Here is a 56,216-nt window from a genome sequence, read left to right on the forward strand (position 1 = left end):
TGGCGCGCTGAGGCTGCCGGAATGTTCTGCCAGCCAACCAAATATCCAGCCCGCACCGCCGGTAGCGAGCACGGTGGGCAGCACGGGCTCACCGGTCGCGCGCGCATCAGCGATATGGGAGAGGCCGAACGCAATCGCCTGCAGCAGCCGGCCACCGGCGACGCCGTAACCGCGCCCGGCGACGGCGGCCAGCGCGGCACGAAATGCCGCCTCCTCGCCCCACACCGTGCCCAGCGGTATCTGCAACGCCAGCCAGGTCGCCGCCGAGACGGGCAGTTCCCGTTCGGCCATCGAAAGCCGCACGGCCGGAACGGATGTCGTTGCCAAGATCCCGACCGCCGCCGCCGATCCGGCGGCCACGCCCAACCGGGAGCCCGCCCACAGCCGTGGCGGACGCAGGCCCAGCGGCGCCCTCGACACTCGGACCAGCAGCCCGGCAAGACCGGCCTGCAGGAGCAACCGGCCCCGGGCGGGTAGCCGGGGAGCGACAAAGCTCCAGCCGACCAGCGCGCCGGCCAGCCCAAGCGCCTGCACACGGCGAAAGTCATTGTGCTGCATCATTTGAGGGTGCTCAACGCGGCGCGAATACGCTCGGTGTCTGCTGGTGTCCAGCCGTCCGGCGGAGTTACCGCGGCCCAGCCGTCCAGGATGTCGTTGCTGTAGTTGTGCCCGTGCCCGCCGGGCACGCCCTCGGCGTTGGTCAGGTCGGCACTGACTTGCCAAAACGTGACGATCGGATACCAGCGCATCAACGCGGTGCGGTCCTGTCCGCGGGGTTCGATGAGCCAGTCGGGCCTGCCGAACAGCAGATCGGGTGTCCACCACACGACGGGGTCCGATGCGTGCTGGAGAAACAGCACGCGAGTGCCCACCCATGGCGGCCCCGCCACCCCGGTGATGTCCGCGGGGATGTTGGCTTCGGAGAACCGCACGGTCCGCCCGTTGTCGTAACGCGGCTCCACCTCCATGGTGCCGGGGTCGCGCCGCACGATCAGCGCATGCCACAGCGGACTTGCTTGCGGCGGCCCCACCCACAGCACCGCGTCGAAGCCCATCCGGCGGATGTCGGGCAGCCACCCGAAGGCGGCCTGGCCGGCCATCGAACCCAGGCTCTCGCCATAGAGCACCAATTTCGGGCGGTGGTCCGGCGGCAGTTGTTGCCAACGGTGGTGAACCGTGTCGATCAGCATTCGGCCGGAATCCATGGACTTCTGCCGGTCGGCCAGAAACGAGATCCAGCTCGGCAGGTAGGAGTACTGCAGACCGACGATCGCGGTGTCGCCGTTGTACATCATCTCCAGCGAGCTTGCCGCCACCGGGTCGATCCAGCCGGTTCCGGTGGTCGGCGCGATGACCAGCACTTTGCGGCTAAATGCGCCGGTGCGCTCCAGTTCTCCGAGGAGCACCGCCAACCGGCCTTGGTCGTCGGGGGCGGCATGCAGCCCGGCGTACACCCGGATGGGCTCCTTGGCGGGCCTGCCGTTGAGCCGGGACAGTTCGGCTGCATGCGGACCGCTGGCGACGAAGGCGCGGCCTTGGTATCCCAGCGACTCCCACGGCGCCAATGACGCTGAGCTGCCGGACTTTTCAGCAAATAGTGGTTGCGAGACGCCGGCAGGGGTGGCGGAGTCCCGCGGCTCGAAAACCGCATTGGCCCCTGCGAAGAATCCGCGGACCAAAATGCCGTCGAACAGCATGATCAGCAGCGCCACAACAATTGTCGTGCCGATGAACAGCGCCACCTCGTCGTGCAGGTGCCATCGCCTGATCAGCATCCGGGCCAGCAGCCTGACCGCGTCGATGAGCACCCGGAACGTGGACACCACCAGGGCGCCGACGGCGAGCGCAACGATCAGCGTGCGCAGGTAGCCCAGGGTCGTCGGGCCCTGGATGCCCATCAGTGCGGACACCTGCCGCTGCCAGGAGGCGGCGGGGATCAGCATCAGCACGCAAGCCGTCGGCGCGATCGCGACGACCGCGGCCTTCATCCAGAACAGCATCGGCGCCCGGGGTGGCCACCGGCGGGCATTCCGCAGCACCAGCCGGTAGGCGATCCTGCCGATCACCACGCCCAGGCCGTAGCCAAACGCTCCGTTGATCCCGCCGATCAGCCCCTGGAACACCCAGTCCCGTGGCAGCAGCGACGGTGTGAGGGAAAGACAGAAGAACAACGCACCGAACGCCACCCCGACGAATTTCAGGCGCAGCAGGCTCCACGCCCACACCACCAACGGATGCCGTTGGCGAGGTTCAGTATTCATCGCAGCAGTGCGGCCAGCACTCCCTCGGACGTGCTGCGCAACTCTGCCAGGGACACGGTGAACACACCCTGCACCTCCACAGCGTCCGAACCTTGGTCGACGACACCGATGCGCGTGACCGGCAGGCCCCGCGCTTCGCACATCGACCGGAAGCGACTCTCCTCGGTGCGCGGCACGGCTACCAGCACCCGGCCGGTCGACTCGGAGAACAACATGACAAACGGGTCGGTGTCCTCGGGAAGCACGATGCGACAACCTGTTTCGCCGGCCATCGCCGATTCCACCACGGCCTGCGCCAAGCCGCCTTCGGACAGATCGTGGGCCGCAGACACCAGTCCGTCGCGGGAGGCCGCGGTCAACACATCGGCCAACAGTCGCTCGCGAGCCAGGTCCACCACGGGCGGCAGCCCGCCCAGATGGTCGGCGGTGACCTGTGCCCATACCGATCCGTCGAATTCGTCACGGGTGTCGCCGAGCAGCATCAGCGTCTCGCCCGGCTCGGTACCCATCGCCGTCGGGATACGCCGGGCGACATCGTCGATCACGCCCAGTACGCCCACCACCGGGGTGGGCAGGATCGCCGTCGACCCGGTTTGGTTGTAGAAGCTGACGTTGCCGCCGGTCACCGGAATGCCCAGTGCCGCACAGCCGTCCGCCAAACCACGCACCGCCTGGGCGAATTGCCACATCACGCCGGGGTCTTCCGGCGAGCCGAAGTTCAGGCAGTTGGTCACCGCGACCGGGGTGGCGCCCGTGACGGCGACGTTGCGGAAGGCCTCGGCCAGCGCGAGTTGGGCGCCGGTGTAGGGGTCGAGCAACGTGTAGCGTCCCGACGCGTCGGTGGACAGCGCGATTCCGCGGCCGGTGGACTCGTCGACGCGCAGCACGCCGCCGTCGGCGTGTTCAGCCAGCACGGTGTTCCCGCGCACGTAGCGGTCGTACTGCTCAGTGATGAAGGCACGGCTGCACAGATGTGGACTGCCAAGCAGCGCAAGCAAAGTCGCGCGCAGCTCATCACCGGTGACTGGTCGGGGCAGGCTGCTCGCCCGGTCGGCGTTCAACGCATCCTGCGACTCCGGGCGAGCCACCGGACGCTGGTACACCGGGCCTTCGTGGGCCACCGTGCGTGGCGGCACGTCGACGACCGTCTCGCCGTGCCAGGTGATGCGCAACCGGTCACCGTCGGTGACCTCGCCGATCGTGGTGGCCAATACTTCCCACTTGCGGCAGACCTCAAGGAAAGCGTCCACATTCTCCGGAGCGACGACCGCGCACATCCGTTCCTGCGACTCGCTGCAAAGCACTTCGGCCGGGACCATGTTCTTGGTCCGCAGCGGAACGGTGTCCAGCTCGATCACCATACCGCCGTCCCCGGCAGAGGCTAACTCCGAAGTCGCACATGCTATCCCAGCTCCACCGAGATCCTGGATCCCGATCACCAGGCCGGCCGCATACAACTCCAGGCAGCATTCGATGAGCACCTTCTCCATGAACGGGTCACCGACTTGAACCGACGGAAGCTTTTTGCGACCCGACCCGGACTCGTCGCCGCCGAACGTCTCCGACGCCAGCACCGACACACCGCCGATGCCGTCGAGCCCGGTGCGCGCACCGAACAGGATGATCTTGTTGCCTGCGCCCGATGCGAAGGCCAGATGGAGGTCCTCCTGCCGGAGCACGCCCACGCACAGCGCATTGACCAACGGATTACCGGCGTAGCTGGCGTCGAACACGGTCTCGCCGCCGATGTTGGGCAAGCCCAATGAGTTGCCGTAGCCACCGATGCCGCGCACCACGCCGTCGAGCACGCGGCGGGTATCCGGGGCGTCGGCGGCGCCGAAACGCAGCTGGTCCATCACCGCCACCGGTCGCGCGCCCATCGCCATGATGTCGCGGACGATGCCGCCGACACCGGTGGCCGCGCCCTGGTAGGGCTCGACGTAGGACGGGTGGTTGTGCGATTCCACCTTGAAGGTGACCGCCCAGCCGTCGCCGATGTCGACGACGCCGGCGTTCTCCCCGATGCCGGCCAGCATCCCGGCCCGCATCTCGTCGGTGGTGGTCTCACCGAAGTACCGCAGGTGGACCTTGGACGACTTGTAGGAACAATGCTCGCTCCACATCACCGAGTACATCGCCAGCTCGGCATCGGTCGGGCGGCGGCCCAAGATGTCGCGGATCCGCTGATATTCGTCGTCTTTCAGACCCAGTTCGCGGAACGGTTGCGGCTGATCAGGGGTGGCCGCGGCCTGCTCGACGGTATCGACCGCTTGGGTAAGCCCAGACGTCACGCAGACAGTCTAGATTGGCGGCCCCGCGATCATCGACGACACGAGCCGCAGGGCCGGTTACTGCGAACCGGCTATGCAGAACGCGTTGCCGTCGGGGTCGGTCAGCACCACCCACCGGAAGTTGTCGCCGACGCTGTGCCGGCCGGCCTCGGTGGCGCCGGCGGCGGTAAGTCGCGAGACTTCAGCGTCGACATCAGCCGCACCGAAATCCAGGTGCACGCGGTTCTTCCCCGGCGTGGGATCGGCCACCTTCTGAAAACCGAGCCGCGGTCCCTCCGGCCGCATGACGGCGAAGAATTCGCCGGGGAGCATCTCCTGAACTTGGCCGTCGAACTGCTCAGCCCACCAACCGGCCAGCTTCGCGGGGTCGCTGCAGTCAAATGTGACCATCTCTACGTTGAGCGCCATACCTCCAACTGTATTACCGGCATTACGCACGTCCTATGACCTCCGAGGTAATTGCGGATCCGCAGGGGCGGGGACACGCTTGGGTCGACGCGCTGCGCCGAAGTGCCCGATCCGTGGAGGAATCATGACCGACATCCAATCCGCTGCTCCTGCAACGACTATCGACCAAGATGCGCCGATGTTCAGCGCCCAGCTGTGGGCCGCGTTCTGGGCGGCGCCCGATCTGTCCCGCGGGATGAACATCCTGGCCGACGACATCGTCGGCTACTGGCCCGGCGATCCCGAGCCGGTGCAGGGAGTCGAGGCGTACACCGAAAAGATCGCCGACCTGCTGGCCGCCGCTCCGGACCTGCGGCTCGAACTCATCGACAGCGCCACGGTTCCAGGGACGGCCGAGGGCGAACAGCTGATCTTCCTGCACTATGTGGGTCACGGGACCGGCCCGCAGGGTCCATTCGAGATCCGGGGGCTCGACCGGGTGCGCACCCGCAACGGCATGGTGGTGGAGAACGTGATCCGCTACGAGCCGGTCTTCGTCACGCAGCGCTGATCCAGCAGGTCAGCCGGGTGACAAGAACGCCCGCAGAGCGGCGGCGTAAGCGGCGACGTCACCGGCGCCCATGAGTTCCCGTGCGGAGTGCATGGCCAGCTGGGGAGCGCCGACGTCGACGGTCGGGATGCCGGTCCGGGCCGACGTCATCGGACCGATCGTCGAACCGCAGGGCAGGTCGGCGCGGTGTTCGTAACGCTGTAGCGGTACCCCGGCCTGCTGGCAGGCCAGCGCGAACGCCGCGGCGGTGCGACCGTCGGTGGCGTACCGCAGGTTCGGGTGCACCTTGAGCACCGGGCCACCGTTGATCGCGATGAGGTGGCCGGGCTCATGCCGCTCCGGGTAGTTGGGATGGGTGGCGTGCGCCATGTCCGCCGAGGCCACCATCGATCCGGCGAGCCGCCGTAGAAAGTCTTCCCGCCCGCCACCACCAGCGATCACGATGCGCTCCAGCGTGGTCACTAGCAGCTCGGAGTCAGCGCCGTGATCGGAGGTGGACCCGACCTCCTCGTGGTCAAACAGCGCCAGCACCGGCAGGTATTCGCCGGCCGGGGCGTCCAGAAACGCCTCCAGGCCCGCATAGCAGGATGCCTGGTTGTCCAGCCGCGGCGCGCTGACGAACTGGTCACCGAGGCCGGACAGCGTCGACGGGGCCAAATCGTGGGTCATCAGGTCGGCGCCGAGCACGTCCTCGGGATCGGTGCCGGCTTGCTCGGCAACGTAGCCGATGAACGACCGGGTTCGGCCGTCGGCTCCCCACACCGCGTTGACGTGGCGCTGCGGATCCAGCGTGAGCGACTTGCGGTCCTCGGCCAGGTGGATCGCCAACTGCGGCACGCGCAGGATCGCAGCGTCGATCCGCACCAGTCGGTGCGCGATGCCGTTGGGGGTTTGGCCGTCCCGCACCGACAGTCGCCCGCTGACGCCCAGATCACGGTCCAGCCAGGAGTTCAGCCAGGCACCGCCGTACGGCTCCAGCGCCACCACCTGCCAACCCGCGACCGCACGGTCGGGGTGTTGCTTGACCCGAAGATTAGGGCTGTCGGTATGCCCGCCGACGACCCGAAACGGCCGACCGCCGGTGTCAATCCCGCTGTCCCAGGCCACCAGCGACCCGGCGCGTACGGTGAAGAATTTGCCCGTCGAGGGCCACCCGTCAGTCTCAGCCAGCTCGGTGTAGCCGGCGGCGCGCAGCCTGGCGGCCACCGTGTCACAGACATGGAACGGCGACGGGGACGCGTCGATGAATTCGCACAACCCTCGCGCCGTGGCAGCCATGTCCTCATCTTTTCACCACGGGATTATCTGGAACCCGTGGGCACGTTAGGGTCGAACCCGTGCCCGCAGAGCCGTTAGCACCCTCGGCGCAGCCGCAACCGGTTCTCGCGCCCCTGACACCGGCCGCGATCTTCGTGGTGGTCAGCATCGACGAGGGCGGCGAGGAGACGGTGCACGATGCGCTGTCAGACATTTCCGGACTGGTGCGGGCAATCGGATTCCGCGATCCGACCAAACACTTGTCGGTGATCGCCTCGATCGGCTCGCAGGCCTGGGATCGGTTGTTCACCGGCCCACGGCCTGCCGGGCTGCATCCGTTCATCGAGTTGGAAGGCCCACGGCACGCCGCCCCGGCCACACCCGGCGATCTGTTGTTCCACATCCGGGCCGAGACCATGGATGTCTGTTTCGAGCTGGCCAATCGCATTCTCAAGTCGATGGCCGGCGCGGTGACCGTTGTCGACGAAGTGCACGGCTTCCGGTTCTTCGACAACCGCGATCTGCTGGGCTTCGTCGACGGGACCGAAAACCCGGGCGGTGCGCTGGCGGTCTCGGCCAGCGCCGTAGGCGACGAGGACCCGGATTTCGCCGGTTCATGCTATGTGCACGTGCAGAAGTACCTGCACGATATGGCGGCGTGGGAGTCACTGTCGGTCACCGAGCAGGAGCGGGTGATCGGCCGGACCAAGCTGGACGACATCGAGTTCGACGACGACGAGAAGCCGGCCAACGCGCACATCGCCCTCAACGTCATTGCCGACGACGACGGCACCGAGCTGAAGATCTTGCGGCACAACATGCCGTTCGGCGAACTCGGAAAAGGCGAATTCGGCACGTATTTCATCGGGTATTCGCGCGCGCCGGAGGTCACCGAACGGATGCTGCGCAACATGTTCCTTGGCGATCCCCCGGGTAACACCGATCGCATCCTGGACTTCTCGGTCGCGGTCACCGGCGGATTGTTCTTCTCCCCGACCATCGACTTCCTCGATGATCCACCGCCGCTGCCGAGTGCACAGGTCACGGCGCCGGCGGTGGTTACCCCGCCCACGGATGGCACAGCTGGCTCGTTGACGATCGGCAGTTTGAAAGGAATCCGGCAATGAACAACCTCTACCGCGATCTTGCGCCGATCACCGAAGAGGCTTGGACCGAAATCGAATTGGAGGCAACACGGACGTTCAAGCGGCACATCGCCGGACGCCGGGTCGTCGACGTGAGCGAGCCGGGAGGGCCGGTCACGGCGGCGATCAGCACCGGCCGTCTGCTCGACGTGAAGGCACCCACCGACGGCGTTATCGCTCAGCTGCGTGCCAGCAAACCACTTGTGCGGCTTCGGGTTCCATTTACGCTGTCTCGTGGCGAGATCGACGACGTGGAGCGCGGGTCGCAGGACTCTGACTGGGATCCGGTCAAGGCTGCCGCCAAGAAGCTGGCGTTCGTCGAAGACCGGGCCATCTTCGAAGGTTACGAAGCCGCCTCGATCGAGGGCGTCCGTAGCTGTAGCACCAACCCGGCGCTCAAACTGCCCAAGGATGTGCGCGGCTTTCCGGACGTCATCTCGCAGGCCTTGTCCGCACTGCGACTGTCCGGTGTCGACGGACCGTACACGGTGCTGCTGTCCGCCGACGCCTACACCAAAGTCAGCGAGACCACCGAACACGGCTATCCGATCCGCGAGCACATCCGTCGGCTGATTGACGGCGACATCATCTGGGCGCCCGCCATCGACGGGGCATTCGTGCTGACTACCCGCGGCGGTGACTTCGACCTGCAGCTTGGCACCGACGTGTCGATCGGATACCTCACTCACGACGCCGACACCGTGCAGCTTTACCTGCAGGAGACGCTGACGTTCCTGTGCTACACGGCCGAGGCGTCGGTCGCGCTCAGCCTGTAGCTGACCGAGTCGAATCCGGTCTGGGAGTTACGCCATGGGACATAAGGCAACGGTGGAACTCGTGCTCGACTGTGCAGAGCCGCAGACGCTCGCTAAGTTCTGGCGCGACGCGCTCGACTATCGCGAGTACTACATGGGCGCGAACCTGGCTGTGCTCGTTCCCAGGGAGGGGATCGCTGCACCGCTTCTCCTTCAAGGGGTGCCCGAACCCAAAGCGGGCAAGAACCGCATGCACGTCGACATTGTGGTCGACGACATCGAGACCGAGGTCCACCGACTGCAGGCACTCGGCGCTCATCGCATCGACCAAGGTGTGCAGAGCTTCGGGGGAACTCGATGGGTCAGGATGTCGGACCCCGAGCAGAATGAGTTCTGCGTCTCCACCGGCGTGCAGTGGTAAGTCCTCACACCGCGAATTTGGATGCCGTGCGAAGGGACCTAGGTCAGCGGTTCACCGCCGTCCACCTTCAAGGTCACGCCGGTCAGGAAAGTGTTGGTCATCGCGAACAGCACGGCGCCGGCAATGTCGTCCGGCGTTCCGATACGACGCGCCGGATTGCGGGAACTGATGTGTTCGAAATAGTCACGCTTGCCTTCTGCACCAAGCGAATCCCAGGCGCCGGTGTCGATGACACCCGGCGCGATGGCGTTGACCCGTAGCGGGGCGAGTTCGACCGCGAGCCATCGGGTGAGGAAATCCACGGCACCGTTCGTGATGCCGACGCCCAGATAGCCGACGTTGAGCTTGAAGGCATGCACACCGGAGAACAAGACGAACGAGCCACCGGGGTTGATCTGTCCCGCAAGGTATTTAGCGAGCATGGTAGGACCGATGACCTTGGTGTCGAACGACATCCGCAGATTCTCGCGCTGCAGGTCTGCTAATTTTCCGCGCGCACGTGCCGATGCGGTCGACACCACATGGTCGACGGGCCCCAGTCGGTCGGCGAGCGCGGCGATCGATGCGTCGTCGGTAATGTCCACGACCTCGGCGCTGATCCCGGGATCGGCGGTGTCAGCATAGGCATCGGCCAGTTTGGTTTTGTCTCGTCCGGCGACGACAACTCGCGCACCCTCTGATCGCGCCAGCAGCGTCACCGCACGCGCGATTCCACTACCGCGGCCTACCACTAGGACTGTCTTATCCCGCAACGCGCTACCCATCGACAGCTACTCCTTTGGCCTGCTTGCCGGGAATGGGTCAGTTGACCCAGAATATGCATAACCCGCGGTGCGGGTCAACGCGTGGCTCAGTTTCATGTGTCGACACGAGTGTCTTGTGCCGCAGTTGCGGCAGGGGCATAATGGGATGTATAACCCAAAACAGGAGGAACCATCCATGCCGACTGTTCATCACCGCTACCTCACCGTCGACGGCCACCAACTCTTCTTCCGGGAAGCCGGCGACCCGCACGCGCCCGCACTGGTGCTCTTGCACGGCTTTCCGACCAGTTCGTATATGTTCCGGGGCTTGGTTCCCGCGCTCGCCGACCGCTACCACGTGATCGCGCCAGATCATTTGGGATTCGGCCTTTCTGACGCACCATCGGTGCAGCAGTTCGACTACACGTTCGATGCGCTCACCGCGTTGACGCAAGGCCTGTTACGCGCACTGAATGTCGACCGGTACGCGATGTACGTGCAGGATTACGGAGCTCCGATCGGGTGGCGGCTGGCGCTGCATGACCCCGCCGCGATTACGGCGATCATCAGCCAGAACGGTAACGCTTACGACGCGGGCTTTGTGGAAAGCTTCTGGAAGGTCGTCACCGCCTATCAGACTGAGCAGACAGCCGAGACCGAAGGCGCGGTAAGGCAATTCCTCACCTTGGACGCCACCCGCTGGCAATACGTCACCGGGGTGCCGGACGAGACGCTGGTCAATCCGGAATCCTGGTATCACGACTATGCGCTGATATCCCGGCCGGGAAATGACGACGTGCAACTCAAACTGTTGCGTGATTACGCGAGCAACTCGCCGCTCTACCCACGCGTGCAGGACTACTTCCGCGCCACCAAAGTGCCGCTGTTGGCGGCGTGGGGTCGCGGCGACGAAATATTCGGTCCGGCCGGTGCGCAAGCTTTCACCGAGGACTTGCCCGATGCCGAAATCCATCTGCTCGAGGGCGGGCATTTCTTGCTGGAGTCGGCGCTGGACGAGGTGACCGGGCTGATCCGCTCCTTCCTCGCCAAAGTGCTCCCCGCCACCTGAGGACACACGGCGCAATCATATGGGTTGAACGTCCCATAATCGGCGGTGTATGCGCGTTAACCTGACGCTATGGTCCATGCCGAGCTGCGCGACGACCGGCGCTTAACCGCCAAGGGTCGCGCTACCCGCGACCGGATCGTGCAGGTCGCCGCCGAGCTGATCCTCAGTGACGGCCTCTCGGCGTTGAACATGGACGCTCTGCGCAAGGCCGCGTCGGTAAGCGGCTCGCAACTCGCCCACTATTTCACCGACAAGCGGGCGCTGATTCGTGCGGTTGTCGCGCACCAGATCAACGTGGTGCTCGACTTTCATCGCCAGCCCAAGCTTGGGGCGCTCGACACGTTCGACGACTTCGAGCACTGGATCGATCTGAACATGCGTTACCTGAGACAAATCGGCTACTCCGGCACGCCCACATATCACGCGCTGGCCGGACAACTCGGAAAGTCCGACACCGCAACACGCGAGACGCTGGCGGCGGGCTACTGGCAGTGGATCGAACTGTTGGAGCAGGCGATCCAACGCATGAAAGATCACCGCGTTCTGGGCGCGCACGCCGACCCGCGAGAGTTGGCTTTGGTCATCGTCGGCGCCCACCAGGGCGGCGCCATGTTGAGCTTCACCTATCGGGCGGAGTGGCCGCACGCCGACGCCCTGCGTTTTGCGGTCAACTACTTGCGCACGTTCGCCACCGACCCCGCCGAACGGGTCGCCCGCCCACCCCGGCGTCCCCGCGGCCGACGCAAGGCCGCCCAACCTGCCTGACAGAGCCGAAAGGGGGCGGCAACGTGTCCGACGACGCCACATCGCCGTTTACCCGCAAGGGACGTGCGACTCGGGCGCGCATCGTCAAGGTCGCCGCAAAGCTGATGTTCCAGCGTGGCGTTGCCGGCACCAGCATCGACCAGGTGCGCAACACCGCGGAAGTCAGCGGGTCGCAGATCTCGCACTATTTCTCTGACAAACGCGATCTGACCCGTCAGGTAATCGCCGCACGCTGTACCGACGTCCAGGAGTTTCACACCCAGCCGCGATTCGGCGGCTTCGACAGCCTCGAAGCGCTGCAAGCATGGGCGGACGCCAACATCGCCGACGTCGACGCGGTGTACCGACAAGGTGGCTGCATCTACGGTTCGCTCGCAGGAGAGTTGACCGAAGCCGACCCCGAAGTCCACGACGATCTCGCCGCCGGCTACGACCGCTGGCTCGAGCTGCTATGCGCTGGGCTCACAGCGATGCGCAGCCGCGGCGATCTGCGTCCCGACGCCGACCCGCGACACCTCGCGGTCTCGCTGGTCACCGCCCATCAGGGCGGCGCCATGCTCACTTATACGATGGACGACCCGGAACCGCTGCGCGCAGCGCTGAATTCCGCTGTCGAATACGTGCGTTCGTTTGCACCGGCACCCACACGCCGCAGATCCCCGGCCCGGTCTTCTCGACGCAAGCCCAAGAGCTGAGCCACATAGACAAATTTGGGTTATATAGCCCATAATAATGGGCAGCGTGTCCCAGTACGGCGTGGAGAAGGAGACCCACAGTGTCCGTTGCAGAGCCTGCGTCACCGTCGGGCACCGGCCTGCCCTCCGCGCCCGCGGTGGTACGCGAAAGCGCGGGCGGAGAAACCATGCGGGCGATCGTGTTAGAGAAGTTCGGCGGACTCGACAGCCTGGTCTACACCGACATCCCCAAACCGCTACCCAAGGACGGCGAGGTCGTCATCAAAGTCCGCGGCTTCGGCATCAACCACGCCGAGCTGCATATGCGCCGCGGCGAATGGGCAGAAGCCGCCGAAGTCAGCGGCATCGAATGCGTCGGGATCGCCGACTCCTGTCCGGGCGGAGAGTTCCCGGTCGGAGCCAAGGTGGCAGCGCTGATGGGCGGCCTGGGCCGAACCATCAACGGCAGCTATGCCGAATACACCCGCGTGCGGGCCGCCAACGTTGCCCTCATCGAATCCGAACTGCCCTGGTCGCAGCTGGCCGCGCTGCCGGAAACCTACGCGACCGCCTGGACGTGCCTGTTCCGCAACCTCAAACTGTCGACGGGACAAACCGTCGTAATCCGCGGCGCGACTTCATCGTTCGGCCAGGCCGCGGTCAAGATGGCGGTCGCGGCCGGTGCACGCGTGATAGCCACCGCACGCAGGCGCGAGCGTTTCGGCATGCTGGAGGCGCTCGGCGCCGCGCGGGTGGAGCTGGAATCGCGAACACTGGCTGCCAGCATCGCGGAAGCCAAACAGATCGATGCGGTGCTCGACTTGGTCGGCAACAGCACGATCTTGGACTCGCTGGACATGCTTCGTCGCGACGGCACCGCCTGCCTGGCTGGATGGCTGGGCGGCCTGGACCCGATCGGCGACTTCAACCCGCTGCTGCGCATGGCCAGCGGGGTGAACTGGTCCTTCTTCGGTAGCTTTGTGTTTGGCAGCCCCGGGTTCCCGCTGTCCGACGTTCCGCTGCAAGACATCGCAGCGCAGGTGGCCGCGGGGCGACTCGAAGCGGCACCGGAACGCGTCTTCTCCTTCGACCAGATCCGCGAAGCGCACCGCGTCATGGAAGCCGGTGAAGCCGGCGGCAAAATGGTCGTCGTCATGGAATGAGCTCAGCCACGAGAACCGCGTCGTATCGGATGATAGAACGATGACTGTTGCTCCAGCTGTTCTGGTGTTCGACGTGAACGAAACGCTCATCGATATCGAAGCCATGGCACCACTTTTCGAGCAAATCTTCGGTGATCCGCGGGTCATGCGGGAGTGGTTCAACCAGCTCGTCATGTACTCGATGACGGCAACGCTGTCGGGGCGCTACATCGACTACTTCACCCTGGGCCAGGGGCTGCTGCCGATGCTCGCGGACATCCACGGCGTGCAGATCACCGATGACGACCTGCGAAGCGTGAAACACGGCATGCTGACGATGCCGGCCCACCCGGACGTGGCAGACGCGCTGACCATGCTGCGCGACAACGGCTTTCGCCTCGTGACGCTGACGAATTCGCCACCCAACCCCGACGGGCCGAGTCCGCTCGAACACGCCCGGCTGGCACACTTCTTCGAGCGAACTTTCAGTGTCGAGGCATGCCGCGCGTTTAAACCCGTCCCGACCGTGTACCGGTACGTATGCGAGGAACTCACGGTCGCTCCCGAAGACTGCATGATGGTCGCCGCCCACGTCTGGGACACCGTCGGCGCGCAATGTGCCGGATTGAGCGGTGCACTGATCACCCGCCCCGGCAATGCACCGCTACCGATCCCCGATCTGCCACAGCCGGCGCTCGTCGCGCGTGATCTGCGCGAGTTCGCGCAGCAACTTTGCGCGTCGTGATCCTGACGCTTCGGCCAACCTCACAAACCCGGCGCACCAGACGTCTACCAAGTAGATAGCACTAGCGACGACTTCCAGGAGCCCTCATGTCCACCGCAGCCCCCACGACTTCGACTCGACACGTCGTCGTCGACTCACCAATCGGACCGTTGACACTGGTGCGCGACGACGAAGGTCTGACCGGCCTGTATTACCCGGGCCACTGGACCCGCCCGGACCGCAACTCGTTCGGGCCGCGAGTCGCAGCGAGCGACGATCACGGCTTCGATGAGGCCGTCATCCAGCTCCGCGAGTACTTCGCCGGCGAGCGCGAGGATTTCGATCTGCCGCTCAACCCGCGCGGCAGCGACACGGCACGCCAGGTCTGGCGGCTACTCGCTGAAATCCCGTACGGCCAGACCACCACCTACGGTGAGTTGGCACGCAAAGTTGGTGCCGGCGTCGACCCGCGCGACATCGGCGGATTTGTCGGCGACAATCCGCTGTCGATCCTCATCGCCTGCCATCGAGTGGTCGGATCCACCGGGAAACTCACCGGATACGCCGGCGGCCTGGACCGCAAGCGATACTTGCTCGAACTGGAGAATGCGATACCGGCCTCACCGCAAACGCTGTGGTAGCGGCCACGCGATCAACCAACGGGATGAAGCCGCCATTCGAGCAGGTCGTCGCGCAGCACGGTGCCACCGTGTTGCGGGTGGTCCGCGCGGTCCTCGGCCACGCCGATGCTGACGACGCCTGGTCCGACACCTTCCTGGCGGCGATGAAGGCCTACCCCGAGCTACCGGCCGACGCGAACCTCGAGGCGTGGCTGGTCACCATCGCGCACCGCAAGACGATCGATATCCATCGCGCCACATCACGGCGGGCGATACCGATCCCGGACACGCCGGAGACGCCGTCGCCCGATCACGCCAACGGATGTCACCGGGACCTGACCGAGGCGGTTGCGGCGTTGCCCACCAAACAACGTCAGGCGGTGGCCTACCACTACCTGGCCGGCCTGCCCTATGCCGAAATCGCCGCGCTACTCGACAGCAGCGCCGCGGCCGCCCGGCGCGCAGCCGCCGACGGCATCGCCACGCTACGACGCACCTACGCGCACAACCGTGTTGACCCATCGCCCAAAACGGAGTCCACCAATGACCGCAATTGACCTCGCCGCGCTCTACCCGGTCGATGACGACGACATCGCCCGCCTGCACGCCCGGCTGGCAGCGACCGCCGACAACGACAACCTTCTCGACGTCGCCTACCGGACGGTCGACTCTCCTGTCGGCTCGCTGCTGATCGCCGCGACACCAATGGGGCTGGTGCGCGTGGCGTTCAGCAGCGAAGGACATGACGGGGTGTTGCAGAACCTTTCCGACCGCATCAGTTCCCGATTGCTGCACGCCCCCAAGCGGTTGGATGGCATCGCGAGCCAACTGGCAGAGTACTTTTCCGGGCGCCGCCACACCTTCGATGTCCCGCTGGATTGGCAGCTCTCCAAAGGATTTCGGCGAGTGGTTCTGAGCCACCTTGCGGTCGACATCGGCTACGGCACCACCGCCAGCTACGGCACCCTGGCGCGACTCTCAGGTTCGCCTAAGGCCGTTCGCGCCGTCGGGACGACCTGCGCAACGAATCCCATCCCGGTGGTGGTGCCTTGCCATCGGGTCGTCCGCGCCGACGGCACCTTGGGCGGCTACCGCGGTGGGCCAGCCGCCAAACGGACCCTGCTCAATCTCGAGGGTGCCGGGGATTAAACGCCGGCGGCCATCCGTTTGCACCGGTGGATGTCCCCCGTCTATCCGAAGGAAACAGATGACTCCACAGGTTGTTCTCATTACCGGCGCCCTCACCGGCATCGGCCGCGCCACTGCTGTGGCATTCGCCGGTAAAGGCGCCAATGTGGTCGTATCCGGCCGCCACGACGACCAAGGGCAAGCCCTTGTCGCGGAATTGAAAGCGCTTGGAGCCGACGCAGAATTCGTTCGGGCCGACGTCACGAAGGAGGACGACGTGCGCAGCCTGGTCGACCAAGCAGTCGCGAGATTTGGCCGTCTCGACGTTGCCGTCAATAACGCCGGCTTCGAAGGCGAGACCGGCCCTGTCCAGGACGCCACCGTCGAAAACTTCAAGGCCGTCCACGACACCAATGTTGTCGGCGTATTCCTGAGCATGAAGTACGAACTGGCCGCGATGGCCGGCCAAGGCAGTGGCAGCATTGTCAACATCGCCTCGACCTACGGACACAAGGCGGCCGCCGGCGCGGCGGCCTATGTAAGCAGCAAGTTCGCCGTGGAGGGTCTGACCAAGACGGTCGCGCTCGAGCAGGGGAATTCGGGTATTCGGGTGAACGCAGTCGGGCCGGGGCCGGTGGACACCCGCATGCTCGACCGCTTCACCGGCACCGCAGAAGGCAACGACGCGCTGATAGCGACCGTGCCGTTGCTTCGCAGGGGAAATCCTGACGAAATCGCGAACGCCATTGTGTTCATTTCGTCTCCCGAAGCCTCCTACATCTCCGGCACGGTATTCGAAGTCGACGGTGGCATGTCGGCAGCCTGACCGTTCGGCCAACCTGCCTCAGAATCGAGAGCCACCAGTGTGGCTCATCCGGTCGAATTCGACCAGGCGAGTTTGCATCACCGGATACGCGGTGGCCGCAGGCGGAGGCACACCGTCGCGGAGGTTTTGCGCGACCTGCACCGCGGCATCGATGGCGGCGCGATACGGCAGGGAGCCGGTGCTGACTCGACGTATGCCCAGGTCGGCCAACTCGGCGAGGCTCAGACCCGGCACCACGAGCACATTGACGGGAACCGGAATGTTCGCCGTGAGCTGTCGTAAATCGGACACGTCCGACGCGCCCGGGACGAAGATGCCGTCGGCTCCCGCCTGCACATAGGCCTCGGCTCGTTCCAGGGTGGCCGAGACGTTCGCGTCCTGATTGAGCCAATAGGTGTCGATTCTGGCGTTGACAAAGACCTCGGATGAACGCTCCTTGATTGCAGACACTTTCGCGGCATGGATCTGCGGGCTGATTAGTTTCTCGTCCGTGCTGTCCTCGATATTGATGCCGTCGGCACCAAGGTCGCATACGTATCCGGCCACCGCGTCGGGATCCTCGTGGTAACCGTCCTCGATGTCGGCGGAGACGTAGATCGGCAATTTCCGAAGCGCTCGGACCAAAACGCCCGTCGGCGCCTTGCTTGACCGCGCGCCGTCGGGATGCCCGGCGCTGGCGGCCACCCCGAAGCTGGTGGTGCCGATCGCGCGATACCCCGCGTCGAAGAAGGCCAGCGCGGAAGAGACATCCCATACATTCGGCAGCAGCAATGGCTCGTCGGCGTAATGAAGGTCGCGGAAACTCACGGCGATGTGCCCTTCTTCGGTAGGCGACACAGTTATGGGTCGCATGACCCATTCAACGCTCGTGCCAGTAGGCTTCCAAACTACGCCCCAGCCCGTGGCGCGAATAACGCCGCCTGAGCGGTAGAGAGGGAAGAGTCGAAAGTGACAGCAGCCGAACATACTTACGACGTAATCGTGCTGGGTGCCGGACCGGTCGGACAGACCGCCGCCGAGCGCACACGGGCGGCGGGGCTCAGTGTCGTGATCGTCGAACGTGAGCTGGTCGGCGGTGAATGTTCCTACTGGGGATGCGTGCCCAGCAAGGCGATGCTGCGACCGGTCATCGCCGTCGCCGATGCCGACCGCGTCGACGGCGCCCGCGAAGCGGTCAACGGTTCGATCAACCCCGTCGGCGTCTTCGGCCGCCGGGACCGCTACGTCACCAACTGGGACGACGCCGGTCAGGCGGACTGGGTAGCCGGAATCGGGGCCACCCTGGTGCGCGGCCATGCACGATTGGACGGGCCCCGCCGCGTGACGGTCACCGCGGCCGGCGGCGACGTGTCAGCGCTCAACGCCCGGCACGCCGTCGTCATCTGCATCGGAAGCCGCGCCGCGCTTCCGGATGTGCCGGGCGTTGCCGAAGCCCGACCTTGGACCAACCGCAAAGCCACCGACAGCAGCGCGGTGCCGAACCGCCTCGCCGTCGTCGGCGCGGGCGGCGTCGGCGTCGAAATGGCCACCGCCTGGCATGGTTTGGGTGCCTCAGTGACCCTGCTGGCGCGTGGATCTGGTCTGCTGCCCCGGATGGAGCCGTTCGTCGGCGAGCTTGTCGAGCGCGGGCTTGGGGAGTCGGGTGTTGTTGTCCGCGTGGGTGTGTCGGTGACCAAGCTGCGCCGACCCGACGCCGAAGGCCCGGTCACGCTGGAATTGAGCGACGGGAGCGAACTGGTGGTCGACGAGGTGCTGTTCGCGACCGGCCGAGCACCGCTGACCGACGACATCGGTTTAAACACAGTGGGACTCACCGCCGGCGGTTGGCTCGACGTCGATGACACCTGTCGTGTGCGTGCCGTCGACGACGGCTGGCTCTATGCGGCCGGTGACGCCAACCATCGGGCGCTGCTGACCCACGAGGGCAAGTACCAGGCGCGGATCGCCGGGGCGGCGATCGCGGCCCGGGCGGCAGGGCATCGGTTGGACACCGCGCCGTGGGGCGCGCATGCGGCCACCGCCGACCATTATGCGGTGCCACAGGTTTTCTTCACCGAACCGGAAGCCGCCGCCGTCGGACTGTCGGCCGACCAGGCCGAGCAGGCCGGTCACCGCGTGCGTGCGGTAGACGTCGAAATCGGCGACGTCGTGATGGGAGCCAAGCTCTACGCGGACGGCTACACCGGTCGGGCGCGCATGGTGGTCGACGTCGACCACGGTTACCTGCTCGGGGTGACGTTCGTCGGCCCGGGCGTCTCCGAGCTGCTGCACTCGGCCACCGTCGCCGTCGCCGGTCGGGTGCCCATCGACCGGTTGTGGCACGCCGTGCCGTGCTTCCCCACGATCAGCGAAGTATGGCTGAGACTTCTTGAGGCCTACCGGGATTCGTGACCGTTGGTGTCCGGCCCCGGGTCGCCAAGCTTGCCCCGAATGGCGCCCCACGGATCGGCGTAGCGGCACGGCGCGTGCCGATACGCGGACTGACGGCTGAGCAGCTGCCGGACGACCGGGGCCAGCAGCCGCATCGGGTAGCGCCGCCAGCCGGCGGCGGCGCGCATCTCGGCGAGCATGTCCGGCCAGGCGTGGTGCTGGAAGGTCAGCATCTGCTGGGCGCGGGCGGTGTCCATCCAGTCGGTCACGAACCAGTTTTCGTCGCTGTCCGGGTCGCCGGGCCGGCCGGTGGGTAGGACGTTCGGCAGCCCCCTTGCCGCGGCCAGCGCCGGGCCGATGTCGATCTGGCGTAGCAGGTGCGAGTCGTCACCGGCGATCAGCAGGGTTTCACCCGCCACGTCTGCCGTGGCCGCGGCCGCAAACGCGGCGGCGACGTCTCGGACGTCGACGGTGTGCAGGCGCCCATCGGTCGGCAGCGCGCTTTCGAAGAACAGCGCGTCCACCGTGAAGGGCATGGCACCCGGCTCGACGCTGATCACTCCGCCGAGGCGCAGGATCACCCAGTCCAAACTCGAAGAGCGGACATGGGCCTCGGCCTGGACCTTATGCGCTCCGTAGAGGTCCGACGCGTTCAGCGGGGAATCCACCCGGACCCGCTCGTGGTGCCGATGCGGGTTGCGAGCGCCATACACGGCGTTGCTGGAGGCCTGGACGAAGCGGGGAGGGCGGGTATTTGATTCCGCGGCGCGCAGCAGTGCCACCGTCGCATCGACGTTGACGCGCCGTCCCAATTCTGGGTGGCGATAGATCGCCGGGATGATCAGCGCAGCCAGGTGGATGATCACCGTCGGTGACACCTCGGTGACCAGTAGCTCCACCTCACGCGGGTCGGTCAGGTCCGCCCATCTCGCCTCGGCTCCGGAAGGCAGCAATCCGGCCGCCTTGCGCTGAGCGTCAGTGCCGAGATCGGTGCAGACCACGCGATGCCCGTCGGCGACCAGCCTGCGCACGGTCTGGGACCCGACCAGCCCGAAACCGCCTGTGACAAGGACCTTCTCAGCCATTTTCCCCTGGGTGCGATTCATCCGCGGCAACCGGGTGCTTGCCCGACAATGTTCGGATATGACATTCTCTTAAAAAGAGAGTACCATATACGCTGGTAGACGTGCGGCGGGGGCTCGCGTCGGACTGGCAATCGATCGCATCGACATGACAGCGGGGAAAGATGAGCGACACGGCGGCCGAGAAAGAAGAGATCGCCAAGTGGGATCCTTCGTTCACCAAGCAGATCGCCGACGCGGTCGGACCGCTGATCAAGCGATGGCATCGCGCCGAAGTCCGAGATATCGACAACATCCCGTCGACCGGTGGAGTTCTAGTGGTGTCCAACCACTCCGGGGGAATGTTGACTCCGGACGTATTCATCTTTTCGCCGGCGTTCTACAACGCTTTCGGTTACGACCGCCCGGTCTATACCCTTGGCCATTACGGCATTTTCATGGGCCCACTCGACGGCTGGCTGCGCCGTCTCGGAGTCATCGAGGCGAGTCGGGAAAACGCCGCCAAGGCATTGCACACGGGTGCGGTGGTGCTGGTGTTCCCCGGTGGTGACTATGACTCCTACCGCCCCACGCTGAGCGAAAACACCATCGACTTCAACGGCCGCACCGGCTACGTGCGAACCGCCGTCGAAGCCGGTGTGCCGATTGTGCCGACCGTGTCGATAGGTGGGCAGGAAACCCAGCTGTTCTTGACGCGAGGCAACTGGCTGGCCCGCAGGCTGGGTCTCACCAAAGCGCGGATGGACATTCTCCCGGTGAGCTTCGGGTTTCCGTTTGGTCTGAGCGTCATCTTCCCGCCGAACCTGCCGCTGCCCGCCAAGATCGTCACCGAGGTCCTCGAGCCGATCGACGTCGTAGCCCGTTTCGGGGACGACCCCGACATCGAGGAGGTCGACGCGCACGTCCGCTCGGTAATGCAGACCGCGCTCAACCGCCTGGCCCGCCGGCGGCGGTTCCCTGTGTTGGGCTGACCGATGCCCGGGGCTACCGATGCAAGAGGACTGCTGCAAACCCTGCTGCGGGCACGGCTGATCGCGCCGATGCGGCCCGACCGATACCTGCGCATGGGCGCCGCGATGCGCCGCGAGGGCACGACGCCCACCCTAGGTTTTGCAGCTGCGGCGCAACGGTGCCCCGACCGGCCGGGGCTGGTCGACGAGCTGGGCACGTTGACCTGGCGGCAGTTGCACGAGCGTTGCGATGCGTTCGCCGCGGCGTTGCAGGCGCTGCCCGGCGGAACGCCAACCCTGATCGGGATCATGTGTCGCAATCACCGGGGTTTCGTCGCCGCACTGGTTGCTGCCTACCGCGTGGGCGCCGACGTGCTCTTGTTGAACACCTCGTTTGCCGGACCCGCGCTGGCCGAGGTGGTCGCGCGCGAGGGCGTGGACGCGGTGATCTACGACCAAGAGTTCACCGCCACCGTCGACCGCGCACTCGCCGAAGCGCCACACACCACTCGCATCCTCAGCTGGATCGAACTGCCCTCCCCCACAATAGATCTCAGCATCGATAGGTTGGCCGACACCCACGCCGGACAGCGGCCGCGGCCGGCCGATCGCAAGAGCAGGCTGATCCTGCTGACCTCCGGCACCACCGGCACACCCAAAGGTGCGCAGCCGTCATCGGGTGGAGGTCCCAACGAACTGAAAGCCGTGCTCGACCGCATACCGTGGCGGGCCGAACAGGCGACCGTGATCATGGCGCCGATGTTTCACGCGTGGGGCTTTTCCCAGCTGGTCTTTTCGGCGCTGATGGCGTGCACGATCGTCACGCGGCGCAAATTCGACCCCGAGGCAACCTTGCAACTTCTCCACCGCCACCATGCAAGCGGGCTCGTCGTAGTGCCGGTGATGTTCGACCGGATCATGGAGCTGCCCGACAAGGTGCTCGATCGGTACCCATGCCGGTCGCTGCGATTCGCGGCGGCCTCCGGCTCGCGAATGCGTCCTGACGTGGTGGTGGCGTTCATGGACCGGTTCGGCGATGTGATCTACAACAACTACAACGCCACCGAGGCCGGGATGGTGGCCACCGCGACGCCGAGCGACTTGCGCGTCGCGCCCGACACCGCCGGAAAGCCGGTGCAGGGCACGCAGATTCGCATCCTGGACGAAACAGGCGCCGAGTTGGCGGCCGGCCAGACCGGTTCGATCTTCGTGCGCAGTCTGACCCTGTTCGACGGATACACCACCGGGGCGGGCAAAACCTTTCGCGACGGCTTCATGGCGTCGGGCGACGTCGGGTTCCTCGACGCCGGACGGTTGTTCGTGGTGGGACGCGACGACGAGATGATCGTCTCCGGCGGAGAGAATGTGTACCCAATCGAGGTCGAGAAGGTCTTGGCGCGGCATCCCGACGTCGCCGAGACGGTGGTGCTCGGCGTCGACGACGAACAGTACGGGCAACGCCTGGCCGCGTTCGTGGTGTTGCGTGACGGCGCCTCGGCCAGCCCGGAGACATTGCGTCTGCATGTTCGCGACAACCTGGCCAACTACAAGGTCCCGCGCGAGATCGTGCTGCTTGGCGAGCTGCCGCGGGGCGGCACCGGCAAGATCGCGCGCCGCGAACTGCAGGCGATGCTGCATGCTCCCGGCGACGTCTGAACTGCGGAACTCCGAATCGGCGAATGCGACGAAAACCCGATCACATAGGTGCTTGCATGGACCTGTCGGCGGGTCATAGCGCGAGGCTGCAAAAGGCAGGTGGGGCGTGAAAAGACTCAACGGTATGGACGCCATGCTGCTCTACAGCGAGACGCCGAACCTGCACACACACACGTTGAAGGTGGCGATCATCGACGCCGCCGATTTCGACGGCGAGTTCAACTACGAGGCCTTTCGGCGCCACCTGCACCGCCGGCTACACCTACTGGACCCGCTGCGTTACAAACTCGTCGATATCCCTTGGCGGCTGCATCACCCGATGTGGTTGGAGAACTGCGCGGTCGACCTGGCTTACCACGTCCGGCGAGTGCAGGTCCCGGCGCCGGGCGGCCGCCGAGAGCTCGACCGGGTCATCGGCGAGGTGGCCTCCACGCCGCTGGACCGTAGCCGCCCGCTCTGGGAGTTTCACTTCGCCGAGGGCCTGGCCGGGGGTCGGTTCGCGTTGATCGGCAAGGTTCATCACGCGCTGGCCGACGGTGTCGCGTCGGTGAATCTGTTGGCACGTGCGATGGACCTCGAGGATGGGCGGGCCGATGAGCGCGACGACGACGGTGCCGAGGTGACACCGACAACGGCTGGTCTGCTGCGCGCCGCCGGACGCGACCACATCCGGCAAGTCGCCGAGCTACCCGGGCTGCTGCGAGATGCCACGCTAGGGTTCACCCGGGTGCGCCGCCGGTCCAAAGAACGCGGCGATCACCCGGACCTGGCCGACGCATTCGACGCGCCCCCGACCTTCCTCAATCACGTGGTATCTCCGCAGCGGCGATTCGCCACCGCCGCACTGCGGCTAGCCGATGTCAAAACGACCGCCAAGGCGTTGGGCATCACGATCAACGACCTGGTGCTGGCGACAGCCGCGGGTGGCTTGCGAAAGCTGTTGTTAGGCTACGACGGCAAAGCCGATCGACCGATCATCGCGTCGGTGCCGACCGCCACCGACAAGTCGGACCGCGTCACCGGCAACGAGATCAGCGGTCTGTCCATTTCGTTGCCGGTGCACGTCGCCGACCCCGCCGAGCGGGCGCGGCTGGTGGCACTGGCGACCAAGATCGCCAAGGAAGACCACGAAATCCTCGGCCCACGCCTCTACGGCCAACTGATGGCCTATTTGCCGACGGCGATCGCCCCCGCGGCATTTCGGTGGCTGGGTCATCGCGACGCACCGAACAAGATGATGAATGTGGCCGTCTCCAGCGTGGCCGGGCCGCGCCAGCGCGGACACTTCGGCGGCGCGCCGGTCAGCGAGATCTACTCGACCGGCGTGCTCTCCCCCGGTGCCCCGGTCAACATCACCGTGTGGAGCTACGTCGACCAACTCGGCGTGGCGGTGCTCACCGACGACCAGACCTTCGATGATCCGCATGAAGCGACTGATGCATTCGTCGAGGCCTTTGGCGAATTACGCAGTGCTGCAGGTCTTTCAGAGCAAAGCCGCGTGCCGGATCTGGTGGCTGAGCACGCGTTGCGCTGACCCCCACCCGCTATTACGCGGCCAGAACAGCGTCCAGCGCCGAATAGAACAGACCGAGCCCGTCGTCGGACGGCCCAGTCAACGCCTCGATGGCGTGCTCGGGGTGCGGCATCAGCCCGAGCACGCGGCCGTTGGCTGAGCTGATGCCAGCAATGTCGGACAGCGAGCCGTTCGGGTTGTCGTGGTAGCGGAACACAACTCGGCCTTCACCTTCCAGCTCGTCAAGCACGTCGGCGGAGGCCACGAAGCGCCCCTCCCCCGACTTCAACGGGATCAGCAGGTCGGCGTTCGGCTCGAACCGCGACGTCCACGCCGTCGCCGTCGACGTCACCCGCAGCCACACATCGCGGCACACGAAATGTAGTCCGGCGTTTCGGGTCAGCGCGCCGGGCAGCAGCCCGGCCTCGCATAGGACCTGAAACCCGTTGCAAATCCCTAAAACCGGCAAACCTCGGCCGGCAGCAGCGACGACTTCACCCATCACCGGAGCGAACCTCGCGATCGCGCCGGCCCGAAGATAGTCGCCATAGGAGAAACCGCCCGGCACCACCACCGCCTCAACACCCTTGAGGTCGGCGTCGGCATGCCACAGGCTGATGGGCTCGGCGCCGACGACACGCACAGCCCGAGCGGCGTCCACGTCATCGAGCGTCCCGGGAAAGGTGATCACGCCGATACGGGCCGTCACTGCGCTTCCCGGCTTACTGTCCAGTCTTCGATCACTGTGTTCGCCAACAGCGACTCGGCGATCTCGGCAAGTGCCGAATCGTCGACACTGTCGTCGACTTCGAGTTCAAACCGCTTGCCCTGCCGCACATCTGAGATACCGGCATGCCCAAGCCTCCCCAATGCGCCGACGATCGCCTGACCCTGCGGGTCGAGAATCTCGGCCTTGGGCATCACGTGCACAACCACCCGGGCCACCCGCGCTCCTCCTACTGGTTCGGTTTGCTCGACGCCAACTCTACCGGTCGACACCGGGGACGTCTTACTAGCACGAGCCGATGTAGGCCGCGCAAACCGGCGACGCGATGGCATCCAGAACTTGGGCGTCAGAGATCACCGGCCAGGGCACCTGCGGTGGGTCCGAAGACCACAGCGTCAGTTCGCTGATGGTGCTGTTTTCGGGGTGGGCGACGAGGTAGGTATGCGTGATCACCGGTCCACTGATTACCGCGGCCAGCCGATTGGGCTCGTCGGTGGTGACCGATGGCGACTCTGCCGCCGCTCCCAGTTGGCAACCGCGCAGCGCGGCTGCGGCGACATCGAACACCGATGACGCGTTTTGACCGCCGCGGGCGGTGTCTCCGCGCCAATGCAGGACTTGGGCCTGCAACTGCCATTGACTTCCGGCGTTGGCCACCACCGCCCGGCTGGCCACTGCCGAGTTGCGGGTGTCCTGCGGAAAGGCGGGAGTCGCGCACACCTCCTCGAATCGGAACCGCGGCGTCGCAGTCCCCGTCATCGGCACCGCCACCCCGCCCAGCGACGGCCAGCGGTATGTCGAGTTCAGCGGTATCCCGTTGGGCAGGATCCATGCCGTGTCCGGAATCCGGTCGCACACCGGCGGGCAGGTCTCCGGGTCCGCGTGGGCGGCGGCCGGCGACACGCACCCGACGGCCACGCCGCTTGCGATCAGCATCGTCGCCAGAACTAGGCGCATGCCAGGCACCCCATGAGCGCACAATCGTAGACATGCAACTCACGCATTTTGGCCATTCCTGTCTACTCGCCGATTTCGGCCACACCGCCCTGTTGTTCGACCCCGGAAATTTCTCGCATGGTTTCGAGGGCATCACCGGCCTGTCGGCCATCGTTATCACTCATCAACATCCCGATCACGTCGATACCGCCCGGTTGCCCGCGTTACTCGACGCCAATCCACAGGCGGCGCTCTACGCGGATCCGCAGACCGCCGAGCAGCTTGATGTGCCGTGCCAGCCGGTGCAGGTCGGCGACGAGCTCTCGGTCGGCGACCTGACCATCCGCGCACTCGGTGGCCGACATGCCGTGATACACCCGGAAATCCCAGTGATCAACAACATCTCGTACCTGGTCGGTGACGGCGAGCATCCCGCCCGGTTCATGCACCCCGGCGATGCGCTGTTCGTCCCGGACGAGCCGATAGACGTCTTGGCCGCTCCGGCGGCGGCGCCGTGGATGAAAATTTCCGAGGCAGTCGACTACCTGAGGGCGGTGGCGCCGAACCGGGCAGTGCCCATTCACCAGGGCATCATCGCTCCGGACGCCCGCGGCATCTACTACGGCCGACTCACCGAGATGACCGGCACCGACTTCCAGGTGCTGCCCGAAGAAAGCGCGGTCACCTTCTAAGCCTGCGACGAGTGTGCGGCCAGCCGCACCGTCGCCGGACCTTCTCGGCAATCCTTCTAAGCGATGTCGCTTGCGGCACCGCGGCCCGCGGCACGACCCGAGAAGATGCACCCGCCCAGGAACGTTCCCTCCAGTGCCCGGTATCCGTGCACACCACCACCCCCGAAACCGGCCACCTCCCCGGCGGCGTAGAGCCCGTCGAGCGGTGTCCCATCGTCCTTGAGCACTCGCGAGTCCAGATCGGTCTCCAACCCGCCCAACGTCTTTCGGGTCAGGATGTGCAACTTCACCGCGATCAGCGGTCCGGCCTTTGGATCCGCCAACCGGTGCGGAGCAACCACTCGGCCCAGCCGGTCGCCCAGATATGCGCGCGCAGCACGGATCGCGGTGATCTGGCTGTCCTTGGTAAAACGGTTCGCCACCTCGCGATCGCGCGCGGTGACCTCTTCCGCCACCGTCGCGTAGTCCAGCTGCAGGACATCCGGCAACTTGTTCATGGCAGTCACCAACTCGCGCAATGAGTTTGCGCTGACGAAGTCGACGCCCCGATCGACGAAGGCCTGCACCGGACCCGGCGGCCCGGACCGGGCCCGCGACGACAGCAGCTGGCGCACGCTGCGCCCGGTCAGGTCTGGGTTCTGTTCCTGCCCGGACAGGGCGAATTCCTTCTCGATGACTTTGGCGTTCAAGACAAACCAGGTGTAGTCGTAGCCCGACCTCGCGATGTACTCCAGCGTGCCGAGAGTGTCGAAACCCGGATACAGCGGTACCGGCAGCCGCTTGCCCTTGGCGTCCAGCCAGAGCGACGACGGACCCGGGATGATGCGGATGCCGTGCAGCGGCCAGATCGGCTCGTAGTTGGTGATGCCTTCGGTGTAATGCCACATCCGGTCGCGATTGATCACCCGCCCGCCGGCCTTCTCGGTGATCGCGATCATCCGGCCGTCCACGTGGGCGGGCACCCCGCAGAGCAGTTGCTCGGGGACGCGGCCCATCCGCTTCGGCCAGTTCGCTCGCACCATGTCGTGGTTACCGCCGATACCTCCGCTGGTGACGATCACCGCCGAAGCGCGAAACTCAAACTGCCCAATCGATTTTCGTGACGACGACACGCCGCGCGGTTCCGTCGAGGGTTCCAAGACGGTGCCCCGAACCCCGGTCACCGCGTCGCGCTCGATGATCAGCTCGTCCACTTGGTGCCGGTGTGCGAAACGCACCTTCGGATGGTCCCGCAACCGACGCGCGAAGATCTCCACGATGGCCGGCCCTGTTCCCCAGGTGATATGGAACCGGGGCACCGAGTTGCCATGTCCTTGCGCGTCGTAACCGCCGCGCTCGGCCCAACCCACTAACGGGAAGATCTGCAAGCCCCTGGCACGCAACCAGCTACGTTTCTCCCCTGCGGCGAAATCGACGTAGGCATGCGCCCATTGCCTCGGCCAGTAGTCTTCGGGTCGGTCAAACGCCGCCGTCCCAAGCCAATCCTGCAGAGCGAGTTCGTGACTGTCGCGAACGCCCAGACGCCGCTGCTCGGGGCTGTCGACGAAGAACAAGCCGCCGAACGACCAGAACGCCTGCCCGCCGAGGTTGGCGCCGTTCTCCTGGTCCAAGATGAGCACCCGCATGTCACGGTCCACCACCTCGCAGGCGGCCACTAGGCCAGCCAGGCCCGCGCCGACGATGATGACATCAGCGGCCGGGCCGGCCGATCCAGCTCCGGTATCGCTCATGGCGCTACACAGTAGCTACCCGAACTGTCAGGCTGCGTCGAGAACCGCCTGGTCGGCCCGCCACTGATACACGGTAGGTGAACAGGCTTGCAGCAATGCCAGGTCCACCGCGTCCAGCATCGCTTGCCGCGGCCCGGGTTTGCGCAGGTGACGAGCCGCGACCGCGACCCGGACGACGCCGTCCCGGCGGGCCACCCGCTCGGCCGACAGCACCAGCATCCGGCACCACCACGGCTCAGTCAGGAAACCTTCTCCGATGCCCAGCACCCGTGCACGCACCGTCGTCTGCCGGACCAAGTCGGTGATCCCGTGCAGATCGGCGAGGAGTCGAAACCCATTGCGCGGCAGCACGCTAACCGTGCCCGGCGACGCCGTCCAACCCGGCGCCGCGAATAGCCGGGTGCGCAGCCCGAGGTGCTCGAGCACTCGATCGGCGGCCATGATTCGCAGGTTGGCCTCGTGGGCGGGCAGCGCCGCGAACTCGCCGCGCCGCTTCTTGGTTGCGGCCTCGTCATAGCCGTTCAACAAGATCGCGTCACCGGCGGCGCGCCGGCCGGCCAGCCACTCGACGGTGTGCGGGTCACGGTCAAGCCGATACCCGCCCTTCAACCGCGGGGCCACCAGCAACGACACCGGCACCGCCCGGGTGTCCATCTGTGCGCAGAACTCGGCGACATCATCCAACGTGCGTTCACAGATCCCGGAGACCGAAACGATCAACTTCCCAGACACAACACAATTTTGACGATGTCAGGTGTCCAGATGGTGACATACACGCGGACAATAAGCGTCGATCCGGCCCTGTGACCAGCTAATTCGGCAGTACAGCCTCGATCGCGGCGATAACCTCCGGCGCGTCGGGCACCGTCCGTGGCCGGAATCGGTTGACCACGTTTCCGCCGGGAGCGATCAGAAACTTCTCGAAGTTCCACTGCACGTCGCCGGCCTCCCCGCCGGCGTCGGGCGTCTTGGTCAGTTCCGCGTAAAGCGGATGCCGGCCAGGCCCATTGACCTCGGTTTTGGCTAACAACGGAAACGTCACGCCGTAGCTGGTCGAACAAAAGGTTTGGATTTCTTCGGCGGTGCCGGGCTCTTGGCCCATGAATTGATTGCACGGAACTCCAAGGACCGTGAGCCCGCGGTCGCCGTAGTCTTTCGCAAGCTGTTCCAGCGCAGCGTACTGCGGCGTCAGGCCACACTTGGACGCCACGTTGACCACCAGGACCGCGTGGTCGCTGTAGTCGGCCAGTGATGTCGGACGGCCATCCAGTGTGGTCAAAGCGATCTGGGTCACAGTCATACCCGGCAGGCTACCCCGATCACAGCCGGCGCAAAGTATATTGGTCAGCTAGCTAATTTGTCGTTAGGCTGGCTATCATGGTTTCTCGCGCGGCGCCGTTGACTGCGAACATCGAACCGGTCGCCGGCGACCTCCCTGACTATCCAGATAATCTCGATGCCAGACTGCTGCGCATCGCCGGAGTCTGCATTTTCGCCTCGGTGATGGCGATCCTGGACGGCACGGTCGTAAGCGTGGCGCAGCGCACGTTCATCGGGGAGTTCGGATCCACTCAGGCCATCGTCGCGTGGACGATAGCGGGTTACGCGCTCGCACAGGCCACCGTGATCCCGCTGGCCGGTTGGGCATCCGACCGGTTCGGCACCAAGCGGCTGTTCTTAGGCGCGGTTTTGTGGTTTACCTTGGCATCGCTGCTGTGTTCGATGGCGTCAAACATCACCGAGCTCATCGCGTTTCGAGTGATACAGGGACTCGGCGGCGGGATCCTGGTGCCGTTGACGTTTATCATCTTGACGCGCGAGGCCGGACCGCGGCGCCTCGGCCGGTTGATGGCGGTACTGGGTATCCCGATGCTCCTGGGCCCGATGTGCGGGCCGGTCCTCGGCGGCTGGTTGATCGGCGCCTACGGCTGGCCATGGATTTTCCGGATCAACCTGCCACTCGGCGTGATCGTGCTGATCCTCGCGGCGTTGTTGTTTCCGATAGATCGCCCCAGACCGTCGGAGACGTTTGACTTCGTCGGGATGCTGCTGCTGTCGCCCGGATTGGCAACGCTGCTCTTCGGGATTTCGTCGGTGCCGCGGTGCGGCACGTTCACCGACAACCATGTGTGGATACCGGTGACCATCGGAATCATCTTGATCACCGCGTTTGTTCTGCATGCGCTGCACCGTGCCGAGCACCCACTGATCGACCTGCGGCTGTTCAAAAATCGGGCGGTGACATCGGCCAACTCGGCAATGTTCGTGTTCTCGGTCGGATTCTTCGGCGCCGTCCTGGTGATTCCCAGTTATCTCCAACAGCTGCTGCATGAGACGCCGCTGCAGTCGGGGCTGCAGCTGATCCCGCAGGGACTCGGCGCGATGCTGGCAATGCCGCTCGCCGGTACCTTGATGGACAAACGCGGACCCCGCAATATCCTGCTCGTCGGGATCGCGCTGATCAGTACCGGACTGACCGTATTCGCCTACGGTGCTTGGAAACAAGCGGACTACCTGCCGATCCTGCTGGTGGGACTGATCATTACCGGCATAGGCCTGGGCTGCACTTTGACGCCGCTGTCCGGATCGGCGGTACAGACGCTGGCGCCCCACCAGGTGGCCCGCGGATCGACACTGCTCAGCGTCAATCAGCACGTCGCCGTCTCGGTCGGCACCGCATTGATGTCGGTGATTTTGACGAGTCAGTTCAACCGCAGCGAAACCATTGCCACCGCAGAGAAACTCGGCATCCTCAAAGGAAGATTTGGGAAGCACGGTCCGCCGGCGCCGTCCCACCACGCGGTCTCCCCTGATTTCGACATGCGGCTAATGCACGACCTCACCCACGCCTACACCCTCGTCATCGTGGTGTCGATCGTCGTCGTCGCGTTGGCACTGGTGCCCGTCGTGTTCCTGCCCAACAAGCCGCCGTCGGTGGCCAAGCGCCAGCCGCCGGTGCCGGCCTTCTAGGAGCGCTACTCCTCGAACAGCATCCTCGCGATCCGTTCGACGGTGGCCATCGGATCGGTCGCCTTGACGCGGGCGTTCACCGCGCCATTGAGCCATAGCGTCGAAAACCCGTGCACCAGCGACCAAGCCGCCAACTCGGCGCCGGTCGGATCCGCTTTGGCGTGCTGGTCGGGCAGCGACGCCACCCCCCGAGACAATTCAGCGCCGGCAGCCGCCTGGGCGGCGGCCAGTTCGGGGTTCGACGGATCGACCAGCGACTTGTCGAACATCACCCGGTAGTGGCCCGGATGTTCGATGGCAAATCGCACGTACGCCAGCGCAGCATCGAGGAATCGGGGCCGCGCCTCGGCCAGGCCCGCGGTCAACAACCCGAACCCCTGAGCGGCCAGCGCGGTGAACAAGCCGCGCCGATCAGTGAAGTGGTGCGCCGGCGCGGCGTGTGACACCCCGGCTTCTCGCGCCAACTCGCGCAGTGACACCCGGTCGGCGCCGCGCTCATCGACGAGGCGTGCGGCCTCGGTCAGGATCGCGGCCCGCAGGTCCCCGTGATGGTAGGTCGGACGACTCATCGTGCCAGCATAACCGACAAACTTGACAGTGACTAGTTATGTCCGTAAGCTCGCGGAACACAACTTGTCAGTGTCTAGATTGGAGAGTTGACATGGCCCCATTGATCACCTTGCTCGCCGGCAGCATCGTGGCCCGAATCGTGGGCTGGCTCGGCGTCGACTATGTCGACACCTGGACTAAAGCGATCGCCATCGGCCTGGCCGCGATGTTCGTTCTGACCGGTGTCGCGCACTTCGTCCCGCCACTGCGCGCCGCCCTGATTGCGATCGTGCCTCCACAGCTACCGGCACCCGGCCTGCTGGTGACTCTCACCGGCGTGCTGGAATTCCTCGGCGCCGCAGGCCTGGTGGTACCGGCCACCCGGGTCGCCGCGGCCGTTTGCCTGCTGCTGTTGATGCTGGCGATGTTCCCGGCCAACATCTACGCGGCGCGGATGCCCAATCCGCCCAAGTCGATGACGACGCAGCTACCCCTGCGCACCGCTGAGGAGATCGTCTACCTGGCCGCTGCCGTAGTGGTCGCGATCGGCGGCAGCCAGTAACCAGGCGTACTGGTAGGCCACCTCTTTCCAGCGCTCGTAACGCCCGCTGATACCACCATGGCCGGCGGTCATCTGGGTCTTCAACAGCACCGGATTGCCGTCGGTTTTGGTGTGCCGCAGGGCCGCTACCCATTTCGCGGGTTCGACGTAATAGACCCTGGTGTCGTTGAGCGAGGTCATCGCAAGGATCGGCGGATACTTCTGGGCCGTGATGTTCTCGTACGGCGAATAGGATTTCATGTAGTCGTAAACATCGCTGTCGCTCAATGGGTTTCCCCATTCGTCCCACTCGGTCACGGTCAACGGCAGCGATGGATCGAGAATCGTGGTGAGCGGGTCGACGAATGGGACCTGCGCCAGGATTCCGGCGAACAGATCGGGCGCCATGTTGGCCACGGCGCCCATGAGCAGCCCACCGGCGCTGCCGCCCAAGGCGACCAGCTGCTCCGGTCGGGTCAGTCTGGAGTCCACCAGATGGTTTGCAACCGTGACGAAGTCAGTGAACGTGTTCTTCTTCTCCAGTAGCTTGCCGTGCTCGTACCACAGCCGACCCATCTCGCCGCCGCCGCGGACGTGCGCGACGACAAACGTCATGCCGCGGTCCAGCAGCGACAGCCGAGCGATGGAAAAACGCGGATCCTCACAAATCTCATAAGCGCCGTAGCCGTAAACGAGTGCCGGAGCTGGGAATTCGGTGTCGGCACGGTGCACGATTGAGATCGGAATCCGGCTTCCGTCGGCCGCATAGGCCCAGTCACGGCGTTCGACGTAGTCCTCGCGCCGGTAATCGCCGAGCACCGGCTGCTCGCGCAAAAGGGTGCGCTCGCCGGTGACGAGATCCAGGTCATAGATCTGCACCGGGGTGACAAACGATCCCGCGCCGATCCGCAGCTTGGGCGAGTCCCAATTCGGATTGGCGCCAAGGCCGGCCGACATCAACTCGGAATCGAATGCGATTTCCTCGGGCCGTCCGTAGCCGTCACCGTCGATGGGCCACAGTTGAATTCGCGGCAGCGCTTCGCCGCGGTAGCTGATCACCAGATGGCCGGCGAACGCGTCGACGCCATCGAGCCTCACGTCGTCGCGGTGGCCGATCAACGTGTGCTGCGCCCCGGGGTCCTCGGCAGGCGCCTCCACAAGCGTGAAATTGACCGCACCGTCGTTGTGCAAGATCAAAAACCGGTTTTGCCCGTCGACGATTGCGTGTTCCACCGAATACTCGACACCGTCGCGCCGGGGCAGCACGGTGACGAACTCGGCGTGTGGGTCGCCCGCATCCGCGTAGCGGACCTCCGAGGTGATGGCCGACCCCGACACGATCAGCACATAGGCATCGCTGCGGGTCCGGCCTACCGCAACCCAAAACCGCTCGTCGGCTTCGTGATACACCTTCTCCGCGGGCAAACCCGAGGCGAGCCGGTGCCGCCACACCGTTTCGGGGCGCCACGCCGCGTCGACCGTGATGTAGTAGACGGTTCGGCTGTCGGTGGCCCAGGTCGCCCCCGCGCCGATACCGACGATCTCGTCCGGGTATTGCTCGCCCGTGCGGAGGTCTCTGAACCGCAACGTATAACGCTCATCACCGACCACGTCGATGGAGTACGCCAGCACATTGCCGTCGGGGCTGACGCTGGCGGCGCCCAGTGAGAAGTAGTCGTGTCCCTCGGCTTCGACGTTCTCGTCGAGTAGTGTCTGCTCACCGGCGATCTCGGTGTGCTCATCGAAGATCGGCGGGCTCCAATCGGCCGGATCGGTTACTGGGCAGCGACATTGGAGACCGTATTGCTTGCCTTCAAAGCTGCGAGCGTAATACCACCAGTCGCCACGTCGGATCGGTACCGACAGGTCGGTTTCCTTAGTGCGTGCTTTGATCTCGTCGAAAATCCGTTGCCGCAGCGGTTCAAGCTGGGCGGTCGCCTGATCGGCGTACTCGTTCTCCGATTCCAGGTAAGCGATCACCTCGGGACTGGACTTGTCGCGCAGCCATTCATATGGGTCGACGAACACGTCACCGTGGAACTCTCGTCGGCTCTCGACCCGTTTGGCAACCGGTGGATTTGCTGCGTCGGTCATGCGCGTGGCCCGATCCAGTCGTCGAAGCGAAGCCTGGAAATCCGTTCGTATGCTTCGATGTAACGGTCGCGGGTGGCGTCGATGATGGACTCGGGCAGCGGCGGTGGAGGTTGAGATCCCGAGCGGTCCCAACCGGAGTCGGGGCCGGTCAGCCAGTTACGGACGAACTGTTTGTCGAAACTGGTCTGCACCTCGCCGACGCGGTAATCGGCGGCCGGCCAGTATCGCGAGGAATCGGGTGTGAAAATCTCGTCGGCGAGTACCAAGTTGTCGTGCGCGTCGATGCCGAACTCGAATTTGGTGTCTGCGATGATGATTCCTCTCCTCAGCGCGTGGTCGGCCGCCTGCACATAGGTCTGTATAGTGCGGTCGCGCAATTGGTTGGCACGGACGCCGCCTACCAGCTGGATCACCTGTGCGAACGAGATGTTCTCATCATGTTGCCCAAGTTCGGCTTTCGTCGCAGGGGTGAACAGCGGTGAGGAGAACCTGCTGGCCTCCACCAGGCCCGGAGGCAATGTGATGCCACAGACTTTGCCGGTCTGCTGGTAGTCCAGTAGTCCCGAGCCGGTCAGGTAGCCGCGGGCGACGCACTCGACCGGAAGCATCTTCAGCTCTTGCACCACCAGTGCGCGGCCGAGGACCTCGTCGGGGATGCGCGGATCGTCCGGCGGACCGGCGAGGTGGTTGGGCGCCTCGACGAGGTCGAAGAAGAACACGCTCATCGCGGTCAAAATCCGGCCTTTGTCGGGAATCGTGCTGTCGAGCACATAGTCGAACGCTGAAATCCGGTCGGTTGCCACGAATAACAGGTGATCGTCGTCGATCCGGTACAGCTCGCGGACCTTGCCACTGGCCAGGTGCCGATAGTCGGACAGAGCGGGACGCATCGGGACAGCCTAGCCGGGTGACGATGCGGGCCTCGAAGGCCCGCTGTGGGGGTACCCCCAGCCGCGCAGCGGCGAGGGGGCGAGGCCGGCAGACAGATCGAGCCGGGTGACGATGCGGGCCGCGTAAAGCCGACCGTCAGCCCCACCCTGTGCTGGGATCAGGGCTATGAAATCGCGGTTTCTCCCTTATGCCACTACTCCGGGCCGACTGTCGGCCCAGTTGCTCAGTGATGTCGTCGTCGTCATTTGGACGTTCGTCTGGGTGCTCGTCGGCCTGGCCGTCCACAGCGCGGTGTCGACCGTCGCCGCGGTGGGTCGACAGGTCGACGACGGTGCGAGCGGTGTCGCCGACAGCCTCAAGTCGGCGGGCCATAGCGCAGATAGCATCCCGCTGGTCGGTGACACGGTGAGCAAGCCGCTCACCGCGGCCAGTAGGGCCGCCCTCGATATCGCCGGCGCCGGGCACAGCCTGAACACCACCGCGACCTGGTTGGCGGTGGTGCTGGCGTTGGCCGTCGCTGCGCCGCCGGCCCTTGCGGTGGCGGTGCCGTGGCTGGTGTTGCGCATCCGGTTCTTCCGGCGCAAATGGACCGTGAGCACGCTGGCGACCACACCTGCCGGCGAACAACTGCTGGCGCTGCGGGCATTGGCCAACCGGCCGCTGCGCAGGCTGGTGGCCGTCAGCCCCGACCCGGTCGGTGCGTGGCGCGTCGCGGATCCGGGCGCGATCCGAGGCCTGGCCGCCCTTGAGCTACGGTCGGCGGGCATTGCCGTCAGAGTGCGCTAACCGCGCAATTCGACGACCAGATGCCGGATACCGGTATGCCGGTTGCTGCGAGTCCATTCGATCGGCCGCACGACCCGCACCGTGTGGAAACGCGACAACAGCTCTTCGAACAGCACTCGCAATTCCAGCCGGGCCAGATTGGCACCCAGGCAATAGTGCACACCCTGACCGAAACCTAAGTGCGGATTGGGCTTTCGGGTGACATCGAACTCATCGGCGCGGTCGAAGACGCTGGCGTCACGGTTCGCGGAGCCTTCCCAGATCTGTACCTTCTGTCCCGCCTCGATCGACATTTCGCCGAGCGTGACGGTGCGTGTGGCAGTGCGCCGCTTGGACGGCGACGGCGACGTCCACCGAACCATCTCCTCGACCGCCGTGGGCAGCATGCCCAAATCCTCCCGCAGCGCGCGTAATTGCTCCGGATGTTCCGCCAGCGCCAGCAGCCCACCCGCAACTGCGTTGCGCGTCGTCTCAGCGCCGGCGCTGAACAGCAGACTGAAGAACAGATACAGCTCGAGATCGGACATGGCCGGCGCGCCTTCCTCGCCGAAGTCGTCCGGCTTTGCGTTGGCGACTGCCGACAACATATCGTCGGTCGGCGCAGCACGCTTCGAGGCGATCAGCTCCTGTCCGTAGGCATACATCCGCGACCCGGCCTCCTCGGCCGACATCTGGGCAAGAGACGCCTTGCGCGATCCGCCGAAATCGAATTGCGGCTCGATGGCCTCGAAGAGCCAATGTCGTTCGGATTCCGGCACTCCCAATAGGATGCAGATCATCTGCATCGGCAGTTCGGTGGCGATCTCGACCAGAAAGTCGAACGGTTCGCCCTGCACCACTGCGTCCAACAGCCGACACGCCCGGCCGCGAAGGTCATCCTCGACGAGGCGGATCATCCGCGGCGTCAGCCCGGAGCTGACGAGTCGCCGAATCTGCGAGTGGCGGGGATCGTCCATCATGTTTAGGACCTGGCCCGCGATGGACAGATCCTGCAGCAGTGTGCCGCCGAACGGTCGATCACCACCCGTGACCGATGAGAACGTGACCGGATCTTTCAGCACCGCAAGCGTTTCCGCATACGTGGAAACGGACCAGAAGCCCTCTGCGTCCGGCGTGTGCTCGGTCGGCTGGTGCCAGTACACCGGCGCTTCGCGCCGATGAACAGCGAACAATTCGTGCGGAAATCCGTTGGCGAAGTTGTCCAGATCGGTGAAGTCGATCCCCGAAAGGGCGCCGGCGAGAGTCACAGGATTGCGCCCGGCGTGTACTTGGCCGCGTCCGGGTAACGCGCGACCAGTGCGTCCACCGTCGCGACCACAGCGTCGACCTGGTCGCCGGCGGCACCGATGAACGCCTGCTTGTCGGCCAGCGCGGCGTCCAGCGCCGGCCGGTCCAGCGGCAGTCGCGGATCGGCGGCCAGCCGCTCGAGCAGTTCGGGCTCGGCGCCACGTTCCCGCATCGCCAGTGCGGCGGCCACCGCGTGTTCTTTGATGACCTCGTGCGCGGCTTCACGACCCATCCCCGCGCGCACGGCCGCGATCAGAACCTTGGTGGTGGCGAGGAACGGCAGGTATCGGTCCAGCTCGCGCTGGATCACGGCGGGGTAGGCACCGAATTCGTCGAGCACGGTCAGCATCGTCTCGATCTGTCCGTCGACGGCGAAGAAACTGTCCGGCAACGTAACTCGGCGTACCACCGAGCAGAAAACGTCGCCTTCGTTCCACTGCGCGCCGGCCAATTCGGCAGCCATCGAAGCGTAGCCGCGCAGCAGCACCTGTAGCCCGTTGACCCGCTCGCAACTGCGAGTGTTCATCTTGTGCGGCATCGCCGACGAGCCGACCTGGCCCGGCGCGAAACCCTCGGTGACCAGGTCATGGCCGGCCATCAGTCGGATCGTCTGCGCCAGTGACGACGGCCCCGCGCCCAACTGCACCAGAGCGGACACCACGTCGTGGTCCAGCGAACGCGGATATATCTGTCCCACACTGGTCAAAACCGTTGTGAAGCCTAAGAAGTCGGCAATGCGTCGTTCCAGTTCAGCCAGCTTCGCCACGTCGCCACCGAGCAGGTCGAGCATGTCCTGGGCCGTGCCCATCGGGCCTTTGATGCCGCGCAGTGGGTAGCGGTCGATCAGTTCCCGCAGCCTGGTCAACGCGAGCAAGGTCTCCTGTGCCGCCGAGGCGAACCGTTTGCCCAATGTGGTGGCCTGCGCGGCGACGTTGTGGCTGCGTCCGGCCATCACCAGGTCGCGGTAGGTCACTGCGCGCTCGGCCAGCCGGGCCACCACTGCCACGCCATGACAGAACACCAATTCCATCGATCGGCGAATCTGCAGCTGCTCGACGTTCTCGGTCAGGTCGCGGCTGGTCATGCCCTTGTGTACTTGTTCGTGGCCGGCCAGCGCGTTGAATTCCTCGATGCGGGCCTTGACGTCATGGCGCAGCACCCGCTCGCGGGCGGCGATCGAAGCCAGGTCGACATCGTCGAGCACCCGCTCGTAGTCGGCCACCGCAGCGTCGGGGACTTCGACCCCCAATTCCGCCTGCGCCCGCAGCACCGCCAACCAGAGCCGCCGCTCGGCGACGACTTTGGCCTCCGGCGACCAGATCGCCACCATCTCGGCGCTGGCGTAGCGGTTGGCCAGTACGTTGGGGATTGTCACAAACACACAGCTTAACGGCGCCGCTACGCCCGCGGATCAGGCACAGTAGCCCCATGCACTTCGTCGGGCTCGATCTCGCCTGGGGCGAAAAGAACAGCACCGGGGTGGCGGTCATCGATTCCGACGGCCGACTTCTGCACGTCGGTGCCGCGCAGGACGACGCGAGCATCGAGGCCGCGGTGTCGCCCTATGTCAGCAGCGACTGCCTGGTGGCCATCGACGCGCCGCTGATCGTGAAGAATTTGACCGGGCACCGGCCCTGCGAAGCGGCGCTCAACCACGACTTCCAACGGTTCGACGCGGGAGCCCGCCCGGCATTTGCTGAGAAGCCCGAATTCAACGATCCTCGCGGCGCCCGGATCGCGACGGCTCTCACTCTCGACATGAATCCCTCATCGAGTTCGTCACGACGGGCAATAGAGGTGTATCCACACCCGGCGACCATCGTGTTGTTCGGCCTGGAAAAGATCCTGAAATACAAGAGGGGCCCCTTCGAGGTCCGTCAGCATGAGCTGCTGCAGTTGATGACGCTGATCGAGGGACTGGACAAGGCAACACCGCGGCTGCGGGTGAACCACAACGTGTCGTGGGTGGAACTGCGCAGACGCGTTACCGCCGCTACTCGACCGGGACAGCTCGACAGAGACGAAGATCCGGTCGACGCCGTGCTTTGTGCCTACGTCGCGCTGTATTGGTATCACCGGCCGGAAGACGTGACCATCTATGGCGACTTCGCGAGCGGCTACATCGTCACACCGACTCTTCCGGCGGATCTGGCGCCCGCGCCCCGTCGTCGTCCAGCCACACCGTCGGATACGGACGAATTGCGTGAGCGGCTCGCGCACCTCGCCGCGCTCCTCGACGAAGCACAACGCGGGTTAGCCGCGATCCGCCGACAGCTCGACGGCTAACGGGGTCAAATCTGTATGACGCGCTGGTCGATCGGTGCCAGCGAGTCGATGACATCGATCACAGTGGCCCGCGCCACGGTACGGGGATCCTCCCCCTCGTCGACCAAGGCGGAGACCACCGCGCCATCGACCGTGCAAATCAACGCTGAGACAAGCTCCAGGCGCATCGAGCGTCCCGACCGCTCGATCACGTCGGCGATGGCGTCAACGCGCTGACGCAAGATGCGCCGTTGGATGTCGCGCAGCGCAGGCAGGCGAGCACAGGCGATGTGGCGCTCGTAGCGCGAAATCAGCTGTTCGATTAAGCGCGGACCGGATTCGCTGCCGACAAGGAGGTCAACCAGCAGGTCGGCCGTGGTCTCGGCGCCGCGGCGGCGGCGGGACAGCGTGGCGACCTGGGCGCGCAGCTGCGCCACCTCCAGCATCCCGATATGGGCGACCGCACTGGCGATGAGGTCATCGAGGCTGGAGAAGTAGTAGGTGGTTGAGGCCAGCGGAAGGCCTGCCCGGCGCGCGACGGCGCGGTGGCGGACCGCCTCGAACCCGCCTTCGCACAGCAGCTCGGCGGCGGCGCTGACCAGCGCGTATCGTCGACGTTCGCCCTTTGGAGTCGCGGCACCCTTGAGAGTGGCAGTTGGCTTGGCGGTGACTGCAGACGCGCGGGCGACAGCCACCTTGGGCGTGACAGCTGCCGCGGGAGCGACGGCTCCCGGGTGGCGAATGGCTGCAGTCATCTACGTCATGGTGCCAGTCAGCCTGGTGCCGCATTGCCCTTTCGGGCAAACGCCAGGTCCGATGTGGCGTACCTCCAGCCATGCAGCGGCGGGGCGATGAGCAGCGGCGCTTTATCATGACCGGCATGTCGGACTTGAGTCGTCGCGCTGTGTTGCGCCTTGGCGCCGCTGCGGCGACGGGAGCACTGGGCGCCTACGCGCTGGACAGGTTGATGCCAACGCGGCCTCCGGTCACCGCGCCGGTGACGATGACCGGCACCGGCGTTCCGCTGGCGCCGCGCCCGCCGCTGGACCCGGCCCCCGCGCCGGTCGCGGCCCCGACGATGGTGACCGGCTCGTTCGTGTCGGCGGCCCGCGGCGGGGTAGCCACCAACTGGGCGATCGCCCGGCCGCCGGGTCAAACCAAACCGCTGCGACCGGTAATCGCGCTACACGGCAAAGGAAGTAGCGCGGCCACCGTGATGGACGGCGGCGTCGAACAGGGCCTGGCCCAAGCCGTCAACGCCGGCCTACCGCCTTTCGCGGTGGTCTCTGTCGACGGTGGCGGAAGTTATTGGCACAAAAGGGCTTCCGGCGAGGATTCCGGCGCCATGGTGTTGAACGAGCTCATCCCGATGCTGGAGGGCAAGGGCCTCGATACCTCCCGGGTCGCTTTTCTGGGCTGGTCGATGGGCGGTTACGGCGCGCTGTTGCTCGGCGGCCGACTCGGAGCAGCCCGCACCGCAGCGATCTGCGCGGTGAGCCCGGCACTGTGGTTGTCGCCCGGGGCGGCCGCGCCGGGCGCATTCGACGGTCCCGACGATTGGTCGGCCAATTCGGTATTCGGGATGCCCGCGCTGGCGTCCATCCCGATCAGGGTCGACTGCGGCAACAGCGATCCGTTCTACAACGCGACTCGGCAGTTCGCCGCTCAGCTGCCCAGCCCGCCGTCGGGCGGGTTCTCGCCCGGCGGGCACGACGCATCGTTCTGGAGCGCGCAACTGCCCGCCGAATTGACCTGGATGGCACCGCTGCTGACCGCGTAAGCTGATTCAAGCCAATACCAGAAGCCTTACCATATCTGATACGATAGTGCGTTCGAAGCGTCGGAGGTCACCGAATTGGCGAGGCAGGCAACCGCGGACAAGCGGCAGCGGCGTCAACGTGGGTCGATCAGCGTCGACGAGATCATCAAAGGCGCGTTCGAAGTAGCCAGGGAAGTATCGGTTGACGGCTTGAGCATGCCCCTTTTGGCCAAGCACCTCGACGTGGGCGTAACGAGCATCTACTGGTACTTCCGGAAAAAGGACGATCTGCTCAACGCGATGACCGATCGCGCGCTTGGCCAGTACGACTTCGCGACGCCGTTTGTCGAAGGTCAGGATTGGCGGGATTCGTTGCGCATTCACGCTCGAAAAATGCGCCAGACCTTCCGGAGCAATCCGATCCTCTGCGATCTGATTCTGATCCGCGGCACCTTCGGCCGGGAGGCAACCCAGGCCGCCTTCCAGAAACTCGAAAAGGCGGTCGCCACCCTGGTGGAGGCCGGCCTATCACCCGAGGACGCGTTCGACACCTACGCCAGCATCTCCGTTCACACCCAGGGTGCGGCCGTCCTGGAACGCCTGCAGGACAGATCCGGCGGGGCTGAACCGTATCGCCGCAGCGGAACGTCGGTCATCGATCCCGAGACGATGCCGCTGATCGCCGCACTCACCGAGAAAGGTCACCGGATCGGCGTAGCCGACGACATCAACTTCGAGTACGGCCTCAACTGCATTCTCGAGCACGCAAGCCGGCTCATCGCGTCGCGCGAAGAAGCCGTTTAGACCTCGACGACGACGGCGCCGCCCTGGCCGCCACCCGCGCACATCGCTGCCACGCCGATCCCGCCGCCGCGGCGGCCCAATTCGTGCACCAGCGTCGTGAGCATCCGCGCGCCGCTGGCCGCGATGGGATGCCCTAGGCTGCAGCCGCTGCCGTGGATGTTGACCCGATCCTCGTCGAGCCCATGCTCGCGGCAGGCGGCGATCGGCACCGAGGCGAACGCCTCGTTGATCTCCCACAGCGTGACGTCGCCGGGCGCCAGACCGGCGCGGTCCAGCACCTTGCCGATCACCTTCACCGCGCCCAGGCCGGTGTCTTTCGGTTCGACGGCGGCGGAAGCCCATGCCTTGACCGAGCCCAGCACGGTGAGCCCGGCAGACCGGACGAAGTCCTCGTCGGCCAGCGTCAGCGCGGCGGCCGCGTCGTTGGTGCCGCTGCTGTTGCCTGCGGTGATGGAAAAACCCTCAATCTCGGGGTGCAGCACCTTCAGTGACGCAAGCTTCTCCAGGCTGGTCTCGCGGCGAGGGTGCTCGTCCACGCTGAACTCCACCAATGCGTCGTCGAGGCCCTTGATCTTCAACGGGACGATCTCGTCGACGAAGGCGCCGTTATCGATTGCCGCAATGGCCCGTTGGTGCGAGCGCAACGCCCAGGCATCCATCTCTTCGCGACTGATCCCGACTGCTTGGGCGGTGTTCCACCCCACCGTGATCGACATGTCGCGGGTCGGCGCATCGGGCGACTCGACGTGCGTGGGCGGGATCCATCGCTCTTCGAACTCCAGGGTCGGCCCAGGGATACGCCAGTTCATCAGCGGGCTCATGGACAGCGACTGCACTCCGCCGCCGACAATGACCTTCTCGGCGCCGGAACCGATCTGCGCGGCCGCGTTGGCAACGGCGGTGAGGCTCCCCGCACAATGCCTGTTGACAGCCTGGCCGGGCACCGAGAACATCCCGGAGTTCGCCGCCGCGTAACGCGCGAGATCACCGCCGCCGTAATGAGATTCAGCAAAGATCACATCGTCGATATCGCCCGGCTCGACTCCGGAGCGTCGGACCGCTTCTTGCAGGATCGTGGTGGCGAGGACCTCGGGTGGAGTGTTGACCAATGAACCCTTGAACGACGTTCCGATAGCGGTCCGGACGGCACTGACGACGACGGGCTTGCGCATGTGGCCAACCTTTTGGGATTCGGGAAGACTTCGAGGCGACAATCGTATCAGCTACCGTAGCACCGACGATATCGGGTGCTTGCTGGCCATAGCACGCGTTGAGACACTTGGATCTCGCGCCCGTCGAGCAGGAGGTGCCGATGCAACCTTTCGATTGGGCCCTGCCCTACGCGTGGCCGCGAAAGCCCGTCCTGGCCAGCAACGTTGTCTGCACATCACAACCGCTGGCCGCCCAGGCGGGTCTTCGGATGCTCGCTGACGGCGGCAGCGCGGTCGACGCCGCCATCGCCACCGCGATCACCCTCACCGTGGTGGAACCGGTCTCCAACGGCATCGGCTCGGACGCCTTCGCCATCGTCTGGGATGGCCGAGAGCTGCACGGACTGAACGCGTCGGGACGCTCGCCGGCGGCGTGGACGCCAGAGTACTTCGGCGGCAAGGCGGTTCCCATGGCTGGCTGGAACTCGGTGACCGTGCCTGGTGCGGTGTCGGCGTGGGTCGAGCTACACGCCAAGTTCGGCAAGCTGCCGTTCGAGCGGCTCTTCGAGCCCGCGATCTCGTATGGCCGCAACGGCTTCCCGGTTTCCCTGACGATCGCAGAGCAGTGGGCCGCGCAGGTCCCGGTGTTCAAGTCCCAGCCCGGGTTCGCTGAGGCATTCATGCCCGGCGGTCGGGCGCCGAAACCCGGCGAACGGGTCACGCTTCCCGACCACGCGGCCACGCTGACGATTATCGCGGCGACTAACGGCGAGGCGTTCTATCGCGGAGAACTGGCGGCGAAGCTTGCGGCCCATGCGACGGCGAACGGCGGTGTGATGCGGGCCAGCGACCTCGCCGCGCATCGTGCCGACTGGGCCGGGACGATCAGCGGCGACTACCGTGGGTACACCGTCCACGAGATACCGCCCAACGGCCAGGGCATCGTCGCGGTGATCGCCCTGGGAATACTGGAGCAGTTCGACATGAGCTCGTTCCCAGCGGATTCCGCCGACAGCGTGCATCTGCAAATCGAAGCGGTGAAGCTTGCTTTCGCCGACGCACATGCCTACGTGGCCGACGTCGAGCACATGCCGGTGCACCCGGAGCGGCTCTTGGACCGGGATTACCTGCGGCAGCGGGCGAAGCTGATCGATCAGGCTCAGGCGAAACCGGCGTCCGCAGGGACACCGCGCGGCGGCACCGTCTATCTCACCGCCGCCGACGCCTCGGGGGTGATGGTGTCGATGATTCAGTCGAACTACATGGGGTTCGGCTCCGGCGTGGTGGTACCCGGCACCGGAATCGCGCTACACAACCGCGGCTCGGATTTCGCTGTAGCACGGGGACATCCGAACCAAGTGGGCCCGAACAAGCGCCCGTATCACACCATCATCCCGGGCTTTCTGAGTAAGGACGGCGCACCGGTGATGAGCTTCGGGGTGATGGGCGGCCCGATGCAGCCCCAAGGTCACGTGCAGGTGGTGACGCGCATCGTCGACCATGGCCAGAACCCCCAGGCAGCATGTGACGGACCGCGCTTCCGCTGGGTGCAGGGCCTGCAAGTCTGCTGCGAGAAGGGTTTTCCGCCGTCGACGCTCGACGAGCTATTGCGGCGAGGCCACGAGTTGGTCACCACGGACGACTACAACCAATTCGGCAGCTGCCAGGCGATCTGGCGGCTCGACGACGGATACCTCGCGGTGAGCGACCCCCGTCGCGACGGCCAGGCCGCGGCCTTCTAGGCCTTGACGCCATGCATCGGGTCAGTCAGAATCATTTAATAAACCGACCGCTGGTTTATTAATCAGGAGTATGGATGGCCCGGACCGTCAACGTCGTCGAGCAGGCCGCGCGACGCGATGCGATTCTGGATGCCGCACAGCGGCTGATTCTGTCCAATGGCTATGAGCGCCTGACTATTCAAGACATCCTCGAGGACCTGCAGATCTCCAAGGGCGCCTTCTACCACTACTTCGACTCCAAACCAGCGGTTGTCGAAGCCCTCACTGAACGGCTGGTCGACGATTCCGAACGTGCCCTTGCGCGGATCGCCGAGGACCCCGAGTTGGGAGCGGCCGAGAAGCTGCAACTCTTCTTCGGCGAGATCATCCGCTGGAAGTCCGCGCGGCAGAATCTCATGGTGGCAATGCTGCCGGTCTGGTACGCGCCCGACAATCTCGGCTTCCGGATGCTGGTGGATCGCGCCACCGCGAAACGATTGGCACCGCTGCTGAGCGTGATCGTCCGCCAGGGAGTCGACGAACATCAGTTCGCCACCTCCTATCCCGAGCAGGCGGGCGCGATCATCGTCGCTCTCGTGCAGGCACTTCAGCACGCGATGGCTCAGCACCTGCTGACGGCCGCCGGCCAATCCGCTGTTACCACCATCGTCAAGGAGATGGTGGCTACCCATGGCGCGCACATCGAAGCGATCGAACGGTATCTGGGCGTACCGGCCGGCACGCTATATCGCGCCGACGCTCGCGCAGTGAAGAGCTGGATCGCCGCGTTACGACGTGCGAAGCACGGTGGGCTGACTAATGACTAAATGGAAGACCACATGTCTGGTGGTCGGTGGCGGCCCAGCCGGGATGATGCTGGCCTATCTGCTTGCCCGGTCGGGTGTGCAGACCATTCTGGTGGAAAAGCACGGCGACTTTCTCCGCGACTTCCGCGGGGACACGGTGCACCCGTCGACCACAGAGCTGATGCATGAGCTCGGAATACTCGACGAGTTCTTGCGCGATGTACCGCACCAGACGATGAACCAGTTGGGTATCGGATTCAAAGGTCAGACGTTCGACCTCGTCGATTTCCGTCATCTGCCCACCGCTTGCAAGTACGTAGTCTTCATGCCGCAGTGGGATTTCCTGAACTTTCTGGCGGACAAGGCCAAGCGGTACCCCGCCTTCCGCCTCGAGAGGAACACCGAAGTAACCGGGCTGCTCTGGGACGACGATCGGGTCGTCGGCGTCACCGCGCAAACCGCGAGCGGCTCGCTCGAAATCCATGCTGACGTGACGGTCGCATGCGACGGACGATGGTCGGTCGTCCGGGAACAGTCTGGACTGCCGGTCAAAGAGTTTGCAATGCCCATTGACGTGCTGTGGTTCCGGCTTCCGCGTGCTGACTCTGCACCCGAAACTCTTGGGTACCTCGGCGCGGGCCAGATCGTCATCGCGATCAATCGCGGTGATTACTGGCAGTGCGGAACGATCATCGATAAGGGCGGCTTCGAAACGGTGAAGGCTGACGGACTGCCGACCTTCCGGTCCAGAGTGGCTGCGGCCGCCCCCTTCCTGGCGACGAGCCTTGAGGCGCTGACCGATTGGGACCAGGTCAAGCTGCTGGCAGTGCGGGCCAACCGGTTGCGCCAGTGGTGGCTACCCGGGTTGTTGTGTATCGGCGACGCCGCGCATGCGATGTCCCCGGTCGGTGGGATCGGCGTCAACTACGCCATCGCTGACGCGGTGGCCGCCGCCAACTCACTTGCGGGGCCGTTGCAGAACGGCCGGGTAGTTGACGATCATCTGCGTGCAGTCCAAAAACGCCGCCAGACCCCGACAAAGGTGGCGCAATTTCTGCAGCGAGCGCAGACAGCGAATCTCGCCCGACTGAGCAAGACCGATCCCCCGTTGTGGATATTGCGTTTTTTGACCCATTCCGCGCCGGTCAAACGGCTATTGGGCCGGACAATGGGGCTTGGTTTCCGCCGCGAACACATCCGCAGCGGCGTCGCCCCCGACTAGACGCGCACCTTGCCTGCTGCGGCCGCTAGCCCTATGTCAGTGCGAAAGTGACTGCCGGGCAGTCGGATTGACCTGATGATGTCATACGCGGCCGAACGCGCCTCGGATAGGCCTGCGCCAGTGCCGACCACAGAGAGCACTCGCCCGCCGGACGACACGACCGCACCGTCATCGCGACGGGCCGTTCCGGCATGCAGAACCCCGTCGGCCTCCGATCCCACCACCACATCACCGACCCGCGGCCGACTCGGATAGTTTTCCGCCGCCAGCACCACCGTCACTGCCGTACCGTCGCGCCATTGCAGCGCACCGAAACTAGCCAGCTCGCCGGTGGCCGTCGCATAAAGCAACTGGCCCAGTGGTGAATCGAGCAACGCGAGCACCGACTGTGTTTCCGGATCGCCGAACCGGCAGTTGAATTCGATCACCGCGGGCCCGTCGGACGTAACCGCCAGACCGGCGTAGAGCAACCCGGAAAATGGGCTGCCGCGTCGGACCAGCTCTGCTGCAACGGGTTTCACGATGTCGCTAACCATCGTCTGGTAGACGTCTGAGGGCAACCACGGTACCGGCGCATAGGCGCCCATGCCGCCGGTGTTGGGGCCGGTGTCACCGTCGCCGACCCGCTTGAAGTCCTGTGCGGCCAGCAGTGGCACGACGGTCTCGCCGTCGACGACGCAGAACAGCGACACTTCGGGACCGTCAAGATAGGACTCCAACAGCACCGGGTGCCCAGACTCGAGCAGGCCCGCGGCATGAGCACGCGCGGCGTCGCGACTCTGGGTGACCGTCACACCCTTCCCGGCGGCCAGCCGGTCGTCTTTCACTACCCAAGCCTGGTCGCCGACGGCCGGTCCGAATCGGTCCAACGCTGCGTCCAAACGCGCTGGGCTGTCGACGATCTCGCTCGACGCGGTACGGACACCGGCCGCCGCCATCACATCTTTGGCGAAGGCTTTGGAACCTTCGATCTGCGCCGCTGCCTTGCTGGGCCCGAAGCAGGCGATACCGGCATCGCGCACGGCATCGGCCACTCCGAGTACCAGGGGGACTTCGGGACCGATGACCACCAGGTCGGCACGGACCTGGTGGGCCAACGCGACGACGTCATCGCCGGAGGTGATGTCGACCTGGTGCTGGTCGGCTATCAACGCGGTTCCGGCGTTGCCGGGTGCGATGGCCAGCGCTTCGACCTGGGGATCGTCGCGCAGCGCCAACAGCAAGGCATGTTCGCGGGCACCGGAACCGATCACCAGGACGCGCACGAACGTCACCCTATCGGTCTCGGCGAGGGGACCGCCAGGAATGACGCGGCCATACACTTGACAGTTAGGTGTATGGTCGACGGCGGAGGGTGTGCTTCAGATCACCCATAGGAGGTGTCCGCAAGTGACGACAACACCGAGTGTCTGCCCGTTCGGGCCGGGTTTCGACTTCACCGATCCCGACGTGCTGCAACGCGGCGTGCCGATCACCGAATTCGCTGAGCTCCGCAACACCGCGCCGGTCTGGTGGAACGAGCAGCCTGCCGGCACCAATGTCTTTGACGACGACGGATATTGGGTGATCAGCCGGCACCAGGACATCAAGGAGATATCCCGAGACAACGAGCTGTGGTCGACCCACGAGAAGGGTGTCGTGATGCGGTTGCCCGAGGGCGTGACCGCCGAGCAGCTGGAACTCACCAAGGCTTTGTTGATCAATCACGATCCGCCCGAGCACACCCGGCTGCGCAAGCTGGTCTCCCGGCTCTTCACACCACGATCGGTAGCCTCGCTCGAGGAGAAACTCGCCTCCGCCGCGCGTGACATTGTTCGGGCCGCGGCCGAGAAGGACACCGGCAACTTCGTCGACGACATCGCAATGAAGTTGCCGCTGCTGGCGATCGCGGACCTCATCGGGGTGCCCGAGGCCGACCGCGAACAGCTGTTCGCCTGGACAAACGCCGTGATGAATACCGATGATCCAGATTTCGACAGCGATCCCATGACCGCCCATGCCGAGCTGATGGGCTACGCCTACAACATGGCCGAAGAGCGTCGTCGTTGTCCGGCCGACGACATCGTCACCAAACTGGTCGAGGCCGACATCGACGGCGAATCGCTGGGTGAGACCGAGTTTGCGTTTTTCGTCATCTTGCTAGCCGTCGCCGGGAACGAGACCACCCGCAACGCCATGACGCACGGCATCAGTGCCTTTTCCGAGTATCCCGAGCAGTGGGAACTGTACAAACGCCAACGCCCGGAGACCGCCGCCGACGAGATCGTCCGTTGGGCGACGCCGGTGCACTGTTTCCAGCGGACCGCCCGCAAGGATGCCGAGGTCGGCGGTGTCACGATCCGAAAGGGCCAGCGGGCCGGTCTGTTCTACAGCTCGGCTAACTTCGACGGCGACGTCTTCGACCGACCCTTCGAATTCAACATTCTGCGTGATCCCAATCCGCACCTGGGATTCGGCGGTAACGGCGCGCACTACTGCATTGGCGCGAACCTGGCTCGCATGGAGATCAAGCTGATATTCAACGAGATCGCCGATCAGCTGCCCAAGATTGCCGCAGTGACAAAGCCCCGCCGACTCCGGTCGGGATGGATCAATGGCATCAAGGACCTGCAAGTCGCCTACCACGGGTAGCCGCCACATAGGATTCCGACGTGCGCACTCACGGGTGGGCCGGTGCAACACCGGCCACCGACGACGAGGCCGTCGCTCGTATCCTGGCGGCAGCCAGCGCTGCCATCGACAGTCGCGGCGGCGACATCAGCATCGCGGACGTGGCACGCGCGCTGGGTGTCACACGTCAAACCGTCTACCGGTATTTCCCCAGCACCGACGCCCTGCTACTCGCAGCGGCCACCCATGCGGCGACCGACTTCCTCGACCGGTTGGCGGCGCACTTGTCGGGAATCACCGATCCCGCTGAAGCGGTAACCGAAGGAATCGCCACCACGCTCGAGTGGCTACCCACCGACAAGCACATCGGTCTACTCCTCGCTCGCGACCGCGGTAACACGTTCACCGCGCAGGTCACGTCGGAGGTGGCCTTGCAATTCGCTGACTCAATGTTGCGACGATTCGACGTCGATTGGGCCGCATCGGGTTTGACTGACGACGATCTGGCCGAGCTAGCCGAACACTTGCTGCGGATCATCCAGTCGTTCGTCATCGACCCAGGGCGGCCGCCCCGGCTCAATGAGAACCTCCGCGACTATTTGCGTCGCTGGGTGGGTTCGGCGTTGGGTGGTGTTTCTGTCACTTGCCCGGCTCCTCCTGATCGCGCTTCGCGTCCCCCTCGCCGCTACGCGGCTGGGGGTACCCCCACTGCATCGTCGCCGGGCTAGTCCAGGCCCTTACCGGAGTGCATCTTCAACGCGCCTTCGACGTTGGCCTTCTTGTCCTCGCCAGCGCCCTTAGCCGCGGCCTTCTTCCGCTTCGCCACGACGGTGTCGACCGCGCCGTTGAGCGCCGAACCCAGCGGGAAGCCGAGATAGTGGGTGAGGAAGACGGCCATCTCCTTGAGTTCGGTCTCGGAGAGTTCCCCGTTGAGCAGTGCGGCGTTGATTTGAATCTCGGCCAGGTCGCGATTTCCGACTGCGGTGACCGCCGTCAACGTCATGATCCGCTTGTCGCGCATCGACAATCCCGGTCGGGTCCAGATGCTGCCGAACAAGTGATCGACGGTCAGGTCGAAGTACGCGTCGCCCTCGATGTTGGGCATCTCCCAGCCGTAGACCTCGTTCATTTTCTCGAGGCCCTTGCTTCGTAGCTCGTCCATTTACGTCTCTTTCTCTGTGTGCGGTACCCCGAGGCCGTCGGCCAGCCGCTGGTAGGCCAGCTGGGCCAGCGGGAGGTCGACCGATACCGCCTCACCCAGCGCCAGCGCCAGGCTCAGATCCTTCTCGCCGAGACCGCGGGTGTGCAGAAACGGCTGATACAAAAAGTGCTCTGGCTCAAGCGCTTTCATGTCATCGCGGACCATGATGGCACCCGGCCCGCTGGTGAGCGCGTCGGTGTGCCGCACCACTCGGCCGAGCGCCTGCAGATCCAGTCCGGCCGCCTCCGCCAGCTTCATGGCCTCGCAAGCCGCGGCATACGACGTAAACGTCAACATGTTGCGGGCCAGCTTCATTCGCGTCCCCGCGCCCGGGGCGCCGGCGTGAATCACGAGCGATGCCCACCGCTTGAACGCCGGCTTGATCCGCTCGTAGACGTCGCGCTCGGCACCGACCATGGTGGCGAGCTCGCCCTTCTCGGCGGCAGCCGCACCGCCGCTGACGGGCGCGTCGACGATGTGTATTTCCTGCTGCTTGAGTTCGTCAGCCAATTCCGCCGCGGTGGTGTCGCTGATCGTCGAATGAATCGCGATAACGGTGCCGGGCTTGGCGTGGGCGGCCAGTTCGCTAACAACCTGACGCACCTGAGCGTCGTCGAGCACGGTGACGTGGACGAGGTCCGCGGCGGCGACGTCGGCGATACTGTCGGCCAGACTCGCGCCGGCCTCGGCCAGCGGCGTCATGGCCTCGGCCCTAATATCGTAAACCGTTACACCACCCCGCCATTCGAGCATTCGCTTGGCCATCGGAGCGCCCATATTTCCCAGCCCGATGTACCCGAGCGTTAACCCATCACTCATGACCGAATCACCTGCCCGCCGTCGACATTGAAGATCTGCCCGGTGATCCAAGATGCCTCATCGGACAACAGGAACAGGCACATGCCGACCAGATCCTCGGGGGTTCCCATCCTGGACAGCGGAAGACCTTTGACGATGTCGTCGACAATCTCCTTGGGCGTGGTGGTCCGATTCGCCTCGGTATCGATGGGTCCGGGCGCGATCGCGTTGATCCGGATGTTCTGGCCGCCCAGCTCGCGGGACAGCTGTTGGGTCAAGCCGTTGAGACCGACCTTGGCCAGGCCGTAGAAGTTTGAGTACAGCCACGCCGCGGTGGATGATTGGTTGACGATCGCTCCGCCGCCGCGCTTGGCCATCTTCTTGTACACCGCGCGGGTGCACCACAACGCGCCATCGAGGTTGACGCTCATGAACTTCTTGTAGTATTCGGGGTCGACGGTGACCAGGAAATCCAGCCTCATACCGCCGAATATCGCGGCGTTGTTCACCAGGTAGTCGATGCCGCCGAACTCGGACAGCGTGCGGTCGGCCATGGCCTTGGCCGAGGCGGGGTCGGACACGTCGACAGGAGTGCTGATGGCGGTGCCGCCGTCGGCAACGATCTGCTTCGCCACCCCTTCGGCTGCCTCGACATTGATGTCGGCCACCACGACTGCGGCGCCTTCCCGGGCCAATGCCTCGGCATACGCCTGGCCGATACCACCACCGGATCCGGTGACAATGGCGACCTTCTTTTCGAATCTCACGCTCCGAGCTCCTCTAGTTGACCGCTGTCGCAATCGTTTTGGTTTCCAAGTACTCTTCGAAACCGGCCCGACCCATCTCGCGGCCGTTCCCGGACTGCTTGTAACCCCCGAACGGCGCGTCGGCTGAGTACCAGACGCCGCCGTTGACGTTGATCGTGCCCGCCCGGACCCGCGTGGCAATCCGCGCCGCCCTATCTGGGTCGGTGCCAAATACGGTGCCAGACAAGCCGTACGGCGAGTCGTTGGCAATGCGAACGGCGTCGTCGTCGCCGTCGTGCGGAATCACCGTCAGGACCGGGCCGAAGATTTCCTCGCGGGCACAGCGGGCGTCGTTGCCCAGCCCCGCGATCACCGTGGGCTCGATGAAGAAACCGACATCACGGCCGGCCGGCCGGCCTCCTCCACAGGCGAACGTCCCGCCCTCAGCGATCGCCGAGTCGAGGTAGCCCTGCACCCGATCGCGCTGTCGAGCCGAAATCAGTGGCCCGCAAATGGTTCCGGCGTCGGTCGGGTCGCCGGCCTTGATTCCGCCCACCGTTGCGGCCGCAATCGAGACGGCCTCGTCATACCGGGCCCGCGGCACCACCAGCCGGGTCGTGATCGCACATCCCTGCCCGGCGTGCATGCACACCGAGAATCCCGCCACGCCAACCGCACCGGCCAACTCGGCGTCGTCAAGCACGATGAACGCCGACTTGCCGCCGAGCTCCAACAACACCTTCTTGATGGTGGCGGCCCCGTCGGCCATCACGCTGCGGCCGGTGGCCGTCGACCCGGTGAACGACACCATGTCCACCCGAGAGTCCTTGGCCAACAACGCGCCTACGCCGTGATCACTCGAGGTGACAATGTTGATCACCCCGGGCGGAAAATCGGTGTGCTCGCTGATGAGCTCCCCGAGCACCGCAGCACACCAGGGTGTGTCGGGGGCGGGCTTCAAGATCACGGTGTTGCCCGCGGCCAGCGCAGGCCCGATCTTGGCGAGATTGATCTGGTGGGGAAAGTTCCACGGGGTGATGGCCCCCACGACGCCGACGGCCTCACGGACGATCGTGCGGCGGGTAGGAATGCCCATCGGCGAGGCCTCGCCAAGATCCTGGTTGTATTCGTACGATTCGGCCGTATCCGCCGCAAAAGCCAGATCGTTGACGGGCACTTCGAGCTGAGCGATTGCGGTCAGCATCCGCGGCGCGCCGACTTCGGCGATGGTCAAGTCCCGCAACTCTTCGAGGTGCTGCTGCATCGCCTCGCGCAGTTGGCGTACACACCGCACCCGCAGTTCGGTGTTACGTGACCAGTCCGTGTCATCGAAGGCCCGCCGCGCGGCCTCAATGGCACGGCCCATGTCCTCGGCGTCGGCATCGGCGGCGGCACCCAGGACTTCCTCGGTGGCCGGGTTGATGGTGGCAAAGGTACCCCCGCTGCCGCTGGTCAGCTTGCCGTCGATGAGCAGGGCGCTTACCCCGTCGGCCAGCAATACCATCTTCGCCTCCGCGCCTTGTAACGGTGGACACCTGTCCGGAATAGTCCAGTCGCACCATAGCCGCCGGGGCCGTCGAAGTGCAAGGGTGGGTCGTCTCCACAGGCTCTCACGCGGCCTGTTTCCTGCTACTTCGTTGATCAGACTTGCCTCGCATCACGAGTATCAGATAACTTGGACAAGTGTCCAGCGATCCAGTGGTCGCGATCACTCCCGGGGCCGGCAGTCCGGCCGGGCAAGTGCCGCGCAACCGTCGCCAAGAAGAGACGTTCCGTAAGGTGCTCGCGGCCGGCGTCGAAGTCCTGCGGGAGAAGTCCTACGCCGACCTGACGGTTCGCGCCGTGGCTGCCCGCGCCAAGGTGGCCCCGGCAACCGCTTACACCTACTTCTCGTCGAAGAACCACCTGATCGCCGAGGTCTATCTCGATCTGGTGCGACGGGTCCCCTACTTCACCGACGTCAACGAACCCATGCCGACTCGGGTGGACAAGGCCTTGCGCCACCTGGCACTGGTTGTGGCCGACGAACCCGAAGTTGCCGCGGCGTGCACGGCGGCGCTGCTCGGCGGCGCCGGGGACCCGGCGGTACGGTCCGTGCGCGACCGGATCGGCGCCGAAATCCATCGCCGCATCACATCGGCAATCGGGCCCGACGCCGATACCCGGACCGTGTCCGTACTCGAGATGGCGTTCTTCGGCGCGCTGGTCAACGCCGCCAGCGGCGCCTACACCTATCACCAAATCGCCGACCACCTCGGCTACGCGGTCGGCCTCATTCTGACAACCAGGGGAAACCGATGACCCTTCAGATCGACAAGCCCCTCCTGGACCCTTATGACTACGACTTCCACGAGGATCCCTACCCGTACTACCGGCGGCTGCGCGACGAGGCCCCGCTCTACCACAATGAAGAACTCGGGTTCTGGGCGTTGTCGCGACATCACGACGTACATCAGGGATTTCGCAACAGCACTACACTGTCCAACCGCGACGGCGTCTCATTGGACCCAGTATCGCGCGGACCGCATGCGTCGAAGACGATGTCATTTTTGGCGATGGACGATCCCGCCCATCTGCGGCTGCGCACGCTGGTATCGAAGGGTTTCACGCCGCGGCTGATCCGGGAGCTCGAGCCCAGAGTCACCGAGCTTGCCGTGCAACACCTCAACGCCATGCTGGAGAAGGCGGGCTCCGGCGAAATCGTCGACTATGTCGCGGAATTCGCGGGCAAACTGCCCATGGACGTCATCTCCGAGCTGATGGGTGTGCCGGAACCCGATCGCGACCGCATCCGCGCCATGGCCGATGGCGTGATGCACCGCGAGGACGGGGTCAACGACGTGCCGGCTTCGGCGATCGAGGCGTCGATCAACCTCATCGTCTACTACCAGCAGATGATCGCCGAGCGTCGCAAGAAGCCGACCGACGACCTGACGTCGGCGTTGCTGGAAGCCGAAATCGACGGTGACCGGCTCACCGATGAGGAGATCCTCGGGTTCATGTTCCTGATGGTCATCGCGGGCAACGAGACCACGACCAAACTCCTTGCCAATGCCGCCTTTTGGGGTCACAAGAATCCAGATCAACTGACTCCGGTTTACCAGGACCTGTCGCGGGTGCCACCATGGGTTGAGGAAACCCTGCGCTATGACACATCCAGCCAGATCCTGGCCCGCACCGTGTCCGGAGAGCTCACGCTCTACGACACCACGATCCCCGAAGGTGATGTGCTATTGCTGCTGCCCGGCTCGGGACACCGCGACGAGCGGGTGTTCGACGATCCCGACGACTATGTCATCGGGCGCGACATCGGTTCCAAGTTACTGAGTTTCGGCAGCGGCGCACACTTCTGCCTCGGCGCCCACCTGGCCAGGCTGGAGGCTCGGGTAGCGCTCACCGAATTGTTCAAGCGAATCCGCGGATATCAGGTCGACGAGGCCAACGCCGTCCGCGTCCATTCCAGCAATGTGCGCGGGTTCGCCCACCTGCCCATGGCCGTGGAGGTCTCGTAAATGCCACGCTTCGAACCACATCCGGCCCGTAGGCCCGCGATCGTTGCCGGCGCATCGTCGGGTATCGG

At 65.2% G+C, this 56,216-nt stretch carries 58 protein-coding genes (1 of these 58 running past the window's edge); 32 read left to right on the forward strand and 26 right to left on the reverse strand.

Features of this window, described 5'->3' with window-relative positions; all coding sequences use genetic code 11:
• The 4 genes from VNW74_RS19890 to VNW74_RS19905 all read right to left on the reverse strand — a co-directional run.
• A partial coding sequence (locus tag VNW74_RS19890; RefSeq protein WP_325679928.1) for a type II CAAX prenyl endopeptidase Rce1 family protein occupies window positions 1-558 on the reverse strand: 558 nt, incomplete at its 3' end.
• Complete coding sequence (locus VNW74_RS19895) at window positions 558-2,261, reverse strand: alpha/beta hydrolase (protein WP_325679930.1); 1,704 nt, start codon at window positions 2,259-2,261, stop codon at window positions 558-560. The genes VNW74_RS19890 and VNW74_RS19895, both read right to left, overlap by 1 nt.
• Window positions 2,258-4,552 (reverse strand): phosphoribosylformylglycinamidine synthase subunit PurL, encoded by a 2,295-nt coding sequence (purL, locus tag VNW74_RS19900; RefSeq protein WP_325679932.1) that lies wholly within the window; start codon window positions 4,550-4,552, stop codon window positions 2,258-2,260. The genes VNW74_RS19895 and purL overlap by 4 nt, the downstream gene beginning before the upstream one ends.
• 57 nt (window positions 4,553-4,609) lie before the next feature.
• A complete protein-coding gene (locus VNW74_RS19905; protein ID WP_325679934.1) occupies window positions 4,610-4,960 on the reverse strand; it encodes a VOC family protein in 351 nt (116 codons plus the stop codon).
• A gap of 124 nt (window positions 4,961-5,084) precedes the next feature.
• Between VNW74_RS19905 and VNW74_RS19910 the strand changes: the two genes are divergently transcribed.
• Window positions 5,085-5,510, forward strand: coding sequence for a nuclear transport factor 2 family protein (locus tag VNW74_RS19910; RefSeq protein ID WP_325679936.1), 426 nt, complete (start codon window positions 5,085-5,087; stop codon window positions 5,508-5,510).
• A gap of 9 nt (window positions 5,511-5,519) precedes the next feature.
• Here the strand turns inward: VNW74_RS19910 and VNW74_RS19915 are convergent, their stop codons facing one another.
• Complete coding sequence (locus tag VNW74_RS19915; RefSeq protein ID WP_325679938.1) at window positions 5,520-6,788, reverse strand: M18 family aminopeptidase; 1,269 nt, start codon at window positions 6,786-6,788, stop codon at window positions 5,520-5,522.
• A gap of 59 nt (window positions 6,789-6,847) precedes the next feature.
• Here VNW74_RS19915 and VNW74_RS19920 point away from each other — a divergent pair, with 59 nt between their 5' ends.
• From VNW74_RS19920 to VNW74_RS19930, 3 genes are read left to right on the forward strand one after another with little or no spacing between them, the layout of a single operon-like run.
• A complete protein-coding gene (locus tag VNW74_RS19920; RefSeq protein WP_325679940.1) occupies window positions 6,848-7,894 on the forward strand; it encodes a Dyp-type peroxidase in 1,047 nt (348 codons plus the stop codon).
• The gene (locus VNW74_RS19925; protein ID WP_325679942.1) at window positions 7,891-8,688 is read left to right on the forward strand and encodes a family 1 encapsulin nanocompartment shell protein; all 798 of its coding nucleotides are present in this window, start codon (window positions 7,891-7,893) and stop codon (window positions 8,686-8,688) included. Before VNW74_RS19920 ends, VNW74_RS19925 begins: the two co-directional genes overlap by 4 nt.
• A 34-nt stretch (window positions 8,689-8,722) precedes the next feature.
• Window positions 8,723-9,088, forward strand: a complete 366-nt coding sequence (locus VNW74_RS19930) for a VOC family protein (protein ID WP_325679944.1) — start codon at window positions 8,723-8,725, stop codon at window positions 9,086-9,088.
• 38 nt (window positions 9,089-9,126) lie between these two features.
• Here VNW74_RS19930 and VNW74_RS19935 read toward each other — a convergent pair whose 3' ends face one another.
• The gene (locus VNW74_RS19935) at window positions 9,127-9,852 is read right to left on the reverse strand and encodes an SDR family oxidoreductase (protein ID WP_325679946.1); all 726 of its coding nucleotides are present in this window, start codon (window positions 9,850-9,852) and stop codon (window positions 9,127-9,129) included.
• Window positions 9,853-10,027: 175 nt separating this feature from the next.
• Between VNW74_RS19935 and VNW74_RS19940 the strand changes: the two genes are divergently transcribed.
• From VNW74_RS19940 to VNW74_RS19980, 9 genes are all read left to right on the forward strand, one after another.
• On the forward strand, window positions 10,028-10,900 hold the full coding sequence (locus VNW74_RS19940) for an alpha/beta hydrolase (RefSeq protein WP_325679948.1): 873 nt from the start codon (window positions 10,028-10,030) through the stop codon (window positions 10,898-10,900).
• Between the two features lie 69 nt (window positions 10,901-10,969).
• Entirely contained in the window at window positions 10,970-11,665 is a 696-nt protein-coding gene (locus VNW74_RS19945; protein WP_325679950.1) for a TetR/AcrR family transcriptional regulator, read from the forward strand.
• 23 nt (window positions 11,666-11,688) lie between these two features.
• Window positions 11,689-12,360: a TetR/AcrR family transcriptional regulator gene (locus VNW74_RS19950; RefSeq protein WP_325679952.1), complete on the forward strand. Its 672-nt coding sequence runs from the start codon at window positions 11,689-11,691 to the stop codon at window positions 12,358-12,360.
• 167 nt (window positions 12,361-12,527) lie between these two features.
• Window positions 12,528-13,502 carry a zinc-binding alcohol dehydrogenase family protein gene (locus VNW74_RS19955; RefSeq protein ID WP_325680058.1) on the forward strand — a complete coding sequence of 325 codons (975 nt, stop codon included), beginning with the start codon at window positions 12,528-12,530 and terminating at the stop codon, window positions 13,500-13,502.
• 40 nt (window positions 13,503-13,542) lie between these two features.
• On the forward strand, window positions 13,543-14,226 hold the full coding sequence (locus VNW74_RS19960) for a haloacid dehalogenase type II (protein WP_325679954.1): 684 nt from the start codon (window positions 13,543-13,545) through the stop codon (window positions 14,224-14,226).
• 86 nt (window positions 14,227-14,312) lie between these two features.
• On the forward strand, window positions 14,313-14,846 hold the full coding sequence (locus VNW74_RS19965) for a methylated-DNA--[protein]-cysteine S-methyltransferase (RefSeq protein ID WP_325679955.1): 534 nt from the start codon (window positions 14,313-14,315) through the stop codon (window positions 14,844-14,846).
• Between the two features lie 23 nt (window positions 14,847-14,869).
• On the forward strand, window positions 14,870-15,382 hold the full coding sequence (locus tag VNW74_RS19970; RefSeq protein ID WP_325679957.1) for an RNA polymerase sigma factor: 513 nt from the start codon (window positions 14,870-14,872) through the stop codon (window positions 15,380-15,382).
• Window positions 15,369-15,974 (forward strand): methylated-DNA--[protein]-cysteine S-methyltransferase, encoded by a 606-nt coding sequence (locus tag VNW74_RS19975; protein ID WP_325679959.1) that lies wholly within the window; start codon window positions 15,369-15,371, stop codon window positions 15,972-15,974. Before VNW74_RS19970 ends, VNW74_RS19975 begins: the two co-directional genes overlap by 14 nt.
• Before the next feature lie 58 nt (window positions 15,975-16,032).
• The gene (locus VNW74_RS19980) at window positions 16,033-16,779 is read left to right on the forward strand and encodes a glucose 1-dehydrogenase (RefSeq protein WP_325679961.1); all 747 of its coding nucleotides are present in this window, start codon (window positions 16,033-16,035) and stop codon (window positions 16,777-16,779) included.
• An 18-nt stretch (window positions 16,780-16,797) separates the two neighbouring features.
• Here the strand turns inward: VNW74_RS19980 and VNW74_RS19985 are convergent, their stop codons facing one another.
• On the reverse strand, window positions 16,798-17,586 hold the full coding sequence (locus VNW74_RS19985) for an isocitrate lyase/phosphoenolpyruvate mutase family protein (RefSeq protein ID WP_325679963.1): 789 nt from the start codon (window positions 17,584-17,586) through the stop codon (window positions 16,798-16,800).
• Window positions 17,587-17,727: 141 nt separating this feature from the next.
• Between VNW74_RS19985 and VNW74_RS19990 the strand changes: the two genes are divergently transcribed.
• A complete protein-coding gene (locus tag VNW74_RS19990) occupies window positions 17,728-19,170 on the forward strand; it encodes an NAD(P)/FAD-dependent oxidoreductase (protein ID WP_325679965.1) in 1,443 nt (480 codons plus the stop codon).
• Here the strand turns inward: VNW74_RS19990 and VNW74_RS19995 are convergent.
• Window positions 19,155-20,234 carry an NAD(P)-dependent oxidoreductase gene (locus VNW74_RS19995; RefSeq protein ID WP_325679967.1) on the reverse strand — a complete coding sequence of 360 codons (1,080 nt, stop codon included), beginning with the start codon at window positions 20,232-20,234 and terminating at the stop codon, window positions 19,155-19,157. The two genes, VNW74_RS19990 and VNW74_RS19995, sit on opposite strands and share 16 nt — an antisense overlap.
• Window positions 20,235-20,395: 161 nt before the next feature.
• On the opposite strand from VNW74_RS19995, the gene VNW74_RS20000 reads away from it, so the two are divergent.
• The 3 genes from VNW74_RS20000 (at window position 20,396) to VNW74_RS20010 (ending at window position 24,371) form a co-directional block, all read left to right on the forward strand.
• Window positions 20,396-21,202: a lysophospholipid acyltransferase family protein gene (locus tag VNW74_RS20000; protein ID WP_325679969.1), complete on the forward strand. Its 807-nt coding sequence runs from the start codon at window positions 20,396-20,398 to the stop codon at window positions 21,200-21,202.
• A 3-nt stretch (window positions 21,203-21,205) separates the two neighbouring features.
• Entirely contained in the window at window positions 21,206-22,837 is a 1,632-nt protein-coding gene (fadD12, locus tag VNW74_RS20005; RefSeq protein WP_325679971.1) for an acyl-CoA ligase FadD12, read from the forward strand.
• A gap of 106 nt (window positions 22,838-22,943) precedes the next feature.
• Window positions 22,944-24,371 carry a wax ester/triacylglycerol synthase family O-acyltransferase gene (locus tag VNW74_RS20010; protein WP_325679973.1) on the forward strand — a complete coding sequence of 476 codons (1,428 nt, stop codon included), beginning with the start codon at window positions 22,944-22,946 and terminating at the stop codon, window positions 24,369-24,371.
• Window positions 24,372-24,384: 13 nt separating this feature from the next.
• Here VNW74_RS20010 and purQ read toward each other — a convergent pair whose 3' ends face one another.
• From purQ to VNW74_RS20025, 3 genes are all read right to left on the reverse strand, one after another.
• Window positions 24,385-25,059, reverse strand: coding sequence for a phosphoribosylformylglycinamidine synthase subunit PurQ (gene purQ / locus VNW74_RS20015; protein WP_325679975.1), 675 nt, complete (start codon window positions 25,057-25,059; stop codon window positions 24,385-24,387).
• Window positions 25,056-25,295, reverse strand: a complete 240-nt coding sequence (purS, locus tag VNW74_RS20020) for a phosphoribosylformylglycinamidine synthase subunit PurS (RefSeq protein ID WP_325679977.1) — start codon at window positions 25,293-25,295, stop codon at window positions 25,056-25,058. The genes purQ and purS overlap by 4 nt, the downstream gene beginning before the upstream one ends.
• A 67-nt stretch (window positions 25,296-25,362) precedes the next feature.
• Window positions 25,363-26,034, reverse strand: a complete 672-nt coding sequence (locus VNW74_RS20025) for an ATPase (protein WP_325679979.1) — start codon at window positions 26,032-26,034, stop codon at window positions 25,363-25,365.
• A gap of 32 nt (window positions 26,035-26,066) precedes the next feature.
• On the opposite strand from VNW74_RS20025, the gene VNW74_RS20030 reads away from it, so the two are divergent.
• A complete protein-coding gene (locus VNW74_RS20030; RefSeq protein ID WP_325679981.1) occupies window positions 26,067-26,705 on the forward strand; it encodes an MBL fold metallo-hydrolase in 639 nt (212 codons plus the stop codon).
• Between the two features lie 56 nt (window positions 26,706-26,761).
• Here the strand turns inward: VNW74_RS20030 and VNW74_RS20035 are convergent, their stop codons facing one another.
• The 3 genes from VNW74_RS20035 to VNW74_RS20045 all read right to left on the reverse strand — a co-directional run bounded on the left by VNW74_RS20035 (window position 26,762) and on the right by VNW74_RS20045 (window position 29,735).
• Window positions 26,762-28,435: an FAD-binding dehydrogenase gene (locus VNW74_RS20035; RefSeq protein ID WP_325679983.1), complete on the reverse strand. Its 1,674-nt coding sequence runs from the start codon at window positions 28,433-28,435 to the stop codon at window positions 26,762-26,764.
• Between the two features lie 27 nt (window positions 28,436-28,462).
• Complete coding sequence (locus VNW74_RS20040) at window positions 28,463-29,167, reverse strand: DUF2334 domain-containing protein (protein WP_325679985.1); 705 nt, start codon at window positions 29,165-29,167, stop codon at window positions 28,463-28,465.
• 79 nt (window positions 29,168-29,246) lie between these two features.
• Window positions 29,247-29,735, reverse strand: coding sequence for a glutathione peroxidase (locus VNW74_RS20045; RefSeq protein WP_325679988.1), 489 nt, complete (start codon window positions 29,733-29,735; stop codon window positions 29,247-29,249).
• 77 nt (window positions 29,736-29,812) lie between these two features.
• Between VNW74_RS20045 and VNW74_RS20050 the strand changes: the two genes are divergently transcribed.
• On the forward strand, window positions 29,813-31,405 hold the full coding sequence (locus tag VNW74_RS20050; protein ID WP_325679990.1) for a DHA2 family efflux MFS transporter permease subunit: 1,593 nt from the start codon (window positions 29,813-29,815) through the stop codon (window positions 31,403-31,405).
• 5 nt (window positions 31,406-31,410) lie between these two features.
• On the opposite strand, the gene VNW74_RS20055 is transcribed toward VNW74_RS20050, so the two are convergent.
• Complete coding sequence (locus VNW74_RS20055; protein ID WP_325679992.1) at window positions 31,411-31,974, reverse strand: TetR/AcrR family transcriptional regulator; 564 nt, start codon at window positions 31,972-31,974, stop codon at window positions 31,411-31,413.
• A gap of 92 nt (window positions 31,975-32,066) precedes the next feature.
• Between VNW74_RS20055 and VNW74_RS20060 the strand changes: the two genes are divergently transcribed.
• Window positions 32,067-32,516, forward strand: coding sequence for a hypothetical protein (locus VNW74_RS20060; protein ID WP_325679994.1), 450 nt, complete (start codon window positions 32,067-32,069; stop codon window positions 32,514-32,516).
• Here VNW74_RS20060 and VNW74_RS20065 read toward each other — a convergent pair.
• Together VNW74_RS20065 and VNW74_RS20070 are read right to left on the reverse strand one after the other, a co-directional pair.
• A complete protein-coding gene (locus VNW74_RS20065) occupies window positions 32,442-34,589 on the reverse strand; it encodes a S9 family peptidase (protein WP_325679995.1) in 2,148 nt (715 codons plus the stop codon). The genes VNW74_RS20060 and VNW74_RS20065 overlap by 75 nt on opposite strands.
• Window positions 34,586-35,479 carry a phosphoribosylaminoimidazolesuccinocarboxamide synthase gene (locus tag VNW74_RS20070; RefSeq protein WP_325679996.1) on the reverse strand — a complete coding sequence of 298 codons (894 nt, stop codon included), beginning with the start codon at window positions 35,477-35,479 and terminating at the stop codon, window positions 34,586-34,588. The genes VNW74_RS20065 and VNW74_RS20070 overlap by 4 nt, the downstream gene beginning before the upstream one ends.
• 166 nt (window positions 35,480-35,645) lie before the next feature.
• On the opposite strand from VNW74_RS20070, the gene VNW74_RS20075 reads away from it, so the two are divergent.
• Window positions 35,646-36,266: a hypothetical protein gene (locus VNW74_RS20075; RefSeq protein WP_325679998.1), complete on the forward strand. Its 621-nt coding sequence runs from the start codon at window positions 35,646-35,648 to the stop codon at window positions 36,264-36,266.
• On the opposite strand, the gene VNW74_RS20080 is transcribed toward VNW74_RS20075, so the two are convergent.
• Both VNW74_RS20080 and purB read right to left on the reverse strand, forming a co-directional pair.
• Entirely contained in the window at window positions 36,263-37,513 is a 1,251-nt protein-coding gene (locus VNW74_RS20080; protein WP_325680000.1) for a cytochrome P450, read from the reverse strand. The genes VNW74_RS20075 and VNW74_RS20080 overlap by 4 nt on opposite strands.
• Window positions 37,510-38,928 carry an adenylosuccinate lyase gene (purB, locus tag VNW74_RS20085; protein ID WP_325680002.1) on the reverse strand — a complete coding sequence of 473 codons (1,419 nt, stop codon included), beginning with the start codon at window positions 38,926-38,928 and terminating at the stop codon, window positions 37,510-37,512. The genes VNW74_RS20080 and purB overlap by 4 nt, the downstream gene beginning before the upstream one ends.
• 53 nt (window positions 38,929-38,981) lie before the next feature.
• Between purB and VNW74_RS20090 the strand changes: the two genes are divergently transcribed.
• A complete protein-coding gene (locus VNW74_RS20090) occupies window positions 38,982-39,839 on the forward strand; it encodes a DUF429 domain-containing protein (protein ID WP_325680004.1) in 858 nt (285 codons plus the stop codon).
• Window positions 39,840-39,844: 5 nt separating this feature from the next.
• On the opposite strand, the gene VNW74_RS20095 is transcribed toward VNW74_RS20090, so the two are convergent.
• Window positions 39,845-40,573 (reverse strand): TetR/AcrR family transcriptional regulator, encoded by a 729-nt coding sequence (locus VNW74_RS20095; RefSeq protein ID WP_325680006.1) that lies wholly within the window; start codon window positions 40,571-40,573, stop codon window positions 39,845-39,847.
• A gap of 116 nt (window positions 40,574-40,689) precedes the next feature.
• On the opposite strand from VNW74_RS20095, the gene VNW74_RS20100 reads away from it, so the two are divergent.
• Together VNW74_RS20100 and VNW74_RS20105 are read left to right on the forward strand one after the other, a co-directional pair.
• The gene (locus VNW74_RS20100) at window positions 40,690-41,598 is read left to right on the forward strand and encodes an alpha/beta hydrolase-fold protein (RefSeq protein WP_414686729.1); all 909 of its coding nucleotides are present in this window, start codon (window positions 40,690-40,692) and stop codon (window positions 41,596-41,598) included.
• Between the two features lie 75 nt (window positions 41,599-41,673).
• A complete protein-coding gene (locus tag VNW74_RS20105; RefSeq protein ID WP_325680008.1) occupies window positions 41,674-42,381 on the forward strand; it encodes a TetR/AcrR family transcriptional regulator in 708 nt (235 codons plus the stop codon).
• Here the strand turns inward: VNW74_RS20105 and VNW74_RS20110 are convergent.
• On the reverse strand, window positions 42,378-43,553 hold the full coding sequence (locus VNW74_RS20110) for a thiolase family protein (RefSeq protein ID WP_325680011.1): 1,176 nt from the start codon (window positions 43,551-43,553) through the stop codon (window positions 42,378-42,380). The genes VNW74_RS20105 and VNW74_RS20110 overlap by 4 nt on opposite strands.
• Window positions 43,554-43,693: 140 nt before the next feature.
• On the opposite strand from VNW74_RS20110, the gene ggt reads away from it, so the two are divergent.
• From ggt to VNW74_RS20125, 3 genes are all read left to right on the forward strand, one after another.
• Window positions 43,694-45,274, forward strand: coding sequence for a gamma-glutamyltransferase (gene ggt, locus VNW74_RS20115; RefSeq protein ID WP_325680013.1), 1,581 nt, complete (start codon window positions 43,694-43,696; stop codon window positions 45,272-45,274).
• A 74-nt stretch (window positions 45,275-45,348) separates the two neighbouring features.
• Entirely contained in the window at window positions 45,349-46,080 is a 732-nt protein-coding gene (locus tag VNW74_RS20120; protein ID WP_325680015.1) for a TetR/AcrR family transcriptional regulator, read from the forward strand.
• Window positions 46,073-47,281, forward strand: a complete 1,209-nt coding sequence (locus VNW74_RS20125) for an FAD-dependent oxidoreductase (RefSeq protein ID WP_325680017.1) — start codon at window positions 46,073-46,075, stop codon at window positions 47,279-47,281. The genes VNW74_RS20120 and VNW74_RS20125 overlap by 8 nt, the downstream gene beginning before the upstream one ends.
• Here the strand turns inward: VNW74_RS20125 and purD are convergent.
• Window positions 47,278-48,546 carry a phosphoribosylamine--glycine ligase gene (gene purD / locus VNW74_RS20130; protein WP_325680019.1) on the reverse strand — a complete coding sequence of 423 codons (1,269 nt, stop codon included), beginning with the start codon at window positions 48,544-48,546 and terminating at the stop codon, window positions 47,278-47,280. The genes VNW74_RS20125 and purD overlap by 4 nt on opposite strands.
• 124 nt (window positions 48,547-48,670) lie before the next feature.
• Between purD and VNW74_RS20135 the strand changes: the two genes are divergently transcribed.
• Window positions 48,671-49,912, forward strand: a complete 1,242-nt coding sequence (locus tag VNW74_RS20135) for a cytochrome P450 (protein ID WP_325680021.1) — start codon at window positions 48,671-48,673, stop codon at window positions 49,910-49,912.
• 20 nt (window positions 49,913-49,932) lie between these two features.
• Window positions 49,933-50,619 (forward strand): TetR/AcrR family transcriptional regulator, encoded by a 687-nt coding sequence (locus VNW74_RS20140; protein WP_325680023.1) that lies wholly within the window; start codon window positions 49,933-49,935, stop codon window positions 50,617-50,619.
• On the opposite strand, the gene VNW74_RS20145 is transcribed toward VNW74_RS20140, so the two are convergent.
• The 4 genes from VNW74_RS20145 to VNW74_RS20160 are packed head-to-tail and all read right to left on the reverse strand — an operon-like array spanning window position 50,616 to window position 54,140.
• On the reverse strand, window positions 50,616-51,053 hold the full coding sequence (locus VNW74_RS20145) for a carboxymuconolactone decarboxylase family protein (protein ID WP_325680025.1): 438 nt from the start codon (window positions 51,051-51,053) through the stop codon (window positions 50,616-50,618). The genes VNW74_RS20140 and VNW74_RS20145 overlap by 4 nt on opposite strands.
• Complete coding sequence (locus VNW74_RS20150) at window positions 51,054-51,911, reverse strand: NAD(P)-dependent oxidoreductase (RefSeq protein WP_325680027.1); 858 nt, start codon at window positions 51,909-51,911, stop codon at window positions 51,054-51,056.
• Window positions 51,908-52,657 carry an SDR family oxidoreductase gene (locus tag VNW74_RS20155; protein WP_325680029.1) on the reverse strand — a complete coding sequence of 250 codons (750 nt, stop codon included), beginning with the start codon at window positions 52,655-52,657 and terminating at the stop codon, window positions 51,908-51,910. The genes VNW74_RS20150 and VNW74_RS20155 overlap by 4 nt, the downstream gene beginning before the upstream one ends.
• Before the next feature lie 13 nt (window positions 52,658-52,670).
• A complete protein-coding gene (locus tag VNW74_RS20160; protein WP_325680031.1) occupies window positions 52,671-54,140 on the reverse strand; it encodes an aldehyde dehydrogenase in 1,470 nt (489 codons plus the stop codon).
• A 179-nt stretch (window positions 54,141-54,319) separates the two neighbouring features.
• On the opposite strand from VNW74_RS20160, the gene VNW74_RS20165 reads away from it, so the two are divergent.
• The 3 genes in view from VNW74_RS20165 to VNW74_RS20175 are tightly spaced (each overlapping or abutting the next) and all read left to right on the forward strand, a layout consistent with a single transcriptional unit that may run on beyond the window.
• Window positions 54,320-54,937, forward strand: a complete 618-nt coding sequence (locus tag VNW74_RS20165) for a TetR/AcrR family transcriptional regulator (RefSeq protein WP_414686730.1) — start codon at window positions 54,320-54,322, stop codon at window positions 54,935-54,937.
• Entirely contained in the window at window positions 54,934-56,148 is a 1,215-nt protein-coding gene (locus VNW74_RS20170; protein ID WP_325680033.1) for a cytochrome P450, read from the forward strand. Before VNW74_RS20165 ends, VNW74_RS20170 begins: the two co-directional genes overlap by 4 nt.
• Window positions 56,149-56,216 carry the beginning of an SDR family oxidoreductase gene (locus VNW74_RS20175; RefSeq protein WP_325680035.1) on the forward strand. Its footprint extends 763 nt past the window's final position, so the window shows 68 of its 831 coding nt (coding positions 1-68); it begins with the start codon at window positions 56,149-56,151; the stop codon falls past the right edge of the window.

Origin of the sequence: Mycobacterium sp. (genome assembly GCF_035570115.1) — a bacterium.
Classification (GTDB): domain Bacteria; phylum Actinomycetota; class Actinomycetes; order Mycobacteriales; family Mycobacteriaceae; genus Mycobacterium.

Bases quoted from the DNA above. Each gene is read 5' to 3' on its own strand.
- VNW74_RS19895 (WP_325679930.1), bottom strand. From the start codon at position 2,261: ATGAATACTGAACCTCGCCAACGGCATCCGTTGGTGGTGTGGGCGTGG.
- VNW74_RS19905 (WP_325679934.1), bottom strand. From the start codon at position 4,960: ATGGCGCTCAACGTAGAGATGGTCACATTTGACTGCAGCGACCCCGCG.
- VNW74_RS19910 (WP_325679936.1), top strand. From the start codon at position 5,085: ATGACCGACATCCAATCCGCTGCTCCTGCAACGACTATCGACCAAGAT.
- VNW74_RS19915 (WP_325679938.1), bottom strand. From the start codon at position 6,788: ATGGCTGCCACGGCGCGAGGGTTGTGCGAATTCATCGACGCGTCCCCG.
- VNW74_RS19925 (WP_325679942.1), top strand. From the start codon at position 7,891: ATGAACAACCTCTACCGCGATCTTGCGCCGATCACCGAAGAGGCTTGG.
- VNW74_RS19930 (WP_325679944.1), top strand. From the start codon at position 8,723: ATGGGACATAAGGCAACGGTGGAACTCGTGCTCGACTGTGCAGAGCCG.
- VNW74_RS19935 (WP_325679946.1), bottom strand. From the start codon at position 9,852: ATGGGTAGCGCGTTGCGGGATAAGACAGTCCTAGTGGTAGGCCGCGGT.
- VNW74_RS19940 (WP_325679948.1), top strand. From the start codon at position 10,028: ATGCCGACTGTTCATCACCGCTACCTCACCGTCGACGGCCACCAACTC.
- VNW74_RS19945 (WP_325679950.1), top strand. From the start codon at position 10,970: ATGGTCCATGCCGAGCTGCGCGACGACCGGCGCTTAACCGCCAAGGGT.
- VNW74_RS19955 (WP_325680058.1), top strand. From the start codon at position 12,528: ATGCGGGCGATCGTGTTAGAGAAGTTCGGCGGACTCGACAGCCTGGTC.
- VNW74_RS19960 (WP_325679954.1), top strand. From the start codon at position 13,543: ATGACTGTTGCTCCAGCTGTTCTGGTGTTCGACGTGAACGAAACGCTC.
- VNW74_RS19965 (WP_325679955.1), top strand. From the start codon at position 14,313: ATGTCCACCGCAGCCCCCACGACTTCGACTCGACACGTCGTCGTCGAC.
- VNW74_RS19970 (WP_325679957.1), top strand. From the start codon at position 14,870: ATGAAGCCGCCATTCGAGCAGGTCGTCGCGCAGCACGGTGCCACCGTG.
- VNW74_RS19975 (WP_325679959.1), top strand. From the start codon at position 15,369: ATGACCGCAATTGACCTCGCCGCGCTCTACCCGGTCGATGACGACGAC.
- VNW74_RS19980 (WP_325679961.1), top strand. From the start codon at position 16,033: ATGACTCCACAGGTTGTTCTCATTACCGGCGCCCTCACCGGCATCGGC.
- VNW74_RS19995 (WP_325679967.1), bottom strand. From the start codon at position 20,234: ATGGCTGAGAAGGTCCTTGTCACAGGCGGTTTCGGGCTGGTCGGGTCC.
- VNW74_RS20000 (WP_325679969.1), top strand. From the start codon at position 20,396: ATGAGCGACACGGCGGCCGAGAAAGAAGAGATCGCCAAGTGGGATCCT.
- fadD12 (WP_325679971.1), top strand. From the start codon at position 21,206: ATGCCCGGGGCTACCGATGCAAGAGGACTGCTGCAAACCCTGCTGCGG.
- VNW74_RS20025 (WP_325679979.1), bottom strand. From the start codon at position 26,034: ATGCGCCTAGTTCTGGCGACGATGCTGATCGCAAGCGGCGTGGCCGTC.
- VNW74_RS20030 (WP_325679981.1), top strand. From the start codon at position 26,067: ATGCAACTCACGCATTTTGGCCATTCCTGTCTACTCGCCGATTTCGGC.
- VNW74_RS20035 (WP_325679983.1), bottom strand. From the start codon at position 28,435: ATGAGCGATACCGGAGCTGGATCGGCCGGCCCGGCCGCTGATGTCATC.
- VNW74_RS20045 (WP_325679988.1), bottom strand. From the start codon at position 29,735: ATGACTGTGACCCAGATCGCTTTGACCACACTGGATGGCCGTCCGACA.
- VNW74_RS20050 (WP_325679990.1), top strand. From the start codon at position 29,813: ATGGTTTCTCGCGCGGCGCCGTTGACTGCGAACATCGAACCGGTCGCC.
- VNW74_RS20055 (WP_325679992.1), bottom strand. From the start codon at position 31,974: ATGAGTCGTCCGACCTACCATCACGGGGACCTGCGGGCCGCGATCCTG.
- VNW74_RS20060 (WP_325679994.1), top strand. From the start codon at position 32,067: ATGGCCCCATTGATCACCTTGCTCGCCGGCAGCATCGTGGCCCGAATC.
- VNW74_RS20065 (WP_325679995.1), bottom strand. From the start codon at position 34,589: ATGACCGACGCAGCAAATCCACCGGTTGCCAAACGGGTCGAGAGCCGA.
- VNW74_RS20070 (WP_325679996.1), bottom strand. From the start codon at position 35,479: ATGCGTCCCGCTCTGTCCGACTATCGGCACCTGGCCAGTGGCAAGGTC.
- VNW74_RS20075 (WP_325679998.1), top strand. From the start codon at position 35,646: ATGAAATCGCGGTTTCTCCCTTATGCCACTACTCCGGGCCGACTGTCG.
- VNW74_RS20090 (WP_325680004.1), top strand. From the start codon at position 38,982: ATGCACTTCGTCGGGCTCGATCTCGCCTGGGGCGAAAAGAACAGCACC.
- VNW74_RS20095 (WP_325680006.1), bottom strand. From the start codon at position 40,573: ATGACTGCAGCCATTCGCCACCCGGGAGCCGTCGCTCCCGCGGCAGCT.
- VNW74_RS20100 (WP_414686729.1), top strand. From the start codon at position 40,690: ATGACCGGCATGTCGGACTTGAGTCGTCGCGCTGTGTTGCGCCTTGGC.
- VNW74_RS20110 (WP_325680011.1), bottom strand. From the start codon at position 43,553: ATGCGCAAGCCCGTCGTCGTCAGTGCCGTCCGGACCGCTATCGGAACG.
- ggt (WP_325680013.1), top strand. From the start codon at position 43,694: ATGCAACCTTTCGATTGGGCCCTGCCCTACGCGTGGCCGCGAAAGCCC.
- VNW74_RS20120 (WP_325680015.1), top strand. From the start codon at position 45,349: ATGGCCCGGACCGTCAACGTCGTCGAGCAGGCCGCGCGACGCGATGCG.
- VNW74_RS20125 (WP_325680017.1), top strand. From the start codon at position 46,073: ATGACTAAATGGAAGACCACATGTCTGGTGGTCGGTGGCGGCCCAGCC.
- VNW74_RS20145 (WP_325680025.1), bottom strand. From the start codon at position 51,053: ATGGACGAGCTACGAAGCAAGGGCCTCGAGAAAATGAACGAGGTCTAC.
- VNW74_RS20150 (WP_325680027.1), bottom strand. From the start codon at position 51,911: ATGAGTGATGGGTTAACGCTCGGGTACATCGGGCTGGGAAATATGGGC.
- VNW74_RS20160 (WP_325680031.1), bottom strand. From the start codon at position 54,140: ATGGTATTGCTGGCCGACGGGGTAAGCGCCCTGCTCATCGACGGCAAG.
- VNW74_RS20170 (WP_325680033.1), top strand. From the start codon at position 54,934: ATGACCCTTCAGATCGACAAGCCCCTCCTGGACCCTTATGACTACGAC.